Genomic DNA, 56,709 nt, shown 5'->3' on the forward strand with positions numbered 1-56,709 from the left:
TTAAAACTTTCGAGAAGTTAGTCAAAGTCAAATATGATACGTTAATTTTACAATTTCCTTAAACAGTTTACTAATCTTACGACTATGTTAAAATTGAATATTTCTTTCAAATATTATTCATTCCTAATCGCTTTCGTATTTTCAATAAATTCGATAGCACAGGTCAAAAAAACAATTGCTCCAGCTCCCGTTTATCCAATTCCCACCGCCAAACAATTAGCTTGGCATGAGATGGAAATGAACGCTTTTATTCATTTCACAACCAATACTTTTACTGATAAAGAGTGGGGTTACGGCGATGAAAGCAATTCGGTTTTTAACCCGACCAACGTTGATGCAAACCAATGGGCAAGTAATTTGAAAAATGCGGGTTTCAAAATGATGATTTTAACTACTAAACATCATGACGGTTTTTGTCTTTGGCCAAGTAAATTCACAGAACATTCTATCAAAAATAGTCCTTACAAAAACGGCAAAGGCGATATTGTCAAAGAAACCAGTGACGCTGCCCAAAAAGCAGGGTTGAAGTTTGGCGTTTATTTATCGCCTTGGGACAGAAACAGAGCTGATTACGGAAAACCTTCTTACGTTGATTATTACAGAAATCAATTAAAAGAACTATTTACGCAATACGGAAAAGTAACAGAAATGTGGTTTGACGGAGCTAATGGAGGAGACGGTTTTTATGGAGGAGCAAACGAAAAACGTAAAATTGATGGAAAAACATTTTATCAATGGTCAGAAACCTTGAAACTGATTCGTAGTATTCAGCCCAATGTAGTATTTTTTAGTGATGCGGGTCCAGATATTCGTTGGGTAGGAAACGAACAAGGAAAAGCTGGTAGAACCAATTGGAATAATATCACAACGGATACCCTTTATGCAGGAAAAGGAGGTATTGAAGAATTATTAAATACAGGTTCTGCCGAAGGTAAAAACTGGGTTCCTGCTGAAGTCGATGTTTCTATCAGACCAAGTTGGTTTTATCATGCTAAAGAAGATAGTTTAGTGAAAACTCCCGAAAAACTCTTTGAAATTTATTTGAGTTCAGTAGGTCGTGGTTCAAATTTATTATTGAATGTTCCGCCTGATAGAACGGGACAATTTCACGCAAACGACGTAAAAGCTTTGCAAGGTTTTAGTGCTTTAATGAAAAAAGAATTGGGTGAAAATTTAGCGGTAAAAGCAGTCGTAAAAGCAAATTCGTACCGTACTGGTTTTACTCCAAATGCTTTAACAGATGGGAATAAAGGCACTTATTGGGCAACGAATGACGATGTTAAAACGGCAAGATTAGAAGTTAATTTGGGGTCACAAAAAACGGTAAAGTACGTTTTATTACAAGAATATATCCAATTAGGGCAACGTATAAAAACCTTTAGTATTGATGTCTGGAAAGATGGAAAATGGCAAACTGTTGCCAACGAAACCACTATTGGTTACAAACGAATTGTGAAAATATCACCAGAAAAAACGGATAAAATTCGTGTAAATATTTTAGATTCAAGAGCTTGTCCTGTACTTTCAAATGTTGAAGTTTTTTAGTTTTACTTTGGCACTCTTGAAAAAAGCCGTAGGCTTGACTCATCTTGTAGCCCCGAAATTTATTTCGGGGTGAAAATGACAAAAAAATCATTGTGTTTTGTTGGAACGGTTTTATATAAACAAATCTTTAATTAAATTTTCGTTATTTCCCCGAAATAAATTTCGGGGCTACAAAATCTCCCGAGCCTACGGCTCTTTTACAAAAGGAGGGTATTTGTAAAGTTAATAAGTCATTAAGTTGTAGGTCGTAACGGGAAATGTTATTTCAAAATCCCAATAATGTTCTTACTCCTTATCACTTACAACTTTTCGAATGCCCTCTTTCGTTCATTTATTTTCAAACTCAAACTTCTACACTTTTACGCTCCAGTGAGTTTTCCTTCTCTTCTGATTATTTTTTGAAAAATTGTCATAAATTTACACCGAATAACTAACCACAAAAATATTAATGTTAAGCCGAGTTAAGAAGTGGCTCAAGAGTTTTGAAAAATACCTTTTTTATTACCACGACGGTTTTTTTGAACTTCCTTATTTATCAAATTCTCCTGACGTAATGGTTGAGAGTTTGAAGAAAATGCCCGTTACCAAATACAATCCTTTAGAACAATCTATTCATTCCAATAATCCTTTTACGAAGGGAGAAATGCGGTATCGTGAGATTGAAAAAGGCTTTTGGGTACTTGCTACTCAAATTGAGTTTAAAGTAAATGTACATACCAGAGCCATTTATGACGAAGGTGGTTCTGATTATTATTTCTTAGCATTTTCACTTTACCGTTGTGACATTCCTTTGGTAAATATGCACGTCAATAAAATTGCGATGCCCAATAAAAGTTGGGCAATTTATAAACCTGGTAGTGAAATTGACGCTTATCATTACAAAGGAACAGAAGGGCTTTTCTTGAATTTTGTGTTTAATCATACTTGGTTAAACCAAAATTTATTTGGGGGAAAAGGGACAGAAACGGAATTGCAAAATTTTCTAAATCTTCATGCTGGACATATCACCTGGGACGATGTCGTACCTGATGCAGAAGCTACGGCTCAAAAAATCTGGAAAAACCTTCTCAATGATAGCGAAGAAAGATTTAATACACTTTCTTTAAAAATACAGACACTTGACCTTATTTCTGCTTTTTTTACCAATATCAATAAAGAAAAAGTTTTAGAACAGATTTTTCCACAAAACGAAGCCGACCGTGTAGCTTTAGTAAAAGTTGAGAAAATATTGATGGATAATTTGACCGAAGGTTTTATAGGTATTGAAGCCATCGCCAAGCAAATAAATATGTCAGAATCTAAATTAAAGGTCGTTTTTAAAGGAGTTTATGGACAATCCATTTATCAGTATTTCAAGGAAAAACAAATGGTTTTAGCCTTACAACTTCTCAAAAATGCAGACGTTCAAATTAAAAATATTGCCTCATCTTTAGGATATGAAAATCCTGGAAAATTTACGGCTGCATTCAAAAAATACCATAATATTTTACCTTCCGAAGTCGTGAAATAACTATCTATTTCACGCTCTAAAAATGTCTTAATGGATTATTGATTTATCGTTTTGGATTAGCTACGAGAAAATTTCATGCCCTACCTTTGTGCATTCTTTAAAGCTTGTATTCCAACCGCCCACGAGCATATCAACTATATCCAAACTTTAAGAAAATGCGAGATAATCATTATTTCTTGTTACCCAACAAACATCGAAAATTTGAGCAAATACTTTATTCAGATATATTGTATCTGCAAAGTAATAGTAATTATACTTTAATTCATTTACAGGATGGTTCAGTCAAAATTTCTACAAAAACCTTACTCTTTCATATCAACAATTCTCTAAATGAAAATTTTATTCGAATTCACCGAACATTTTGTGTAAATAAAAATTATGTTCAAAACTTTAATGTTACCGAAAATACAGACTTTTTACAGATTAGAGGCGGAATACAATTAGCCCTTTCTCGAAGGAAAAGAAGAGAAATATTACAGAAAAAATCGCTTGAGCTTTCAAATAAAAATCAAATAATTGAAGAAATAAATTGACATTAATTGTCGTTTTTTACAACATATTGACCTAACACCCACATAATGGTAAGAGTCTATAAATATCTGTGCAGAATTTGATAGACCCCAATAGCATTCAGAAATGAGTGCTATTGGCATTTATTTACTAATGCCGTTTAATAGAATGATGATTTTGTCTTAATTTTGAAAACTAATTAAATACAAAATCATGTCATTAGAAAATTTCTTAGAAAAGCTAAGTCACAGTTCAGAAAGTATTGACTTCGCAGCAGTAATTGCACTTATTGATGCCAATTACGATTTTACGCCAACTGCTTTCCAAAACGGAGAAACCCGCAATGAAGCAGGACAAAATTCGGGTTCTTGCAAATTATTCTCTTTTGCTCAATTACAAAACCTCTCTCAAGTACAGACTTTAGCTTGCTTTGGTGCATTTTATAACGTTGATGTTTTAGAGAACCCAACAGGAGATAATCACCAAAATATTCGCAATTTTATAAAATTCGGATGGGAAGGAATTAAATTTGAAGGAAATGCTCTTTCTTTGAAAGCATAAAAATATTGGAAAAGCTCGTTGTTACCCCCAATTATGGTGATAATGAGCTTTAACTTTGATAGAAATTAAAAAAAGTTTAAAATATTTTTTTCGATAAATAATTGATTATCAACGTGATTAAGAATATTAATTTTTTTTTAAATATTTAGACTTGCATAATTAATAGAGAAGCTGTAATTTTGCACCACGTTAAAAGAAACGGAAATAAGAAATGGTTTCATAGCTCAGTTGGTTCAGAGCACCTGCCTTACAAGCAGGGGGTCCAAGGTTCGAATCCTTGTGGGACCACCATTTTAATAAGTAAATCGGTTTCATAGCTCAGTTGGTTCAGAGCACCTGCCTTACAAGCAGGGGGTCCAAGGTTCGAATCCTTGTGGGACCACCACTTTAAGTCCTCATTAAGCAATTTTTGAGGACTTTTTTGTTTTAAATCCAATCTCAATACTATGATAAATAAAGTAATTTCGGGAGCAGACGAAGCAGTCGCTGATATTAAAGATGGTTCAATAATCATGATGGGCGGTTTTGGCTTATCAGGAATACCCGAAAATTGTATTGCTGCTTTACTTCGTACAGGTGTGAAAAGTTTGACTTGTATTTCAAATAATGCAGGAGTTGATGATTTTGGTATTGGCTTGCTTTTACAAACTCGTCAGGTGAAAAAAATGATTTCATCCTATGTAGGTGAAAATCAGGAATTTGAGCGTCAATTATTGGCAGGAGAATTGGAAGTTGATTTAATACCACAAGGTACATTGGCAGAACGTATGCGAGCAGGTGGAGCAGGTATTCCTGCATTTTTTACCCCTGCGGGAGTAGGGACGGAAGTAGCGGAAGGAAAAGAAATGCGAGAATTTGATGGCAAAATGTATTTGATGGAACGTTGGTTAAAAGCTGATTTTGCCATTGTTAAAGCATGGAAAGGCGATACCGCTGGAAATTTGATTTATCGTGGAACAGCCCAAAATTTTAATCCAATGGCAGCCGCAGCAGGAAAAATTACGATTGCCGAAGTGGAAGAATTAGTACCCGTTGGAACGCTCGACCCTGCTCAAATTCATACCCCAGGAATTTACGTTCAAAGAATTTTTCAAGGAAAAGATTACGAAAAAAGAATTGAGAAAAGAACGGTTAATGGGTAATATGGTTATGAGTTAATGAGAGTATATGGGTAAGGAAGTTGAGTATTTATAAGGAATGGGTGAAAAGTGAAATTGACTTGCATTTAATTTTTTAAAAGTATATTTTTTGTTACCAAATAAAAATCCTTTACGACTAAGTGGTTGTAAAGGATTTTTTTATGAATAATACTGCAATGTACATTTCGATTTGAAAAGCTACATTATAAAATCCGCAACGCCCTCAACGTCTTATCTCTAATAAACTTATGTCAAATCTTATAGCCCATAGAGACGCACTGCTCACAGTGGATTCTAAACGAAATATTGCCTTATTCATCGACCGTATCATCATGTTGAAAGGCGAAGGAAATTATACGCTTTTTCACTTGCGTGATGGCAAGGCTAAAATGTTTGCTCATTGTATTAATACTTATGAGGAAATTTTGCAAGCGAGAGGTTTCTTGCGTGTTCACAAATCATTTATGATCAATCCACGCTATGTGATTGATTATAATATAGATGAATCTCAATTGATGTTAGAAAATAACCTCACGGCTATGGTTTCTCGGAGAAGAAAAGGGGTTTTGAAGGAAGTGTAATTTAAATACGGAACTAAAGGGTTTGTCAGAAGACAAACGATAGACCACAAATAGAACTGATTTTACTTTATCTGTGGTTTTTTAGAGTTTCGTTTAAATATGTGGTCGTAGGTATGAATTATAAGGTTATAGGTATTAGTTATGCGGTTAATTAATGCTTGAAAGTAACCTTAAACCCCATACCTACGACCTCATAATTCATACCTATTACTCGCTTTTATCAATCGTTTTTTAATTGCTTTTACAAAACTCTCTGGACTCAAAACCTTCATTACTTCGCCAAAGCCCAAAATCTCCTTTTCTAATTCGTAATTGTGTTGCACCTTTATTTCGATGATGATACCTTCTTCATTTCTTTCAATGATCTTTTGTGAATGATGCAAAGGTTTGGTTTCTACGTAAGGAGCGTGTTTGGCGATGACAAAAATCTTTACATTCATCGGGCGTAAATTACTTACGGTTACACCAATGACATTTTTGTAGTATTCTTCAGGAATAAGGTCTTGATTTTCAGCATATTTTACATCGTCCGACAAACTAACGTCTACCATTCTATCCAATGCTAAACTGGATATTGAACCATTTTCTTTACGAACTCCTACCGCAAACCAACGGTTTTTAAATTCCTTCAACCACCAAACATGAAAAAAAAATACGTTTGGTTCTTGTGCTTTAAAGGATTGGTAGGTCATCTTTATAGCTTTTTTCTGAACCACCGACTGATACAAAATATCTAAATACGAAAGTCCTTTCAAATTATCATTTTTCTCAAAATCAATCACAGAATTCTTCTTTTTCCCTACCGAATATACATGGTCTTCCAATTTTTGAACGACTTCATTCAATTGTTCAAAGTGCGAAAATCCTTTGAATTGTTTTAGCATTTCAACGGCTTCGTTCATCCGAGAGAGGTCAATGTCTGAAATGGGAATGTTAGTAATACTATAATTTGGGTCTTCATAAGTATAATATTTTTTTTCCAGAACCACGATTGGAGCAAAATAACCCAATTTATCACTCCGCATCATCTGGATATCATTTTGGATTGTTCGCTTGCTGATGGTTTCGATGCCTTCATATTCATAGAGTGTATTCGAAACTTTTTCAATTAAATCTTCCAAAGTCCAGTTTCTGAATCGGTTTTTCAGACAAGCATCAATGGTTTTGTAGCGAATGAGGGCGTTGCGGTTGGCTGGCATGGTTTGTTGGATTTTAGGCACACAGATTACGCTGATGCAAGCAACGCAGATTTAAAAGGATTTTATAAATATCTGAATTATTTTTTATCTACGCAAATAGATTGCGTAGTGGTTTTTTAGCTTTGTATTATCAAATGTAGATATTATACTAAATTTACAATATGACCATTTGCGATAATTTAAAACTAAAAACAAAAGAATATGGATAAACTATACGTAAACCTTCAAAACTGCTATGGAATCAAAAAAATGCAAGCCACCTTTAATTTTGAAAATTGCAGAGCGGCTATAATTTATGCTCAAAATGGAGCTATGAAAACATCTTTTGCAGAAGTTTTTTGTGATATTATTAAAGGAAGGCAATCAGAAGATAGAATATTTAAAAATCGTATTTCAACATATGAAGTAAAGTATGATGGGGAGCAGAACTTACATGCAAACCAAATTTTGGTCATAAAACCTTATATTGAAAAATATAAATCTGATGAAAAACAGACAACCTTATTAGTCAATGATGTTCTTAAAGAAAAATATGAAGCTATCGTAAAAAGTCTTGATGATAAGAAAAATGAACTTTTAAAAGAATTATCAAATTTAAGTGGTTTGAAAAAAGATGTTGAGAGTGAATTTATAAAGTCATTTATGGGGAATGGAATGAATTTTTATAACATTTTAGAAAATCTTGAAAATACTATTTTTGATAGTACCGACCCTTTATTCTCAAACATCTTATATTCGGAAATTTTTAATACAGAAGTTTTAAAATTTTTAGGAACAAAAGATTTTAAAATTAAGATAAAAGAGTACATAGAAGTCTATAATGATTTGATTTCGAAATGTACATATTTTAAGACAGGGGTCTTCAATCATTATAATGCGGAAGAGATTATCAAAAGTTTAAAGGGAAATAGTTTTTTCCCAGCGGGTCATACAGTTTTTCTAAATAGCAATAAATTCGATTCACAGGAAAATACAAAAAAGGAGATAACATCAGAAAAAGAATTGATTCAAATATTTGATGATGAGAAAAATCAAGTATTAAACAATGTAGAATTAAAGGGAAAATTTGATGCCATCGACAATGCAATTAAAAATAAGCAGTTACGAGATTTTCGCACATATTTAGAGAACAATAAAGATATTATTCCCGAATTAGAAAAGTTAGGAGAGTTTAATAAAAAACTTTGGATTTCGTATCTTAAAAAAGAAAAGGTTCTATTTGAAGAATTGCTAAAACTGTATAAAGATGGTAAAGAAGAAATTGCAAAAATAGCGGAGGTTGCCAGAAATGAAGTTACAACTTGGGAAAGGGTTGTTAAAATTTTTAATGATAGATTTATTGTACCTTTTGAGCTTATTGTAGAAAATCAAGTAGATGTAATTCTTCATAGTGCTTCCCCTAAAATTATTTATAAATATACTGATGAATATACAGGTGAGGATACTAAAATAGGTGAAGATGAACTTCTTTTATGTTTGAGTTTGGGTGAAAAAAGAGCTCGATACTTGTTGAACGTAATTTTTGAAATCGAAGTGAAAAAAAATACTGAGGACAAAACTCTTTTAATAATTGATGATATAGCTGATTCATTCGATTATAAAAATAAGTATGCTATTATTGAGTATTTAAAAGAGAATTTTGACACAGGTCTATTCAATATGATTATATTAACTCATAATTTTGATTTTCATAGAACTGTATCAGCAAGGTTAAATATTTACAAATGCAATGTTTTGAATTCCAGAAAAGAGAATGGAGAAATAACACTGAAGAAAGAAATATATCAAAAGAATCCTTTTGAGTACTGGAAAAATCAATTTCATCAAAATGATGAAATAATGATAGCTGGTATTGCTTTCGTTAGAAACATAATACAATATACAATTGGAGTCAATGATAATTTGTATATCAAATTGAGTTCATTATTACACATAAAAAAAAATTCAGAGACTATCACGGTTCAAGATTTAGAAGATGTATTTAATTTGGTTTTGAGACAAGAAAGGGTTTTTCAAAACAAATCAAAACCTGTTTTGGAGTTAATTTTGGAATTGTCGGATAGCCTTTCAATTAATTTGGTTGAAGAATTAAATTTGGAGAAAAAAATAGTTCTTTCTATTGGAATCAGATTAATTGCCGAGAAATATATGATTGGACAAATAAATGATGACTCTTTTATCGAAAATATTGCAAAGAAAAAGAATCCAACGAGAGAACTATATGATAGAATAAAATTGGATGATTCTGTTCCAACGCAAAACATTCAGACTTTAGAAAAAGTAAATCTAATGACACCTGAAAATATACACTTAAATTCTTTTATGTACGAACCTATTTTAGATTTATCAGATAGTCATTTGAAAAAATTGTACTTAGCAGTTAAAGCTCTTTGTTAATTACATTTGAATTTAAGAAAATTATAAAAACACACTATGTAAACATATTACATAGTGTGTTTTAGTTTGTACTATCAACATTTAAGAAAATGAACATAATCTTCAAAACCATCGTAGGTAGTCAAGCCTATGGAACAAATACTGTTGGGTCGGATACCGACTTTAAGGGTGTGTATGTGCAAGAGACTCGTGAGTTGGTGAGTTTTGGTTATAAAGAACAAATTGAGGTCAGCAAAGATGAATGTTATTATGAAGTTCGGCGGTTTTTGCAATTGCTTCAATCGGCAAATCCTACGATGTTGGAATTGCTTTTTATACCCCAAGATTGTATTATCGAAAAACATCCAGCCTTTGATTTAATTCTAAAACATCGTGATAAATTCTTGACCAAGAAGTGTTTACATTCTTTTGGTGGTTATGCCGTTGCCCAAATCAAAAAGGCGAAAGGTTTGGATAAAAAGATGAATTGGGAAAAAGAAAGGATGGTGCGGAAATCGTTGATGGATTTTTGTTTTGTCTATCAAAATGGTAAAACTTTGCCTTTAGAAACCTTTTTATTTGACAATAATTTAGATGAAAAACGCTGTGGATTAGTCAATTTAGCCCATTTTAAGGATTGTTATGCTTTATATTATGACGTTTCAAAACAATTGGGTTATCGTGGAATTATGGCTGAAAATGGCGATAACATCAGATTGAGTTCCATACCGAAAGGAGAGAAGGATTTAACGATTTTGTATTTTAACAAGGAAGGATATTCAAGTCATTGCAAGGATTTTGTGCAATATACCGATTGGCTGAAAAATCGAAATACGCAACGGTATGTGGATATTGAGAATCACGGACAACAAATTGATGGTAAAAATCTTTTGCATTGTCAGCGGTTGTTGGACATGGCTTTGGAAATTGCCGAGCAAAAAACCATCATCGTCAGGCGACCAAATGCGACAGATTTATTGAAAATTCGGAGAGGAGAAATTGATTTGGAACGCTTCATGGAAAAAGCCGAATCGGATATTTTGAGACTAAATTCCTATTTTGAAAAAAGCGATTTGCCTGATGATGTGGATAAGGATTTTGTGAATGAGTTGTTGTTACAAGTAAGGTATGCCGTTACGGATGTTTAGTTAGCCACTAAGGCACAAAGGCTCTAAGAGTTTTTAATTAGTGATATTGAAAATTGAGGAAAACTTAGTGTCCTTGTGGCTCTGTGGCCACTAAAAATCAAATTAAACTTTGTGTCTTAGTGCCTTTGTGGCAAGATAAATCAAAAGAAAAATGAAAAAACTATTAATACTACGTGGATTACCCGCAAGCGGAAAGTCCACTTTTGCCAAAAATTTATTAACTGAAAATCCGCACGTTTGGAAACGACTGAATAAAGACGAATTGCGTGCAATGTTGGATAATTCGGTACATAGTAATCCTAACGAAAAATTTGTGGAGCGTGTCCGTGATTTTATGCTCGTGGAGGCTTTGAAAGAAGGAAAACACGTTGTGATTGACGATACTAATTTGTCGGATAGACCAATTGAACGGATTACGCAAGTCGTTCAAAAATACATGAAAGATTCGGGTGATGTGGTGAAAATTGAGATGAAAAGCTTTGATACGTCGTTGGAAGAATGTCTGGAACGTGACGAAAAACGAGAGAAAAAAGTGGGTCGAGACGTGATTATGCGAATGTATAAACAACACATTTTGAAAGACGAACGTGGTCCACATTATCAAGAACAAGACGATACTTTACCATCCGCTATTTTGTGTGATATAGATGGAACATTAGCCATTATTCACGACCGAAGTCCATTTGATACTAAACGTTGCGAGACTGATTTATTGAATATTCCTGTGGCAGAAATCGTGAAAACATACCATGAAAAAGGCGTTAAAATAATCTTGATGTCGGGGCGAGAAGATAGTGCGAGAAGTCAGACGATGAATTGGTTGTCGTACAATAAAATTCCGTATAATGCCTTGTATATGCGTACTGCGGGCGATAATCGGAAAGATGCTATCGTAAAAAAAGAATTGTACGAAAAACACGTCAAAGGACAGTTTTACGTACAATTCGTATTAGATGACCGAAATCAAGTAGTTGATTTGTGGCGTTTGGATTTGGGATTATTATGTCTGCAAGTTAATTATGGAGACTTTTAGCGTAACACAGACTTTAGTCTGTTTATTCTACGTATAGACTTTAGTCTGTTTATTCTATGTACAGACTTTAGTCTGTTTATTCTACGTATAGACTTTAGTCTGTTTATTCTATGTACAGATTTTAGTCTGTGTTACGTTATTCAGATAATTGAAAACTAATTGGTAATGTATATCTTACCGCTACTGGTCTGCCTGATTGTTTTCCTGGTGACCAACGAGGCATCAATTTTACCACTCTCTGGGCTTCTTCATCACAACCAAAACCGATTCCTTTTAGTATGTCAACTCTGGTAATGCTTCCATCTTGCCCGACTACAAACTGCATATAAACTTTTCCTCCCACATTGGCATTTACGGCAGGAGTTGGATAGCGAAGATTTTTCTGTAAAAATTTAGTTAAAGCATCCATGCCACCCATAAATTCGGGATTTTGCTCTACGGCTGTAAATATTTGATTGCTTTCTTCAGTTTTAACTGCCACAGGCATTTCGGGCTGAGAACCTTTGCTTGCGTCTGGGTCTTCTGTTGGTATTGGTTCATCAACGCCAACAATATTTTGCGTTCCAATATTTGTTGCTTCGCTCAAAACATCTTGGTCGGGCGGTAATTCTGTTGCTTTTGAGTCATCCACAATTTCAGGCTCAGTAAATCTTATCTGACTTTTTACTTGTGGCTCTGGCTCAACGGGTGGAGGAGGCGTTACGGGTTCGATGGGTTTTACTTCTTCTATTGGAGGTTTTTCCATATTTAATACATCGGCAATAACTACCGTTTTTGAATCTCTATCCACTTTTGCCCAAAGCATTGGCGTAAGAATTGCCAAGCAAAATATACCAATGCCAATGATTAAGGCTTTTTTTATAACGTTTTGATAATCAGCTCGTAATATGTACGCTCCGTAGTTTTTGTTACGATTTTGGAAGACTATATCCTCCAATGTTTCGAAATGTTCTTGGTGATTTTCCATGATTGATTATTATTTGAAGTTTAACTATTTTTTTAGTTGATTTGATTTTTAAAAAAGCCTATTGACGGGCAGTACAACAAACTATTTTCTTAGTTGATTGAGGGTTTTAAAATCCCCACTTGATTGGGTGGGGGAGCTAATTTGTTTGAACTAAGATTAAGGGGATTAAATGATTTTAGGGTTATGAGCAAATACGTTTAATCTTAAAATCATTTAATCTTATCAATCTTAGTTCAGATACTTTATTTCTTTTTAGTAGTAATAACAACTACACCGTTTTTGGCTTTTTCTCCATAACGCATTATGGCTTTTTCACCTTTAAATACTTCCATTTTTTCAATGGTTTTTGCATCAATATTTTTTATCATAAAATCACTCATTTCCTTTCCATCAACCATATAAATTGGTGATGGGCAATCTTTACAAGGTTTAATAGTTGGATTTCCACTATTTATAATTGTTTCATCGCTAATGGTAGTAGATGCTTTATTTTCTTTTTTCTCCAAGGCAAAATTAATTGGTATCGTAAAGCGACTTCTTACATTTTTGCCACTTTGTTTACCTGCTTCCCATTTAGGAATTGAACGCAAAACTCTCAAGGCTTCATTATCTAAACTTTCATTGCCAGTAGATTTCAAAACTTCAAAATTTTCGCCAGAACCATCTGTATTGATAACAAATTGAATATAGATTTTTCCTTCAATATTGGCTTTTTGGGCGGCTTCTGGGTACTTTAAATTATCCTGTAAATATTTAGCAAAGGCACTCATTCCTCCAGGAAATTCAGCCTGTTGCTCAACTGCGGTGAAGATAGTGGTTGTATCTTTATGATAAGCTCTTACTTCATCAACCAAAGCAGGGCTGATAATCAATGCTTTAGACAAGTCAATGCCTTCTTCTGCTAAAACCTCTCTTGCTGATTTGGTAACGGTAACTTCTTCTAAATGTGTATCGGTAACATCTTCAATTTTTGTCTCAATTTGCTTTAATTCTTTGCTCGCCAAGGTTGCCGATGACACCACAATCATCAATATAAAAAGTGGAGCGATAAGTCCGTATTTCATCAAAGCGGTTTGGGTTGAACGTTCTTTTTGTAGCATTTTTATTCTGAGTTTTAACAGGGAAGAATTAAAGAAATTATTGGTTAACGGAATTGCCTGTACGCCAAATTGTTCTTGGAATAAAAGCATGGCATAATCAGCTTTTGAGGCTTCGTTACGGCTTGCTACTTCGTCGGCAATGAATTCGTGAATGTGTTTGATTGAACTTTTGTAGAGATACACAACGGGGTTAAACCAGTTGAAAATCGCAATTAATTCAAACAACATCACATCAGCAGAATGTAACTGACGGATATGCACAAACTCGTGTTTCATGATGGTAGAACGTTGTTTTAATTCTTTACTTACAAACAACATATTGAAAAATGAAAAGGCTTGTTTTGAATCTTTTTGAGCCGTTTTTTGCTTCATCATTTTGCCGAGATAAGCCAAGTTTCCACTAAATCGAGCAATGCCAACAAGGATTCCGATAATGTAAAATATTGCCATAAAATCGCCAAAAGTAAGCGAATGAGCCTGTTTTTTGACGGCAACATAAAATACTTGTGGGTCGTAAAGTACATCAATCGTTTGCGAAACTTGTTCAGTAACGAACCAACTACGTACCCAGTCCGACTGCATTAAGGGTATGAAAAAAGCCAACGCTGCCGATGCCACCAAGTAACCACGATTGAGGTTGAAAAAAGTTTCAGAACGCAACAAAAGGCGATAAAAACCATAGAATAAAATCAAATATAAATTCACTTGGAGGAGGTAATTGAGCCAGTTCATATTTTATTTGTGATTTATAGAATGAGTGAATTATTGAGTGATTTATAGAGTTAGTGATTGAGTGAATATTTTCAATGCTAATTTTTAGAAAAAATAGTCAAAAATGAATTCAAAGTATAACAAACTCCTTTTCAATACCTAATACCTAATACTTTTTTATCTTCCTCTGTCATAGCAACAATGGCGTAGTGTTTATTATTAGTGATAACCATTTCGTCTAATAAATCCACCATATTGCGGTATTTTGCTTTGTCAGTTGACTTTATCACAACGGTGAAAGCATCGCCAATTTTTCGTTTATAGTCAAATAAAACTTCACGAATCCCTTTATCTGAAAAATCGGTCGTTGTTACTGTTGGGTTACATTCTGTTCCTTGATAATAATGTATTTTGTTGTCGGCATCAATCACGACATTTAATGATTCAGAACAACGAACAGGAGAATGTAAACTATCATCACTTTTATCAGGCATATTCAATTGCATAACCACAGGTTTCATTAGCGAAGTCGTTAGCATAAAGAACGTTATTAATAAAAAGCCTAAATCTACCATCGGTGTCATGTCGATTTTAGTAGATAATTTGTGGCTACGTTTTTTGCCTTTTGAGGCTTGGTCGGATGCAGATATTTCAGCCATGTTTTTAGTTTATTTGTGAATTATGATTGAGTGAATTGTGATTTTAGACTGCGATTTTTACTCACGAATTTCTTAATCACAACCTGCAAATAGAATCGGTGTAGAACCAATTTAGTGTTTGATTTTGTACTCAGTTGTTTTTATTAATGTGTGAACTAAAGACAATTATAGATTGATTTTCCCTGTTTTATTTAATAGATGCAGAGGGCTTTATTTTTCCATAAATTGGTGTTACTTTTCTTCCTCTTTCATTTTATTAATCATTGACAAAATCTCGTCGGCATCTTTTACATCGATTTTTCCTTTTTTAGAGAAAAATGAGAAAAGACTTGAAAATGAATTCTCAAAATAGCCTTCTACCAATTTTTCGGTAGCATAAGAACTGTAATTTTCTTTGCTGACAATCGGGAAATATTCATGCGATTTTCCGTAAGCATTATGACTGACAAATCCTTTTTCTTGTAAAATCCTGATAATGGTTGAAACCGTGTTATAAGCTGGTTTTGGTTCTGGTAATTCGTCTAAAACGTCTTTTACAAAACCTTTTTCTATTTGCCAAAGAACTTGCATAATTTGCTCTTCGGCTTTAGTTAGTTCTCTTTCTGGTTGCATGGTTTTATACTTTTATATATTGATTTGATACCTTATTATTAATTCTGAAACAAACATATAACTAATATTTTAGTTTACAAACTATTTGTTTAGTTTTTTGAAATATTTTTATAAAAAGCATAAAAAAAGCGGTTTTTAAACCGCTTTTTCCTTTAAATAGATTTTCAAAAGTTATCTCACAATTACAATTTCTCTGTTTTCTAATTTTCAATAACTAATCACCATTTACTTCATTATTTTCTTCGAGGTGGTAATAATGCCGTTACCGTGATTTCAATATTGGCTCCACCTGCAAGTCCTGAAACACCAACTGTGCTACGAGTAGGGAAGTTGGACGTGAAATATTTGCCATAAACTGCATTCATTTTTTGAAAATCATCCATGTTTTTGAGGTAAATCGTGGTACTCACAATATCTTCCAATTTTGCCCCACCTGCCATTAAAATAGCTTTAATATTCTCAATAATTTGTACTGTTTCGGCTTCTGTGCCGCCTTCAACTAATTTTCGAGTCGTTGGATTTAGTCCAATTTGACCAGAAAGGAATAAAAAACCATTTGCTTTTATTCCCTGACTGTACGGTGCGATTGGCACGGGAGCTTTGTCGGTTTTGATTATTTCTTTGTTTTGGGCGAAAATTCCCATAGAAGTGAAAAGGAATAAGATTGATAAAAATGATGTTTTCATAGCTGTTGTTATTTTTACTTATCAATTTACAATTTTCACTTTTGAGATTCAAGAAGTTTTGCAATTAACCTTCGTCACTGACTAAACTTTTTACTTTCTTCGCACTTTTAGATTGATTGAAGCGATAATTGAGCGTAAGATTAATTTGGCGAATTCTAAATTGTGACATTCCTTCTGAATAAAAAGTGTCTCCTTGCGTTGTATAACGCATTTTTCGGGTATTGAATAAATCGGTAATATTGAAATTAAGCGTTCCTTTTCCGCCAAAAACTTCTTTGCTCATCGACAAATCAACGTAGTACAATGCTAAACGTTCGCCTTGTGCCGTTTTTTGTGGAGCTTCATAATTTCCTCTTACTTGAAGGTCAAAGCTTTTAGCAATCGTAAACCTTGAGGTCTGACGCACAAACCAACTTACGGTTTTTCTTTTGTATAATTCGCTGATATTACTGCCGTCAATATCGGCTTGGAAGAAATTGAAGTTAAAATCTAATTTCCACCATTTATAAAGGTTGTATTGGCTTGTTAATTCTAAGCCAAAGCTTTTTTCGCCGTTCAAATTTTCGGGACGAGTTCTTGAAAAACCTGTTGAGTCAACTCTTCTGATTCTATCAATTTTTCCTTGTGTATCACGGTAAAAAAGAGAAGAAGTGACAGAACCTTTTTCAAAATATTTGATGTGTCCCAATTCAAAAACATTGCTAAATTCTGGATTCAAATCTGGATTCCCTCCGAAGAAGTTTCTACTATCTGGAAAAGAGAAAAATGGGCTTAAATCATTATAAAAAGGTCTTCTTACTCTACGGCTATAACTCAATTGTAAAGCATTTTCTTTCGGTAAATTATAAGTAAAATGTACGCTTGGGAACAAATCAGCGTATTTTCTTGGATTTACTTCATTGGTTTCTCGCAAGGTTGTTTTTACGTCTGTCCATTCTGCACGTAAACCTGCCTGATATGAAAATTTCTTGGTTTTATTCCCCAATATTCCGTACCAAGCGTTGATATTTTCGTTGTAAATAAAGTAGTTTTTCAAGCCTTGAACAACTTCCCATTGTCCAGATTCGTTGCGTTGCGTAACGATATAATCATTAACCATATCTCTAAAACTACTCCGTACACCTGTTTCAAATTTGCCTTCTTTACCAATTGGTTGAACATAATCTACCTGTACGAGCCACTGTTTTTCGTATTCATCGTTCAATGAATTTTGGAGGGAAGTATTCGCTTTATCTGCTGAACCGTCTTTGAAAATGGCACTTTGTGTAAAAACCTGATTAGAACGTTCCCAGTTATCCAAAAAACGAACATCAGCAGAAAGAGAGTGATTTTTCTTGGTAAAATCTTTCTTATAACTCAACGCATATTCCGAATTTGGCTCTTGTTCATCTTCAGTTTGGTTACGGAAAGTTGTTCTGAAAATACTTTTATCAGTCGGAACTAAGTCATGATAAACAATATCTAAATTGCGGTGAGCATCACTTCTTTTGAATAAATAGGAAGCCGTTAAGATACTTTTATCACTGAAAAAATAGTCTAAACCGCCTCTAACATTGTTGTTTAGCCCACTCACTTCATTTTCACTTGATTGGTCATAAATGGCTTTTTGTCCATTAACGATGGCTTCTTGGTAGCTATTTCCTTTTCCAGGAGATTTACGATATGAAAGTCCGTAATTGATAAAAAAATTGACTTTTTTGTGACGATAATTCAAATTTCCTCCAATGCCATAATTAGTCGGAAAGCCCGTAATAAGCTCCAATGAACCATTAAAGCCTTGTCTTTGGTCTTTTTTCAAGATAATATTGATGATTCCCGCCATACCTTCGGCTTCGTAACGGGCAGATGGATTGGTGATGATTTCTACTCTTTCCACCATATTTCCTTGTAATTGTTGCAAACCTGCTCCGCCTTTAAAGCTGACTAAACCAGAGGGTTTTCCATCAATCAAAATCCTAACATTGTCGCTTCCTCGTAACTTTACACCACCGTCTGGGTCAACGGAAATAGAAGGAATATTTGTTAGTAAATCACTCGCAGAACCACCTGCATTAGCTAAATCCTTACCGACGTTGAATATTTTTTTATCCAATGCCAAAACCATTGTACTTTTTTCAGCTCTAACTTCCACTTCGGCAAGCGTACTGCTCGAAACTTCCAATTTTATCGTTCCTAAATCAACTGTATTTTGTTCTTTTGAAAGGGAAAATTCCGCCGTTTTGAAATTTTTATAACCCATAAATTCAATTTCGGCAATATATTTCCCAAAATTGACATTCACAGAAACCTCACCTTTTTCATTAGCAATATTTCCTGTAACTAATTTGTTTTCAGAAGCTTGGAGAATCTTTAAGCTGGCAAAACTTAAGAGTTCATCTGTTTTTGCATCAATAATTTTGGCTTTTATTGTTCCCTTCGACTGAGCTTGAGTATTTGTATAAAAACAAAAAACGAATAAAATGGAGAAATAGAGTGGGAGTAATGATTTTTTCATTGAGGTTGCTTGGATATTCAGAAAATAAAACAAAGGTCGTGGCTTTTAATCTAAAAATTAGAAGGTTCTGTACTTAAAATAGATGAAATAGCAGTTTTTAGCTTTCAATTGCTCTATTTTAGAACTAAAAAAGGGTTGACAAATTTGCCAACCCTTTAAAAAATCAATTTTCAATATGTTATTTCTCTCCGAAAAACTTAGTAACAGAAAATCCAATTACATTATTTTTTGAAGTCACATTGGCATCATCAGAGGTATTGGCAAGTCCTAAAGAATAATTAGCACTAATAACTATACCTTCCGTTACTTCATAACCTGCTGTGAAATTTAAGCCAAAGTCTAATCTCTTAACTTTTTCTTTTTCAAAATCTAAGCTTTCGTTATAACTTGAAAACCCCGTTATTGTTGAAGTTACAGCAGAATTTCCACTTAAAGCATATCCTAAATATGGTCCAGCACCTACCGTAAAAGCATCTGTAACTGAATAAACGAAATTTACAGGTACTTCAATGTAGTTTAAAGTTGCTTTGCTTTCGATTGTTCCTGTGCCAATTGATACTGAGCCAGAAGCTCCTTTTAATGAAAATAGCAAATTGGGCTGAATCGAAATTTTATCTGTTAGAGCAGCATCTAAAACAACCCCTCCATGAAAACCAATAATACTTTTAGGAGGATTTGATTGTGCTGGAGACACAGAAATATTCGCTAAATTCAATCCACCTTTAATACCAAATCGCATTTGTGCTGAAGTTGCGGCACTAAATAAAGAAATAGACAATAGAGTTAAAAGTAATTTTTTCATAATAGTTTTTGTAATTTTTGAGAATTTAAAAAAGCCTTGATTTTACAAAATCAAGGCTTAAAAATACTATTATTTGTTTGATACACTTCTTTCTACTTTTTGAGAAAGATTGTAACTGGTTGATTATCAATTATACAGATTTATTTAACGGTAATTTATCCAAGAAATTTCTTGATGAAAATATCAAAAACTTCAATGAGAATCAGGATAATGACAATCCATTCGAGGCGAGTGGATTCCCGATTTTGAAGCAGGTCGGTGAAAAGCGTTAGGTTATCTTGAACAATTTTGAGTTTATAATCAATGTCTTGATAACGCATTTTTAGGTCAAACGTTTTCTTTAAACCTCGGTCAATTCGTTCTAAATGTTCATTTTCCCAAACACTATCTGGGGCATCAAAAATGTAAAGATTATCAATAATACTGTTTTTAATATTGATGGTTCTGCCAATAAATTTCAAAAGTTCTTTCTTTGAATATTTGAATGTCCCTGTCTTTTCGAGTTCATCGGTTATTTCTCTGGAATCTTTAAAGATTTCAAGCGTAAGGTCTTCGTAATGGTCTAAGGCTACGGACTGAGCAATATTCAACATCACAATTCTGATGGTATCATCTGTAATTTCAGAAACTGTGATTGAATTATATTTCAGCACAATTGATACCGACGAGTCAGTTTGTAAATCGAAATGTTCGTCATATTTTCCTTCCACTTCGTCTTCGACATAGCCTTTGACAAACTTCAAAAACTCACTTTTCTCTAAGTCCCCAAAATCACCAAAAACCACGATTCCATAGCTTAATAGATAGCAATATTTATCGTCGTCTCGTTTATAAAAAAGTTCAGAATTATTGAATAGCACAGGTTGACTGGCATAATCATTTCTAAACTTTTTAAGATTGATAACTTCGGATATTTGATAGGCTTCAATTTTCATAATAACAATTATCAGTGAGCAGTAAACAGTAAATAGTTGTCAGTAATCAGTTAGTAGTAAATGGGTAATTCGTTGGCAGTTAATAGCTGACTATTAACTGTTTACTGTTCACTGTTATCTTATTTGTCCGTCACCTGTAATAATCCATTTTTCAGTAACTAATTTCTCCAAAGCGAAAGGTCCACGAGCGTGTAGTTTTTGGGTTGAGATTCCAATTTCGGCTCCAAGTCCAAACTGTCCACCGTCCGTAAAACGAGTAGAAGTATTACTATAAACGGCTGCCGCATCAATTTCTTGAATAAATTGCTGACAATAGGCTTCGTTTTTAGAAATAATGGCTTCTGAATGTCGAGATGAATATTTGCCAATATGTGTAATGGCTTCGGTGATACCAGAAACCACTTTTACAGAACATTTATAATCTAAAAACTCTCTGCCAAAATCTTCTGGAGCGGCTTTTTGGAGGTATGGATAATCAATTCCTGCAAAAATTGGATAAGATATTTCATCTGCAAAAACTTCAACATTCCATTTCAAAAAACCTTCTTGGAGCATCGGTAAAAATTGCTCTGCGATGGCTTCATCAACCACAACAGTATCTAAAGAATTACAAACCGATGGGCGAGTAACTTTGGCATTTATCACAATGTCAGCCGCTTTTTGCAAATCTGCTGAAGTTTCCACGTAGGTATGACAAACGCCTGCACCTGTTTCGATAGTTGGTACGAGTGAATGTTTACGGACAAACTGAATCAAAGATTCTGAGCCACGTGGAATGATTAAATCAACAAAACGAGTAGCCGTTAAAAGCTCTTTTACCAACTCACGGTCGGGTGGGAGGAGGGTGATACAATTGGTATTTACTTCAAATTCAGTTAAGACATGATGAATCAATCCAACTAAATAAGAATTGGTATCAAAAGCGTCCGTTCCACCACGTAAAACCACTGCATTTCCAGAACGGATACACAAAGCAGTTACATCAACAGTTACGTTGGGACGTGCTTCAAAAATGACTCCTACAACGCCCATTGGTACGGCAATCTTTTTGATTTTCAAGCCATTGCCTAATTCACGTTCCAATAAAATTTGTCCCGAAGGGTCTTGCAAATCAGCTACTTCTTTCATGCTGTTTGCTAAATCTTGTATGCGTTCTGGGGTTAATTTTAGTCGGTCGTATTTGGGGTCAGCCATATCCATACGGTCTAAATCTTTCTGATTTTCCGTAATTATTGCGTCTGTGTTTTCTACTAAAACTACTGCCAAACGGTTGAGAATCCCTTTTTTCTGGGCATCAGTCAAACGTCTCACTTCGGCAGAAGCTGCGTGGGTTTTCTCTAAAAGCGGTACAATTGTTTTAGGAAGTTCTAAGGTTTCCAATTCCATTTTTCAATTATTTTGTATAAATTCAGCGTAAAGGTCGTGAAAATGAGTGAATCAAGGATGGATAATGTGGAATAGTTATTTCTCAATTCATATTTTCTGTAAAAAATCACTCATTCACTCAATCATAATTCACTCATTATTTAGAATATGGAAATTAAAAAGAAATACACAAACGGAGAGGTAACAGTTGTTTGGGAACCTTCAAAATGTATTCATTCTGCTATTTGTTTTCGTGGACTTCCACAGGTATTTGACCCACGCAAACGCCCTTGGGTAACACTTGAAAACGGAAAAACCGAAGAAATAGTAAGTCAAGTAAAGGCTTGTCCATCGGCGGCATTGACCTATTTTATGAATGCCGAAGATAATCAAGAAAGCCAAATGAGTATCAATACCGTAGTGGAGGTTTTGGAAAATGGACCTCTGTTGGTTTATGGAAATTTGAAGGTAAAAGATAAGGATGGAAATGAATCTATCAAATCACAAACCACCGCATTTTGCCGTTGCGGAGCGTCTCAAAATAAACCTTATTGTGATGGTTCACACGTAACAACTGCTTTTCAAGGATGATTTAGTTAGGTAGTAGTTATGAGGTAGTAGGTATGAGTTAAGAGTGTACGTCATACCTACTACTTCATACCTAATAATCATTTCTTAATCATCTTTATTCTTTCAATAGGATTTTCATCTAATTGATAATCAATGATATATGTGCCAGATTGAAGGGTTTCGCTATTGATTTTAATTTGGTGAGTATTCACGCTTTTTTCTTCATTACTAAGTACACCGACTAATTTCCCCGTAAAATCATATAGACTAATTTTTGCCTTTCCTTTTTTCGTGACTTTGTATTCTAAGTTGGTTTCTCCTTCAGAAGGGTTTGGAAAAACTTTTAGGAGTGATTCGCTAACAATGTCTTCTTCATTCGCTAAAGGTTGTCCCCAAACTTTGAGTTGCCCATCCAACCAAATACTTCTTTGACGAATCCACTCTTTCATCCAGTTCAATTCGTCTTGATAGGTTGTGCCAACGTAATAATTTGGCCAAACGTATTTGCCTAACACACCCGTCCAACGATTGTTATTTCTCTCCATCGCAGGTTGCAAAACGGTGGAGGTGGAGTCTAACCATTTATTGATTCTATCGGTACTCAAAGCATTTTTGCGGAGAACTTCCCAACGATTAGAAGCATGGTTTCTAAAATCAGTATCTTGCACTAATTGCTCCCACCAATTTGGCGAAAGAAACGCTATGTCTTTGGCAAGAATCGCTAAATTATTAACCTTGTATTGCCAACCCGAAGTCAGGTATCCCTCATGATAACTGGCATTTCCGAAAGCTAAATTATAGTCCCAAGCGGGGCCCATTTTTAGTTTTCCACCTTTACTGTCTTTGTCTTTATAAAAATAGGTGCTGAGTCTATACCCATCTACATTTTTGGTAAATTCTGTAATAAGGAAATAATCTACAAATGAATCTAAATCAATTAAATCACGCCATTTTGCTTTTGGGTTTTTGAAATCGGTACTCAATAAAGAGGTTTCAAAATCAGTGACATAATCTTTGATGTAGTTAAATTGAGCATCGGTAATATCTGTTATTTTAGGGTATTCAATTTGTATAGGAATAGTGAATTTTTGTAAGCCATTGGTTACATTTGTTCGCCAACTTCTTGATATTGAACCTTCTGTTTTATCTATTTTCAGGATATATCCACCAGTAACATCATCTCCCGAATTGTCAGTTGTTTTTAAAGAAGAAACATCAACCCGATTTTTGTCTCGTTTTATTTTCTCCATCAAAATATACAAACCATGATATTGATTATTGAGCATTAATTCGCAATAGCGAGTGCGAGTGGCGTAACGTCCCATGCGGTTGGCTAAGTCATAAGAAAGTACATCTCGCATGAGCGTTTTATCATTGTAGGTTGCATTCAGAACCCAATCGGCTTCTTCGGGCATTCCTAAAAGAGCTACTTTTCTGCTTTTTTGGGTAGAATCTACCCAGAGTTCCATGCCAAAAGGTTTCTTCGGAAAAAGGTCTTGAGAGGTTGAACCCCGATATTCAATACCGACTTTTCCTAAATATACGTTGGGTTTGTCTTTCGAATTATTTACCGCTGAAGCATTATGAATTATCTCTAAATCTGCCAAAATTTTAGGTTCATCATAGATAACATTACCGTTTGTGTTGACTTTGATGATAGGCAGATTTGTTAATATTTGACTTTGTCCATAAACTTGAAAGGTACAAAGAATCGCTAAAACCGATAAGGTATAAAATGTTTTCATAGAGTTGTTTTTGAATATGATAAAATGCTATAAACGAAAGTAATAGACTGAATGCGAACCTTTATCCTGTTGAGCGGGACGGGAAAATCTGTATATTGAAAATGAGTAAATAAAAATAGGAAATGGATTATTATCGAAACGATGTTCTACAATAATCCATTTCCTATGAGTTGTAGCACAGACTTTAGTCTGTATTTACTCTTAACAGACTAAAGTCTGTGTTACTAAAAATCGTATCCCAAAGTGATATATGAAATTGGTGTTTTTATTTCCTTATTTTCCCAACCCCAACCGATGTCATATTTGATGAAATAACCTAATAAAGTGGTTCTTGCTCCAACGCCATAACCAATCAAGAATGGGTTTCTAAAATCGGTGACAGTAGCACGGAAAGGTAATGTTCCCCCTCCGATTACACTGGTATTGAATCCGTTTTTACGTGCAAATGGTCCAACGCCAGTCCAAGCAGTTCCAATGTCTGTAAAGGTATTTAACTGTAAGTTTTTGAAGAAATTATTATAGATTGGGCCATTATAAAGATACTTAGCAATCGGGAATCTTAATTCAACATTCATTGCTAAATGACTTGTTCCTGATAATTTATTTACGTTAAAACCTCTCAATGGCGTGGCATAATCTAAGAAAAATACGTCTTTATTATCAAATTTTGAATCATCAAATGGATTATTAATGTCTGTTCTATTTTCGTACTGACATTCTAACCAGTTATCCATTCCACCCATAACGGTCTGTTTTGGGGCATTTCCGAAAGAATGTCCACCCGAAACACGTCCAGCCAAAATAACGCCTCTACCAAAACGCACATAATGACGGAGGTCTAAATAAAAGCGATTGAATCCATCCTGCTTGTTGGTAAGCCCTGTGTAATGGTCAAAACGAAGACGGAAACGAGTGCCTTCCAATTGATTTATGCCATGACTAATTGTATTGTCATACACAAACTCTGCTCGTCCGCCCGCATAATCTGCAAAACCATCGGGAGCAGGCAAGTTTACCAAATCTAAAAAACGATTGGTTGTATAAGATGGAGAAACCGTTATTCGGGTATTTGTATTGATTGGATACGAAGCCGAAAGGGTAACTTTATTGAATCGATATTTCTTAAAACTTTGCTCTTCTTCTTCTGCAATGGTACGGCGGTCGTAACGAATTGTATAATCAATTCTATTGGCTAAGTATGAATATTGTCCCCATAAATCAGAGTTTTTCAAATTGGGAGTCAAGAAAATACCACCTTGTAAATGATGATTTTCGAGTAAATCATTCATATTAATTGTCCCTTTCAAGCCAAAACCACGCTGTGGAAGTGGGTCAATCATAAAATCAAGGTCAGTATTGTTTACGACGAAAGGATTATTGTATTCAACGGGACCTCTGAGTTTAATATTCTCTTTACGACTTTGTTTGGCAGAAATGATTTTTTCAACTTTATTTTTCTTGTCACTTTTGCTGGAACTACTTGCTGGACTTTCGTTCTTCTTTGAAAATATACCTGAATCAAATTGATAATTATCAGTGTCTATTTCACCAGGTTCTAAATTGATTTTAGATTTTATAGGAGTTGTTTCGGCAGCAATTATTTTACTGGCAATCGTCTCATTCTTAGTATTGTCAGCACTAACATTATTAGAAACGCCAAATAACTTAACGTTTCGTCCTGTATAAGTTAGGTTAACTTTTGGGCCAAAATTAGCATTGGCTTTATATCCAATAAATTCAGCATTGGCTTCTAAAGCTTTAAAAACCAGACCTTTTGAGATTGGGGAATAATCAAAATCATCAATGTCGGTTTTTGAATCCGTCATTTGTACTGCCGTTGAATCACCCGCATTTAGACGGTAAACATTACGGATTCCTTTTTCATCACTCAAGAAATAAACCGAGTTTCCATCTGCAACCATAGGATTTGTAATATTTCCAAATGAGTCCACTAAACGTTTTACTACGTCAGCTTTAACTTTTCCTTCGTGCAGAAATAGGTTAAATTTATTGTTCAGTGTTTTGTAAGAACCTTTATCAATTTCCAAAGAATCTTTCAGACGGTTTGAGGTAAACATAAATTTACCTGCTGAACCTACAAATCGTGGGCTGAGGTCGTCATAAATATCATTAGTCAATTGTTGCTCTCTGCCTCTGGCAATATCATAGAGGAACAAATCATTTTGTCCTTTGCTGATGGCACTCAAAATGAGCGTTGTTCCATTGTCCGAAATATCAAAGTCTTGAACTTGGTCGAAGTTTTTGAAAACCTTTTTCGTGGCAAATTTCCCTGTTAAATCTTTTTCCGTGATATCATTGTAAACATTTAAAATTACATTGCCCTGACTTTCATAAACAACCGCCAAAGTTCCACTTTTAGTCCATGATAAAAGTGGTGTATTATAATCAATAGATTGGTGAAGTGTTTTGTAGCCAGAAGTTAGTATGGTAACATTATTTTTGGTTTTCAAATCCATAATTTCAACGCTTGCACGTCCTAATTCATTTTTTGAATATGCCAAAAACGCACCGTCGGGACTGATTTTAAATTTATTAATTCTTTCAGCACTATTAAATTTTACATCCTGTATTTTAAAGTCATAATTAAGAGCGGCATATTTTGTGTTGGTTGCTTCTGCCATTGATGCATAATATTCACGCCATTCTTTCAAGAATTTACTGAAAGGCATTCCGATGGTACTTGAAATTGAGGTTTGCTCATTTCTGATAATTCTGGTTAAGTTTAGAATATTGGCAATGTTATCTTTTCCGTATTTTTCAGCCACAAAATTCCAAATAGATTGTCCGACCAAAACAGACTCTCTACCATTCGTTAGGCTTGGGCGTTTAAGGTTTTTGGTAAGGATTATATCTCTCATATAAGAATCCATTTCTGTGTTCCAACCTTCTGAAATATAGGTTGTTATGCCGTTCATAAACCAGTCTGGAACACTCAAAAGTAAAGAGTTTTGTAACGATTCTTTAATGCTTCCACCATAGAGCATATCGTGGACAAATACATGAGATATTTCACGAACTAAATCTTTTCTGAAGGAAACAGAATTGCCTGCATAAGCAATTTCAATGCGTGATTTGGCTAAATTTTCTTCCTTAATTTCTCTTTCACTTGATAAATTCAAGCCAACATTGCTCTGATTGAGGTCTTGCGTAGAAGTGTAAATAAATATTTTGGTACGACTGAAAGGCGAATAACCCAAAACTTCCGTAATACGGTCAAAATCAGTTTCTGCCAATTGAGCTGCCAAAGTTGCTGTTTGTTGCCCACCATCGTAGAAATAAACCTCAAAATTTTGTGAGGTTAAAACTTGCCAGTTAAAAGGACGAAATTGAATCCTATTTTTACCAAAAGCTTCTTGAGAAGGAAAATAATTCTGAGCCTCAGCAACATAAGCTGTCAACAATAACGATATGAATAGTAAACTTTTTTTCATTGCAAAATAATTCAGGTATTAGGTATCAGAAGAAAGGTTTGGATTCGCTTTTACAAAATACTATTTCCTACGTATTGCTTTCCTATTTTAAACCTTATCAACGCTTAAATATAACGAAGCAAAACGATTTATATTGACTTCGGGATGAAGTTCTTTTTGATAGACTAAAAAATCGACAAATTGTTTGGCAAAATACGGAGCGAGTGAAACCCCTTTTGAGCCTAAGCCGTTAAAAATCCCAATATTTTTATTTTCTGGGTGCATTCCAATCAATGGTCGGCGGTCTTTTGTGGCTGGGCGTACACCCGCTCTGTGCGATAATATACGCATAGAAGGCTTCATTAGTTTTTGATATTTTTCTATCAAATCATTTTTGCCTTGTTCGGTAGGAGTGAAGTCCAATTCGTGCCAGCTATAAGTGGCTCCGAGTCTATAATTATTTTCGCCTAATGGAATGACAAAAGCACCTTGATTGATGATTTCCTGTAAATCAATATTGTCTATTTGAATATCTAAAACTTCACCTTTTACTGGATTGAAGGGCAAATAACTGAAATGCGGATTGTTTCGTCCCTCAAAACCTTCACAAAATATGATTTTTTGGTCGGCGGATTCGTTTTTTAGGCTGAAATTCTCTTCTCGTAAAATTCCTTTTTCTAAAAAATAACCCCTAAAAGCCAATAACATGGTCTTCAAATCTACCCAACCCGAGTGTTTGGTCGTAACGCCACCTAACTGACTATTGACGATATTTTGGTATTTTGTATTGTCGAAAGTTAATGTTCCAAAATCAGAAAAATCATCGGGTACGTGGTCACTTTTAAAATATTTCTGAGAATCTTCATTCACAAAAGGGCGATAAATAGCTTGTGGATGAAAGAATTTAGCGTTTAATTCTTTTTCTAATTGTGGGTAAAAATCTTCTAAAAAAGGGAAAATTTCATCAACTAACCAAGTGCGTACCAATTTTCTTCCTGTAACAGGATTATAAAGTCCAGCCGCTACTTTTGACGATGACGGAAATTCTGGCGTGTCAATAATCTGTACATTTTGACCTTCCTGCAAGAGTAAATAGGCGAGAATAGAACCTGCAAGTCCTTGTCCGATGATGATATATTTTGGTGATGAATTGGGTTGAACGTTGTTCATTAAAGATTGGATTAAATGCAAAAAGCCCAATTTATGGTTGGGCTTTTAAATGGAATATTATTTTTATGAAATGAATTTCTTAACGGTATCAATTGGATAGTCTAACATTTCTGCAATAGATTCTGCTGAAAAACCTTTATTAAAAAGTTTCTGACAACTTTCTTGAATAAACTCATTCATTACTTTTTGGGTTACTTCTTTAGTTACTTTTTTAGTGACCCTTTCGGTTGCTTGTCGGATTCTTTCTTCCTGTATTGCTTCTATTATACCCATTGGTCTTGCTGTTTGATTAATGGAGTCAATTTCTGTATCTAATTTAGGTAATAATTCGGAATTTTCAAATGTCACCTCTCCCTACAATCTTGCTAAAACAGAATCATGTAATTGAATCACAAAATCAACTTGTTCATCAATCGTCATGAAAGAGGTATCCATCAAAACTGCATCTTCGGCTTGGCTTAGTGGGCCTTCTTCTCTGGTTGAGTCAATAATATCTCTTTTTTTAAGGTTTTCTAAAATGATATCCAAATCAATCATTTCTCCTTTTGCCAATAATTCTTGTTGACGGCGTTCTGCACGGATTGTTGGGTCGGCAGTCATAAATACTTTTACTTCAGCATCTGGAAAAACTTTAGTGCCAATGTCTCTTCCGTCCATCACTACGCCACGATGTTTTGCCATTTTTTGTTGTTGAGCCACCATCGCTTTACGTACAACTGTGATAGCACTCACTTCCGAAACCATTTGAGAAATGTACATTTTCCTGATTTCTTCTTCCACATTCAAGCCATTCAAATAAACGTCACTCGCACCACGATGTTCATTAAAATGAAAAGTAATGTGAACTTCCGAAAGTGCTTTTTCTACTTCTTTAGGATTGGTAAGTGTGATATGATTATCGTGAAAATAAAGGCTAACTGCCCTATACATTGCTCCTGTATCAATAAAAGCGTATCCTAATTTTTTAGCTACTTGCTTTGCGGTGGTGCTTTTTCCACAACTCGAATGACCATCAAGAGCAATAATTGTTTTCTTCATATTTGTGATTTTTGTTTGCAAAGATAGAGGAAAAGGGCAATTCGGAAAATTTACGCACAAAAAAGCCAAACCTTTTTGGGTTTGGCTTTTTTACAAATGTTCTAAACGTTTTACTTCTGAACCTTCAAATCGAAGGTAATGGAACCATTAAAATCAGTAGTTCCCGTTGTGATTTTAGTTACCTTAATTAATCCTTTCTTATTTCTACCATTCAAGAATGCGTAAGTTTTTCCAACTTCAGCTACAATATCTTGAGACGTTGCAGGAATTGTTAAGCCACCCAAAATAGCATCATTGGCTACGGCAAAATCAACCGTTGAAGGAGCTACCGCAAAATATGTTGCTGTACCTCCCGCAGTACTTCCGCCTCCACAAACTGTATTTGATGTAGGAATCGTAGTAGAAAGAGCTAATGCTGGTCTGCGTAAGTTTGATAAAAACGTTGGTTTTACCGTAGGAGAACCCAATACTGCATAAGTAATATCCACAAATCGGATATTTGAATCTAAATCACAGACCTTGTATAAATCTCCAGTAGCAGAGGCAAATCTTGAGGCAGCAGTATTTGATTGAGCTCCCAAAGTAATATTTTGCCAAGAAGCAATTTGTGCTTCAGATGAAATATTCACGATTAAAGTCTTACGTGTTACTTTGTCTTTATTATCATACACATCACAATGAATATAAATTTTCCCAGATGTTGGAGAAACGGTATAGTCAATCGTTTGGGTTTGCTCATCAATGTTTTTCAACTTGATTTCAAACAAAGGTTGATCCGTTTTTCCACGATAATTTGCTTGGTTGGCAATGAAAACACGCATGATTCGTGGTTTTTCGCCTGTGGGTGTTTTTTTAATAATTAAAGACACATTAACATTGTCACCACTTGCTGCGGTAACTGTGCCAGATTTGTTAGTTAGTGAGTCTGAAAATGCAATGTCTAAAGCACCATCGGCAACAGGTAAACTTAGGTCATCAGCCACTGGTTGAACATCGGGAGTAATCCCACAAGAAGTCATAAATGCAACAATAATAGCAAGAAATAAATACGATATTTTTTTCATAATGCAAGAATAGTCCCAGTTTTGAAATAGATTTTTTGTAAAAACGAACCATGCTTCGGGACTTTGAAAAGCATGAGCGTTTATGAATTATTAATTTAATAATGTGTTGATTATTAGTGGATTAATTGGGTTTCAATCAGTAGTTAATGATTGATATGGAGTGCATTAGCGAAGAATTTAGCTACGAAATTAACGATTTATAACGTAAAAAAGCGTATTTATGCAATATCAGATTAAAACATTTCATTGCAAAACATCAACAAAATGCAGGTAAAAGGGAATATTATAAATATTTTAGAACGTACAATTCAATACGGTACAGTAACTATTGAAAGTGGAATTATTCAAAAAATTGAGATAGAATCCACAACTCCAAAATTGGGCAATTCATACATACTTTCAGGTTTTGTTGATGCTCATGTACACGTAGAAAGTTCTATGCTAACACCTGCACAATTTGCTCGTTTAGCGGTGGTTCATGGAACAGTTGCAACGGTTTCTGACCCGCACGAAATTGGCAATGTATTAGGGAAATCTGGCGTTGAATATATGATTGAAAATGCTCGACAAACACCGTTTAAATTTTGTTTTGGAGCTCCGTCATGTGTTCCTGCAACCATTTTTGAAACCGCAGGAGCAACCATCACGCCCGATGATATTGAAGATTTATTTAAAAACTATCCAGAAGTTGGATACTTGGCGGAGGTCATGAATTTTCCTGGAGTTTTGAATCAAGACCCAGATATGATGGCAAAAATTGCTTTAGCAAAACGCTATCAAAAACCTGTCGATGGACACGCCCCAGGTTTACGTGGCGACGATGCCCAAAGATATATTGAAGCAGGTTGCGAAACCGACCATGAATGCTTTACGGCAGAAGAAGCCTTAGATAAATTGAAATTTGGCATGAAAATCTTGATTAGAGAAGGTTCAGCCGCTAAAAATTTTGAAGCCTTGATTGGTTTATTGCCAGAACATTATCAAAATATCATGTTTTGTTCGGATGATAAACACCCCGATAATTTAGTAGAAGGGCATATCAATCAGTTGGTAAAAAGAGCCTTAACTAAATTCCCTGACTTATTATTTGAAATTCTACAAGTAGCTTCTGTCAATCCTATTTTACATTATCATTTACCAGTTGGGTTACTGCGTGAAGGCGACCCTGCCGATTTTATTGTGATTAATAACCCAATAGATTTTGATGTTCAACAAACCTATCTAAATGGTAATTTGGTTGCAGAGAATGGTATCTCTAAAATTCCCAATTATGGAAGTAAAATGGTTAATAATTTTAATTGTAAACCCAAAAAAGAAGAAGATTTTAACGTTTCAGTATCATCAGGAGGAGAAACTAAAATAAAAGTAATTGAAGTTCTTGACGGACAACTGATAACATTGAAGTCTGAGCATAATTATAAAACTTCAGAGGGCAATATTGTGTCTGATTTAGAAAATGATATTCTAAAAATTACAGTTGTTAATCGTTATCAAGATGTTCCACCTGCGATAGCATTCATTAAAAATTTTGGATTAAAACAAGGAGCAATTGCCTCATCAGTAGCCCATGATTCACATAATATTATAGCTGTTGGGGTTGATGATAAGTCCATTTGTGAAGCAGTCAACCTAATCATAGAAGCTCAAGGTGGTGTATCTTGTTTTGACGGTAAAGTACAAAAAAGTATTCTTAAGTTACCAATTGCAGGAATAATGAGTGGAGAAGATGGTTATGCGGTAGCCAAAGAATATTCGGCAATCGACCGTTTTTCCAAAGATTTAGGCTGTACATTAGCATCACCCTTCATGAGCCTTTCGTTTATGGCACTATTAGTGATTCCAAACCTAAAATTATCCGATTTAGGATTATTTGATGGAGAAAAATTTTCTTTTACGAGTATTTTTGTAAAATAATTGTTAATTTTAAATCTGGAAACTTAACATTATCATAAAATAATTAGTTAAGACTCTATAATAAATTCATTAATCAAAACTAAAAATCTCCCAAAGCATCTTCTTAGGGTATATGTAATCCTTGACATGATTATATATGCACCTCTAAATCCTTGTATTTTATAAACTGTATGAATGTGCCAATAATAAGGCTTTAATTTTTCTACTACTTATTAATCAATATTTCTTAAAATCTGCAACTTTATAATTAGCGTAATGATAAATATCATTAGGTCATAACGCTTGTATATTACTCAACCAAGATTACACTTTCAAGTTTGTAATATTTCAAAATCAATTAACTTAAACCAAACACAAAATGAGAAAACTCTTACTCATTATTTCTGTGCTATTTTTGGGATTTGCTATGCAGACCTATGCTCAGGATAGACAAGTTTCAGGAAAGGTGATATCTGCTGAAGATAATTCGCCAATTCCTGGAGTTAGTATTGCCGTGAAGGGTACTTCACGAGGAACAACTACTGATGCTTCTGGTAATTATAAAGTGAATGTTGGAAGTGGTGCTACACTCACTTTTTCATTCGTTGGATTTGCTACAAAAACAGTTACTGTTGGAAATGAGAGTGCTTTGAATGTAACACTTGCACCGAATAACTCACAATTACAAGAAGTTGTGGTAACGGCTTTGGGTATTAAACGTTCTGAAAAGTCACTTACTTACTCAGCCCAAAGTGTTAAGGATGAGCAATTAAATACAATCCGTCAGACAAACTTAAATAATGCTTTAGCTGGTAAAGTTGCAGGTATTCAGGTAAGAAGCCAGTCAACAGTAGCATTGGGTAGAGATGCAGCTATCAGAATTAGAGGTGCAGGTTCACTTTCTGATAAAGCTCCATTGTATATTCTTGATGGTAATCCAATCGGTTCGTCAGATATTAACTTAGATGATGTTGAGTCTGTAACGGTATTGAAAGGTCCAAGTGCAACGGCATTGTACGGTCAAAGAGGTGATGCTGGTGTTATTATCATGACCTCTAAAAAAGGTACAAGTAAGAAAGGTATCGGTGTAGAAATAAATCAAAGTACATTCTTTGATAATGTTTATATTCTTCCTAAATACCAAAACTCTTACGCAGGTGGTGCCTCGGCAGATTTAATTAAATATAATTGGGAAGCTGGACATCCAGAATCGTGGAAGGCTATGAATGGTAAATATTACCATGATTATTCTGATGATGCTTCTTGGGGACCAAGAATGGTAGGACAAGATTACTTACCTTGGTATGCTTGGTATGATGGAACACAATATTCTGGAAAAACAGAAAAATTGTTACCGCAACCTAATAACATCAGAGATTTTTATGAGTCGCAGGTATCAACCAATACTAACTTGAACTTCTCGAAAGCAGGAGAAAACTATACAACACGTTTGTCGTTTACTGCTCAGAATCAAAACGGTATGTTGTATAATTCTAATGGTTCAAAATACACAGTTTCTTCACAAACAACCATTGATTTAGGAAAGCATTTTACTGCATCTGCCAACATTAACTTTGTTGATTATACCATCAAAGGACAATTTGATGATGCTTACTCAAACAATTCATCAGGTTCATTCAACTCATGGTTTCACAGAGATTTAGATTTCAGTAAATTAAAAGAATTGAGAAACCTAACTTCTCCTGATGGCATTTTAGCAAGCTGGAACCACAATAACCCAGGAGCTTATGATGCATCTAAAACAGTAAATTTTTACGGAGCTAACTATTGGTATAATTTCTATTCATATTTTGAGCAACTTAATTATACAGAAAATCGTAGAAGATTATTTGGTGATGTAAGTCTGACTTATAAATTGAATGATAACTTTAAGGTTACTGGTTTTGTGAGAATGAATAATGGTACTGGTACAATTGAAAACTCAATTCCTACTATTCTTCAGACAAGTGCAACCCAAACAGGGGTGAAGGCTTCTTATGCAACAGTTCAGTATTTAGGAAATCAGGTTAATAACAACTGGTCTCCAAATGAAACTAACTATGAATTAATTGCTACTTACACTAAGAAATTTGGAGATGATTATAGCATGGACATCATTGCTGGTGGAAATATTCGTAAAGATAATTTCCGTGTTATCGCTGCCAGTACAGTTGATGGTCTTGTAGTGCCTGATTATTTTGCTTTGAGTAACTCGCTTTCTACGGTAAATACGTCGTCAAATAGAACTCAAAAAGAAGTAAGAAGTTTATATGCTCGTGGTTCATTTGGATATAAGGACATGATTTTCTTGGAAGGTTCTCTTCGTAATGATAACAGTTCTGCACTTCCAGCAGGAGCTAACTCTTATACATATCCATCAATAGGTACAAGTTTAGTTTTCAGTGAATTGATTAAAGATAAATTGCCTGTAATCTCATTTGGTAAAGTAAGAGCAAGCTGGGCTCAAGTAGGTTCAGATTTATCTCCTTATTCATTGGCTTTGAACTACTCATTGGCTAATGATAAATTTAATGGAAATTCATTAATGGGAACGCCAAATACAATTGTTGACCCAAATATCAAACCAGCTTTATCTTCATCTTATGAACTTGGTTTAGACTTGAAATTCTTGAAGGATAAATATAGTTTGTCTTTGACATATTATAACGAAGATAAAATCAATGAAATCATCAACGTGCCAATTTCTGGTGCAAGCGGATTTACTTCAAAATTGATTAACGCAGGTAAATTAAATAGAAATGGTGTTGAAATTTCATTGAATACAACACCAATCAAAACAGCCGATTTCTCTTGGAATACGTCAATCAACTTTGCTAAAAACAATTCTAAAATTGTTGAGTTAGCAGAAGGTGTTGATGCAATCGTTGTTGGTTCTGGTTCATTTGCAACTTCTTCGGGTGCTACTATCGTTCACCAAGTTGGACAAGCATGGGGACAAATCAGAGGTGGTGGTTTTACTTACCTTGATGGAAAGAAAGTTGTTACTGAAGATGGTATGTATGTTGCCAATCCAAACCAATATTTAGGAAGTGTATTACCTGATTTTACAGGAGGTTGGTCAAATCAATTGACTTATAAAAACTTTACCTTGAATGCTAATATTGAATTCTCTAAAGGAGGAAAATACTTCTCACTTTCTGACCACTGGGGTTCATTCTCAGGTTTGTTAGAGAGAACAGCAGGAGTAAACCACAAAGGAAATCCATTACGTGACCCTGTTGCAGATGGTGGTGGTGTTCATGTTGTTGGTGTAACAAAAGAAGGAAAAGCCGTTGATACTTATGTAGATGCTCAGACGTATTATCACCAATTTAGAGGAAGCGGTATTGCCGAAGAACACGTATATGATTTAGACTTTATTAAAGTAAGAGAAGTTAGTATTGGATATAAAATTCCTTTGAAAAATAATAAATTCGTACAAAATGCTTCTGTTTCATTTGTAGCTCGTAACCCTTGGTTAGTGTATGCTCAGAATAGAGATTTTGACCCTTCTGAAATATCAAATATTTACGGAGAAAATGGTCAATTCCCAGGAACACGTTCTTTTGGAGTTAACGTAAAATTAGGATTCTAATTTCCCAATAAAACTTTATATGATATGAAATTTCAAAAAAATATAATAAAAGCACTCAGCGCATCTTGTTTGTTGGCAGTAGCATCAAGTTGTAATTTAACTGATTTTGGTGATATTAATAAAAACCCAAACTCTATTTCAGTACCAGTAACTTCTGCATTATTAACGAATGCTTTATTTGACTTTGATACTCCTTCTTCAACAGGAAGTCTTAGAGGAGCATTGTATTGTCAATACTTTGCAGAAACTCAATATACTGAAACTTCATTGTATGCAATTCCTCAATTAGCTTGGGATGGTATTTATGCAGGAAGTATGTATGATTTGCAGAACATCATTAATAGTAATACCGACCCTGCAACAGCTACTTATGCTGGATTGAATGGTTCAAATAATAACCAAATTGCATTAGCTCGTATTTTGAAGGCTTATCGTTACTTAGCCATGACGGATTCTTGGGGAGATATTCCTGTATCAGAAGCTCTACAAGGAAAAGTTAAACCAAAGTATGATACTCAGCAGGAAGTTTATACACTTCTTTTCAAAGAATTAAAAGAAGCTGTTGGTCAATTTGATGGTGGAGCTGTACCAAAAGGTGATATTGTACACAGTGGTAATTTGACAAGATGGAAAAAATTTGCCAATACGCTTCGTTTAGTGATGGCATTACGTATTTCAAAAGTTGACCCAACTAATGGTAAAGCTCAGTTCTTGGACGCATTGGCATCTTCAGGCGGAGTTATTGATGCTAACGAAGACAATACTGCTCTTTCATATCCTGGAGGAACTTACAAAAATCCTTGGTTTACTCTATACGACGGTCGTAAAGATTATGCTGTAAGTGATGTTTTTGCTAATATTTTAGCTGGTTCTCAAGACCTAAGAGCAAAAGTAATGGGACAAAATAACAGTAAAGGAGAACTCGTTTCTTTCCCTTATGGACTAACTCGTGATGATGCAGTTACTTATGCTAATGGTCATGCTGATTATTCATTTATCTTAGACCAATCTTTACGTCAAGCTAACTCTACCAGTCAAATATTGACAGCTGCTCACGCTTATTTGGCAAGAGCTGAAGCTGCACAATTAGGTTGGACAACTGAGAATGCTCAAAATATGTACAGTAAAGGTATCGAAATGTCTTGGAAGCAATGGGGTGTTTTTGACCAAGCTAAGTTTACTACATTCTTGAGTTCAGCAAATGTTACACTTGCTGATAATGCTTTGTCGAAAATTCAATTACAACGTTATGTTGCTTTCTTCCCTAATGGACACATGGGTTGGGCAGAATGGAGAAGAACTGGTGTGCCTGCATTAGTACCATCTTCAAAAGCAACTAATTCAAGTAAAAAAATACCACGTAGATACGTTTATGGTGCTAATGAGCCTACATTGAATGGTGAAAACTTCAATGCAGCAGTTGGCAGACTTGCTGGTGGTGATACTCAGGACGCAAAAGTATGGTGGGATAAATAAGATATCTCTCCTTGAAATAATTATTTAATTTTAATTCAAAATAAAATGAAAAGATATATCAAATCAATGAAAGCCTTAGTCTTAGGTCTGGTTGTTTTAGCAACTGCCTGTGTACCAGAAGGTAAAGACATGATTGACGGAATAGGCTCAAACTTTGTTCGTCTTCCAGCAGCAAATGAAGAATTAAGCCTTTTGGGTGTTGACTTAGTAGCGGGTGACAAAACTACCGAGTTTCTTGAAATTATCAGAGATGTTAACAGCTCTTCTGAACTCAATAATGCTGTTAGTGTATCTCTTAAAGTAGATGATGCTTTAATTACGGCTTACAATAAGGCACACGCAACTACATTTGAAGCTCTTCCGACAAGTCTATACAAATTGTCAGAAGTTGATGTTAAAATGGCAGCAGGTGATTTTAGTAAAAACGTAGCTATTACTTTTGACCCAACCAAATTGGATGCTAAGAAAAGCTATGCTTTAGGAATTTCGGTAGCAAGTGCTGGTAATTACAAAATCAGAAATGGTTTAGGCTCTGCTTTATTCCAAATTATTGCTAAAAACAAATGGCATGGAAAGTATAAAGCATTAGGTGTGTTTACTCACCCGACGGCTGGTCCAAGAGATATTGACCGTCTTAAGGATGTAGTTACTTTAACTCCGAATAGCGTTAGCACTGAATTAGGAGATTTAGGTGGTGCTGGTTATACCATGACGCTAACAGTTAATGCTGATAATAGTGTTACTGTTACGCCAACTGGAGCAACTCCAAACATCAATCAGAGTTATTCTAAAAATTATTATGACCCTGCTACAAAGAGTTTCTACCTTCATTATTCATATAATGTGGCAGCACCTCGTATTGTAAAAGAAGTTTTGACGTTAAAATAATTTTAGGATTATTCTTTACACAAAAAGGCTCATCGAAAGATGAGCCTTTTTTGTTCATATAAATGGGATGAAAAATAGGTCTTTTGTGTTAGCATTAAAAACATATTGAAAATAATGATGAAACGTAGAAAATTTATTAAAAATTCAATGACCATCACCGCAGTTTCAGCTATTGGTGGAGGGATTGTTTTATCTCAAAAAAAGCAAATGAAACAAATTACTAAAAACCCTGATTTAGAAACGGTTTGGCAAGAATGGGAGAAAAATGGAGGAAACCCTTTGGATGAAAATGGACTTTTCTTGAATATGGATACCGTTGGTTATGAAAAGGCTGCTTTCTCTAATGTGTTTAAATGGAAATCAACGAAAAACCCATTCAAAGTACGAAAAGATAATACAATACAAGGAACAAAAGTTATCAAAGATGATTCATTTTTGAATGGGCAAGAGGATGTTGTTGTCATGTTGGGTCATGCCACGATTTTTATCCGTTTAGCAGGAAAACGAATCTTAATTGACCCGCTTTTAGGTAATGTTCCTGTACCTTACATGGAATTTATGGCATCAAGTAAACGCTTTTCTGAATTTCCAATTGATTCAAAAAAACTCATAAATCTTGACTATATCCTGATTTCTCATGCTCATTATGACCACTGTGATAAGACCAGTTTGAAATTGCTCCAAAAACAAAACCCCAATGCCAAAATATTGACAGGCTTACGGATGCAGTCATTACTCCAAAATTGGATGCCAAATCATGAAATCCAAGAAGCAGGTTGGTTTCAAAAGTATAAAACAGATAATAAACTTGACATCGTTTTTGTTCCTTCTTGCCATTGGTCAAATCGTGGCTTGAATGATGCCAATGAAACGCTTTGGGGCGGCTTCGTCTTTAAAACTAATGATAAAACAATTTACTTCGGCGGCGATTCTGGTTATGGAAATGGAACACATTTTAAGAAAATAGGCGAATTATTTCCCAATATTGACCTTGCCATTATCGGAGCAGGAGCTTTTGCCCCAACTTGGTTTATGAAATATAATCACCAAGAACCCATTGATACTGTTCGTGCATTTAAGGACTGCAAAGCAAAAAGACTTATTCCCTTTCATTTTGGTACATTCGACTTGTCTGATGAACCACTAAATGAGCCTGCGATTATTTTGGAGCAATTACAAGCTGAGAATAAAATTGGAGGAAATGAATTGAAAATCGTAAAATTTGGAGAGGTTGTTTTGGTGTAAATAAAGCAGAATAATTATAGGATTACAAATGACGTTTTTTACTTTAATTGATAATCCTCAAAATACTTCCATTTTGAAACACCAATCGACCTTTCAAATTCATATTATTGATAGTGGTTGGTAAATTAGACGGCAAACTTATTTCATGAGCAGGCATGATATTGATAAAATTTGTGGAAATTGGTAATGTTCCTCCGACCCACGTATTTGTACTTTGCCAACTTCCTGATTGTGTAGTTTGATTTGTATTCATGCAAGAATTGAGAGGAAATGAGTTTAGGCTATAATTTTTGACAAAATCCCAAATTTGTTGTTGGGGATTGATAGCCGTTGGCCAACCATGTGTGGCATCTTTTGTGATAATCATTTGTACTTTTTTACCTGTACCGCAAAATGTCAATAAATCAGCATTTGTATTGATTGCCGTAGTCGTATAAGTTCCCCAATTATTACAAGCCATTCCCGAAAATTGAGAAGTTGGCCATACATAATTAGGTGTTTTGGGATAAGGAATTATTGGAGGAGAAACCACAGGGTCGCCTTTACTGTGAATATGTAAAATAGGAATTGAAGTGAAATTTGTCGCTGAAAAACGACTATTTGAATATACCGTATTTATCCATAAACTACCCGCAACAGGGGCAATTGCAGTGATTTTATTGGCTAAAGCAACCGATAAAAAATAACACATAAACGCTCCTCCAGAATGCCCTGTGGCATAAACACGATTGCGATTTATTTGATAAATTTCAGCAAAATAATTAATCAAATCACTTGTAAAAAGTACATCATCAGGTGCATTGGGGTCGGGGGAAGTGCCAAAGCCAGTGTCGCCAACTGTTCCAAAACCAACTGCATTATCGGCATATTTATTAAATTGGAGTGTTCCACCCACCGAAACCGCATTGGGATATACCACAATAAAATTCTGAGAATTAGCCAAAGCATCTAAGCCCGCATAACTTTGAAACCCCGCCCCATTGCCTCCATCACCATGAAAAGCAATCATTAAAGGAAGGTTACAAGCGGTAACATTGGCAGGTAGATGATAAGAAAAAGTACGAATTCGTCCTCCTGAAATAATTGATGAATTACCATTAATTTGTCCTTGACAGTACGATGACATGAAGAGGAGAATAATAATTGATTTTTTCATGATTTGATAGGTTTCTTGAGTGACTTTGTAAAATAACTTAAATCGTAGAGGACTTAAAAACCGTAAACTCAATAGTTGAATTTTAAAAAAACTTAAAAAAAGTTTCTATTTCTCGAAAGAATCATATCTTTGTATTAGAAAAATATCAATATTCTTTAAATAGTACAATAAATTGTCAGCTAAGTATCAAATCATTTTTTTCTGAATGAATCAAATTAAAAACATATTCATATTATTTATCTCATTATTACTGGCTAATAATGGACTAAGTAAGAATTTGTCAGATAATTTTTCTGAAAAAAAGACAGTTGTTGTTCATGCCCAAAATCAACATTCAGCAATAAGTAGTTTTGTTGAAAATTCATTTCCTAATGATGATTTTGACCTCGAAGAAGATTCTGATGATTCAGATGATGATGATTATCTACATATTATTACATCAAAAAATATCATAGTTTTTGATGAACTTACCAATACACATTTAGATTCTTATTCCCACTCAATTCAATCGGTAAAGCGTTTTATTCTTTACTGCTCTCTCAAATTGTACTGCTGATATTTCAGATTCCCTTCTATTCTTCAATTCTATTGAGTTGAAGCAGTTTTTCGTTGTTTTCTAATACAAATTAATGGCTTATGACTTTGTTGTAAGTCCAGAAAATATTTGTGGGAAATGATAGTAATCAAAGGCTAAACTACTGATTTTCAATGAGTACAAAAACTGTGTCTCACACTAAACACGTGTTTGATGAAAAGGAAGTGATTCATGAGTTAAAGCATTTTTTGCCTGCTCAAAATCCCTTAAAAGACTTTGTTCATCATAATACCCTCCATGCTTTTCAAGATATGAAATTCTTTGAAGGCATCAGAAGAGCGTCTGAAATTTTTGGATATAATGTGTCTCTGTCGTTGGACGAATACAGGGTATTATATGCCAATAAACGAATCAGAGAAGATATTCTCGATAAAATTATCGTAGATAAATTTGGAGCGAACAATGTCAAAATTTGGAAAAATAAATTGGTTTCAGAAATCTACGAAGCTAATTTTTTGCCAAGAATCGGAAATTTAAGAGCCAATTGGAAAAAGTCTTATCAAATAGATTTGGACTCAATGGTGCATCCAACGCTTTTTAGAATAATCTGTGGTTTTCTTGACCAAGGCATTGCTATTTGGGGTTTTCCAGCAAAAGATAAAAGCTTTTTGGATTCTCTCAAAGCAATGGAGAAAAACAGCTATTCAAGCTATTTTAGAGGAAAAAGAGCCAAAGATTTATTGTTAAAAACAGATTGTAAAATAGAGGATTTACTTCAAATTTTGGTAGGAGATAAATCACTTTATACCCAATATTTATACGACCAACAATTTGCTCATCAAGGTTGGTCGGGCATGGTTTCTGCGGTGGAAGATTTCCCCGAAACGCTTTTGGATGCTCGTAAAATTTCATTAAAAGATGCCATCACATTTGAATTATTGCTTGAAATTGATGCCATAGATTTTCATTTTGGTGATGGTTGGACTCCTTTAGCTGAAAATTTGAGGGATAAACCAGTCGATTTATTTGCGGAGGTTGAAGAAACGGAGATTCATCAAATCTTGAAAATTTGGCAAGAAGCATTTGAGTGGAGTTATTATGATGAAGTTTTAGCAGGAATTAAGTTAGAGAATACGCCAAGTAAAGCGGTTCATGAACTCACATTCCAAGCCATGTTTTGTATTGATGACCGAGAATGTTCAATTCGTCGTTATCTGGAACAATTTGATACTTCCTGCGAGACTTTTGGAACACCAGGTTTTTTTGGGGTTGAATTCTTCTTTCAGCCCGAAGGAGGACAATTTTATACCAAAGTTTGTCCCGCTCCCGTAACGCCCAAATATTTGGTGAAGGAGAAAAATGAGGCTTCTTTTAAAGGTATTAAACTGAAAAAAGACCTTTATTTTTCTAAACATTCTCATTCATTTTATAGTGGTTGGTTGATTTCACAGACTTTAGGTTTTTGGTCGGCGGTCAAATTATTTGGTAGTATTTTCCGCCCATCTATGAGTCCAGCAACTTCTTCGTCCTTCAAACACATGGACAAACACGCTGGCTTGACGGTACAACACGAACATAATAAGCAAGAAGAAAACGGTTTACAAGTTGGTTTTGAAATCAACGAAATGGTTGACCGTGTAGAAGGAACACTGAAAAGTATTGGCTTGGTCAAAGATTTTGCTCCTATCGTTTATGTGGTTGGTCATGGTGCAAGTAGCGTCAATAATCCTCATTTTGCGGCGTATGATTGTGGTGCTTGTTGTGGACGTGCGGGTTCTGCCAATGCACGTGTATTAAGCGAAATGGCGAATAAACCAGAAGTGAGAACTGCTTTGAGAGAAAGAGGCATTGATATTCCTGATTCAACGCAGTTTGTGGGAGCATTGCATGATACTACCCGTGACGAAGTTGCTTTTTTTGATGAGAAATTACTTTCAGAAGCCAATTATGCGAATCATTTAAAATACGAGAAAATCTTTGAGAAATCGTTGGATTATAATGCCAAAGAGCGTTCGAGAAGATTTGAGTCGATTGATACCAATTTGACTCCTGCGATGATTCATGAGAAAATTAAAATACGTTCTGTTTCCTTGTTTGAACCACGTCCAGAATTAAATCATGCTACCAATGCTTTGTGTATTGTAGGTCGTAGAAATTTGACCAAAGGTTTATTCTTGGATAGACGTTCATTCCTTAATTCTTACGATTATTCTATCGACCCAGAAGGAAAATATCTTTTCAATATCATGAAAGCTGCCGCACCAGTTTGCGGAGGTATCAATTTGGAATATTATTTCTCAAGAGTAGATAATCAGAAATTGGGAGCAGGAACAAAATTGCCGCATAATGTCATGGGCTTGATTGGTGTGGCAAATGGTATTGATGGAGATTTACGCCCAGGTTTACCAAGTCAAATGATTGAAGTGCATGACCCTGTGAGAATCCTTTTTATCGTTGAGCATTTCCCAAATGTGGTTTTGGATAGCATTAAGCGTTTGTATGCAACTTATGAGTGGTTTATCAATGAATGGGTGAATTTGGTAGTGGTAAATCCTGAGACAAAAGAATTGTTTTCTTTCCAAAAAGGGGAATTTGTTTCGTACAATCCCTTGACGAAAGAATTACAAAAGATTTCGGACATCACCCCATTGTTGGAATCAACGCAGGAGAATTTCCCAGTTTATCTCATTGGTGCATAAACATTAATTTCATGACTCAATTACTTAATTATTTTATATTATTGCCAATTTTCGGGTTTTTAATAAGTCTGTTAATTCCTGACAAAAAAGAGACGTTTATTTCGTCGGTGGCATTTTTAACAGTTGGTTTACATTTAGTGAGTGCTATTCTTTTTGCCATTGCGTGGTTTATAAAAGGCTGCCCAACGCTAAATGTAAAGGATATTGACGTTTTTAGAACTACTGGCTATGACTTTTTCGTGGATTTATATTTTGATAAAATCACGATGATTTATTTGTTGGTAGGGTCATTATTGACTTTCATGGTAACCATTTATAGCCGTTATTATCTTCACCGTGAAGCTGGCTATAAGCGTTTTTATAATACCATTTTATTTTTCTATGTGGGTTATAACGTAGCGATTTTCTCTGGAAATCTCGAAACGCTTTTCATCGGTTGGGAGGTTTTAGGACTGTCTTCGTTCTTGTTAATTGCTTTTTATCGTGAGCGTTATTTGCCCGTTAAAAATGCAGTTAAAGTATTCTCAATTTATCGTATTGGCGATGTAGGCTTGATTTTAGCGATGTGGATGAGCCACCATTTATGGCACGAAAACATCACTTTTTTGAAATTGAATAATTTTGAATTGGTCCACGAACATTTACAAAGTCATTCGTTTATTGGTGTTTTCATTTCATTAATGATTTTGATAACTGCTGCTGCTAAATCGGCTCAATTACCATTGTCATCTTGGTTGCCAAGAGCAATGGAAGGTCCAACGCCATCAACCGCTATTTTTTATGGTTCGTTGTCGGTGCATTTAGGCGTGTTTTTATTAATGAGAACTTTTCCTTTTTGGGAACAACAAATTTCGGTAAGAATCTTGATTGGACTTTTGGGCTTATCAACCGCAATTATCACCACAGGAATCGCTCGTGTACAGTCTTCCGTTAAAAGTCAAATTGCTTATGCGTCAATTTCTCAAATCGGTTTGATTTTTATAGAAGTGGCTCTTGGATTTGAAAATTTGGCACTCTTTCACTTTGCGGGAAATGCCTTTTTGAGAACCTACCAATTATTGGTTTCGCCATCGGTAGCGAGTTATTTGATTCGTGAACAATTCTATAATTTTTCACCACATGAAAGCTCGCTTGAAGTTTCTATTTTCTCGAAAAAACTACAAAACACATTTTACATTTTGTGTACTAAAGAATGGAATTTAGATTCATTTATGTATCGTTTTTTGTGGAATCCATTGAAATGGGGAGGAAATAAACTCAATTTTATGACACTCAGTCGGGTTTTGATATTCTTCGTGGTGGTTTATGGTGCAGGTCTTTTCAGTGTGCATCACAAAGAATTAATTTCACCAACTATTCAAGCATATTTGCCTGTCACTTTTGCAACTATTGGCTTAGTGATGGTTTTGAAGGCATTTACAGAAAGAAGACGTGCCACGATGAGTTGGGTTTTGGTAGTGATGAACCATTTTTGGATTGCTCTGGCGGTATCATTCAATGAATTATTTACCTTCAATCAAGTCTATTTGTATTTGAGTGGTGTAGTGGTGGCAGGTGCTTTTGGTATTTTCTGTTTAAGAAAACTAAAATCATACGAAACCACCATCGACTTAGACCAGTTTCACGGACATTCTTATAAACATCCAAAATTAGCTTTCTTGTTTTTATTGGCTTGTTTGGGTATTTCGGGCTTCCCAATTACGCCAACATTTGTGGGCGAAGACTTAATATTTACGCATATTCATGAAAATCAAATCGTCTTAGCCTCATTTGTTTCATTGAGTCTTATCATCGACGGTTTGGCGATTATCAGAATTTATGCTCGTGTATTTATTGGGCCACATACAAAATCTCAGCATGAGGTAGCATATAGAAGTAGTTAAAAAAAGTAGGGGAGTATTGGTATCCAATATGCCCTACATAAAATCAAAAAATCATGAAAATAAACATAGTTAAAATTCTTATAGTTAGTGCTTTAGCTTTAAATTTTACAGGCTATTCACAAGCGGTTCAAAGTCAAAATAATGACATTTGGCTACATTATTACGGCAAAAATATGCTGACAAAAAAGCTATCCTTCACTTTTGAAACGGTTGCCAGATTTGCCAATGGTTTTAGTGAAAAACAACAGTATTTTGTTCGTCCTTCCATTGATTACCAATTAACAAAACATTTGGTTGGCAGTTTAGGGTATTCGCATTATGCCACTTACGTATATGGTAATCCTGCCATTAATAAAACGACAATTCCAGAAAACCATATTTGGATACAAGCACAGTTTACGCATCAGTTTGGTGATTTGAAGGTAACGAATCGATTAAGAGATGAAAATCGCTACGTTGGTGTGGCGGTGAAAGGTGCAGATGGAACATACGATATTGACCGCTATGCGTACAGAAACCGTTTCCGTTATATGCTTTTGTTGAATTATCCATTGATAAAAGATGAGAAGAAAGCCACAAAGCTATTCGGAATTTTAGGGGACGAAGCATTTTTCAATTTGGGTTCAATAAAATCAACTCCCAATGCGGATTCAGACGTGGGAGGAACTTTTATGAATCAGAATAGAATTATTGCTGGCTTTGGGTACAACATCAATCCACATCATCAAATTCAGTTGAGTTACATTCATCAAAACGTGTGGAATTTTACGGATACCATTGAAGAAAGTAACCCAACTATGAGATTGTCATATTACACTAATTTTTCATTTGCTAAGAAATAAGTTGTTCATAATCAGTCAAAAAGCAAATACTTAGATTAATTAACGGAATTATGTACTTAAAAATGCAAATGCAAATTTGACCCAAATTAACCGCTGACGGGGTGAAAAACCGCCGTCAGGGTCTTCTTCCGTAACCCTGACGGCGGTTTTTCACCCCGTCAGCGGTTTTGCATTAATAAGTATATAGTTCCGTTAATTAATCCACGATTTTTAAAAATATTAAACAAACAACGTTCATGGAAATTAAAAATAAATTAACATTGCCTAAAGATGGTATCGAAGGGCTTAAAGAGAACTTCTCGACTGATGCCATTTCTGGCTTTATTGTATTTTTATTAGCATTGCCTTTGAGTTTGGGTATTGCCAAAGCATCAGAGTTTCCACCCATTATGGGACTTATCACGGCTATTATTGGTGGTATCGTGGTTAGCTTACTTTCGGGTTCACGCTTAACGATAAAAGGGCCTGCCGCTGGATTAATCGTAATTGTAGCGGGTGCCGTTGCTGAATTTGGCGGTGGCGAAACTGGTTGGCATTTAGCTTTAGGAGCAATGGTGGTTGCAGGAATTGTCCAAATCCTTTTTGGGGTTTTCAAATTGGGTAAATTAGCCGATTTTTTCCCACTTTCCGCTATTCACGGAATGTTAGCAGCTATTGGTTTAATCATTATTGCCAAACAAATTCCTGTATTATTAGACGTAAATCCTGCCATGACCAAAGGAAAAGGGCCATTTGGCTTATTGGCTTCAATCCCTGAATTTTTACTACATCTTGACCCAAAAGCTACTTTAATTGGAGTAGTAAGTTTAGCTATTATGTTGGGTTGGGCATTCATCAAGAATCCTTTAATCAAGAAAATTCCTGCTCCTTTGGTAGTGTTAATGATTGCCATTCCTGCCGAATTATTGATGGATTTTCAAACAACTGAACCTGCTTATGCCCTTGTTCATATCGGAAATTTATTGGATAATGTAAAAGTAAACGTTGATTTTTCTGGATTCGCTCAAACGGGTGTTTTTGTGAAATATGTAATTATGTTTGCCTTAGTTGGGACGTTAGAATCATTATTGACGGTAAAAGCTATTGATATGTTAGACCCGTATCGTCGTAAATCTGATGCCAATAAAGACCTTATTGCGGTAGGAATTGGGAATACTTTAGCGGCAATTTTGGGAGGTTTACCAATGATTTCAGAAGTTGCTCGTAGTTCGTCAAATGTTGGAAATGGAGCTAAAACTCGTTGGGCAAATTTCTTTCATGGTTTTTTCATTTTGGTGTTCTTATTATTGGCATCTCATCTTATCGAATTGATTCCGAATACAGCTTTGGCAGCCATGTTGATTACGGTTGGTATCAAGTTGGCTCACCCAAGAGAATTTATCCAGACTTTCAAAATTGGTAAAGAACAATTGGCGATATTTTTAGTAACCATTTTCTTTACCCTTTACGAAGATTTATTAGTGGGTATTGCCGCTGGAATTGTCTTACAAATCTTGATAAATATCGTTGATTGGGATTTATTAAAAACGCTTTTTCAAACACCTACCCAAGTTTCATTTACGGATGATGAATATTTAGTAGAAATTGATAAATCGGCAGTTTTTAGTAATTATATGGGTATCAAAAGCAAATTAGAAGCGATTCCTCCAGGATTTAACGTAACAATTGACTTGAAAAATACACGTATGATTGACCACTCCGTAATGGAAAACTTACACCATTTTGAGCATGATTATGCAGCTACTGGTGGTAAAGTAACTATCATTGGACATGAAAATCATGTGCCTGTATCTGACCATAAATTGGCAGCACGTAAAGGATAGTAAGAAAGCAGATATAGCGATTTGATTATTTAAGGTTTATTTTATTCGGAATTATCTACAATTTGTCGCAAGACAAAATTAGACTACGGATAGAACAGATAAAACAGATTTACACTGATTTATCTTTAAATTTATCCGTGTAAATCCGTTGAATCAGTACAATCTGTGGTCTATTTTTATTCTGCGACAAATTGTAGATAGTTCCGTTTTTTTAAGTACTTATGCTTAAGTACATTTATTCCTTAACTCCCAAGCATTTCTAAAGATATTGTTTGGGAGTTATTTTTTTATAGCTACTTTTGTTGCATGATTTATACTTCTCGCATAGTTTTTAGGACATTTTGTTTATTGCTCATGATTCATATCGTGGCATTAAACACCTGTGCAGATTATTATGTAAAGTTTTTATCATCTAAAAGTGTAGCGTTGAAAAGTTTTGATATTGAAGAAGAAGCAGATTCTAAAACAAAAACAACAGAATCAGATGTGTTTGATTCAATTGATGATGATTATTTAGTGACTTCTTTTTTAAATTTACATGCCAACTCAGATATAAATTGTTTTGAGAATGGTCGTCATTTACGCCATTATTTTTATTCAGCAAGCTTCCCCCAATTACATTACGATATTCAAATTCCTCCTCCTCGGGCATAATCTTTCTTCGAAAGGTTAATCTAACATTTATCCTTCAATTTTCTTTTAAGCAAGCCTTTTTCGTGCAGAGAATGGCGTTTCAGTGAGTCTATATATTACTTTTTAATGATTTTAAAGGGATAAATTCTTTAAGGCAATACCCATTTTACTGTTTATTCAGTATTGAGGAGTGTCCCTTTTAGTTGACTTATTGCGACGTTTATTAGATGGTTGAATGGCTATAACATTATTAAACACGGTAAACTTTCAATAAATACAAATTATTATGAACAACCCACAAATTCCTAATACCCCACTTGGTAGAATCAAATTGTTTTTTACATTTTTTGATTCTCGTTGGGAGGATTTGACCAAAGACAATTGGATAAAAACAACTTATCAAGATTTTAGTGCAGGTTTAATTGTTGCCATGACTGCAATACCTATGGCGATGGGCTTTGCGATGGCAATGGGTATGAGACCCGAACATGGAATTATTGCAGGTGCTTTAGCTTGTGTGATTGGTAGAACATTTGGAGGGTCAAAATATCAAGTATATGGACCAACAGCAGCTTTTATTCCTGTAATAGCAAGTTTGATTGCTAAATATGGCGTGGCAAATGGAGGGACTTTTGAAATTGCTCATGGTTTCTTGGTTTTAGTATCCATGATTTCGGGTATTATATTGATTATTATGGGAATTTTTGGTTTTGGAAAATATGCTAAATTAGTTCCTAATTCAATCATTGTAGGTTTCACCATTGGTATTGCTGTTTCGATTGCCTTGACCAATTTTGAGGATATTTTAGGTATTGAGTCTTTTAAAGATTTCTTGGGGCAAGATGAAGATATACAAGGCGGACTGATTCATAATATTAGATTATCGCTCAGTAATATAAACATTATTAATCCTTGGTCGATTTTCTTAGGTGTATTGACTTTTATTTTGGCAAAATTCTTACTTAAAATTTCTATTTATATTCCAGGCCCTGTTGTTGCGATGGGAACTGCCACTTTGTTATCAGCCACAGTTTTATCAGACAAAGAAATTATATTAGTGAGAGATTTATACGGTTCAATTCCTAACAATTTCTTTAAAATACAATTACCAATTTTGCCAACTTTTAGTAGTTCTGTGGCAATTGATATTGTTTATTATGTAGTATCAATTGTATTTGTTTCGGGAGTTGAAAGTATTCTTTGTTCTTCAATGGCTGACAAATTAGCCAATAATAATAAAACGCCTTTTAATCCAGATAAAGAATTTTTTGGACAAGGTTTAGTGCAAATCATCACACCTCTCATACAAGGGTTTCCATGTACTGGTGCTTTGGCAAGAACTGCCACAAGTATTAAAGCAGGAGCAAAAACGCCATTAGCAGGTTATTTTAAGGCAATACTGAAATTGACAATGGCATTTTATTTGGCACAATACTTAGAGCTAATCCCTATGGCTTGTATTGGTGGAATTCTTATTTGGGTTGCCAGTAATATGATTAAAGTTTCTGAAATAAAGGAAATTAAGCACTTAGGAAAATTTGAATTTTCAATGATGGTTTATACTGCCGTTATGGTACCCGTTACAGATTTCCTTACTGGTGTTTTATCGGCATTGATTATTTATTTTATTGTAAAAAATGCTTTTAAAAGAGAAAAGAAAGTGAGTGTTTAGTTTGAAACTAAAACAATAGACATATCCGTTTTCCAATAATATTTAACATAAATTGAGCTTGTTTAAGCTTTTCGTTTTGAACGGTTTGCTGCGGCAATGAAAATTGAAGCGATTTACAACAAAATGAATAAGTTTAAACAGGTTCATTGTAAAAGAAATTAAAATGAAAAGTTATCATAAATTATTAACTGACAATAAAATTTGGGCTAAAGAGCGTTTGGAATTAGATGAGGATTATTTTACAAATCTTGCCAAAGACCAAAAACCACAATTTCTTTGGATAGGCTGTGCCGATAGCCGTGTTCCTGCCGAAGAAGTAACAAATACCCAACCTGGAGAAGTTTTTGTACATAGAAATGTTGCCAATATGGTAGTTCATACAGATATGAATTTATTATCTGTTTTGCAATATGCAGTAGAAGTATTAAAAGTAAAACACGTAATTGTGTGTGGGCATTATGGTTGTGGAGGTGTGAAAGCCGCTATGGGAAATGCCGACTTAGGGCTGATTAACAAATGGTTACGAAATATCAAAGAGGTATATGATAAGCACAATTATGAAATAAAAAGTATTTCAGATGAAGACAAACGTTTTGATAGATTAGTGGAATTGAATGTAGAAGAGCAGGTGAAAAACTTATCAAAAACTTCTATTATTCAACGTGCATGGGCAAACCGTAGTTTACCTCATTTACATGGTTGGGTTTTTGATATGAAAACAGGTCTAATCAAAGAAATTATGAATATTCCAGCAGGTTCTGAAGTTGATGATATTTTTAGATATGAATTTCACACAAAGGAAGCCGTTTCTAATAGTTCAATTCAATAATTGACAAGCAGAGATTTGGATTCAGTTAGGCATTAGTGTAACCACATCAACTAATATTAACGAATATAAATCTTAAAAATTAGGTCGTAAGTATTAAATGCTTATGACCTGATTTCTACGATTATCTTACTTCTCTTTCTGCATTTCATTGTATTTGTTCTTATCAAAACGATACAAATACGCTGCTTTATGAGCCCCACCAGTCCAATGTTTATCCAATCTTTCTAAAATCCCCAAGCTCAACATTTTCCTCTGAAAATTGGTACGTTGTAATTTTTTGCCTAAAATAGTTTCGTATAAACTTTGTAAATCATTCATCGTAAATGATTCGGGCATTAAATTAAATACCGCCAATTTTAAATCAAGCATCATTCGTAAAGATTCAAGGGCTTTTTCAATAATACTTTTATGGTCGAATGCCAAAGTTGGCATCTCGTTGATGTCAATCCAGCCACAAAAATCTGATACATCATCAGGATTTGGAATCGTATCTTTTAGATTGAGCAAAGCATAATATCCAACCGTAACAAAGCGTTGAGTAATCCACTGATTGAGTTCTGTGGTTTTGCCTGCCGATTCATGAATATGCTTGTGGGTTTCACCAAAAGCCCTTTTCTTAGACCCAAATACACCAAATTGCTCTAAATAAATGTCTTTTATGCCTGTGCGTTCGGTCAAAACTCGCTCCACCGCCTCTTCAATATCTTCCTCTTCTTCATTGATAAATCCTCCTGGTAAGGCATACAGTGAAGTGTTCTTGAACCGAAGTAATAAAATCTTTAATTGTCTGTTATGAAATCCAAAAATGACAATGTCAACTGAAATATTTGGTATAAATTTTTCACCTGAAAGGTCTTCATCTGTTACTTTTTTTTGCATAAATTTTTGTAAAATATCAACTCTTTTTTGCTTCAGTGTTGTTTGGGTTAGGAAATTTAAAATTTAATGGAGATATATAAAATTATATTTTTGTCCCTAAAATACGTTGTTTTTACTTCTGGAAATTAAAATTAGCTTAAAAATGTCCTAAATATTTTAATCAGATTAAAAAAACTTCTAATATTGTATCATATTGATACAATAAATTAAGATATTATTTTTGTCTTGCTTTTATTTGAAATAACTGAGTGCATACATATATAGATTGCTTGGTCAGGGCGAAAGCCTTGACCAAATTTTTACCTAACTACTAATTAATGAACCCAATTTTACTATTATTAGGAATGTACTTTTTGTGCATTCCTTCTTCTTTTTCAGAGGTAAAAAAAGATACAATACCTCAGCGAGCCAAGTTTTCAGGAGTGATTCAGGTGACTAATAACGGGATTTCGTTAGTGCCTGCATTCTCGCTCGACCAGCCTGCTTTACTTGCATTTTTAGATGTATCCAAGAAGCGTTTTTCGTACAGTCCACAATTTTCTTATAATTATAATGCTCGTCCTTGGTTTATGAATCAATGGTTGAGATACCGATTGGTTGAAGGTAAAAAATTGGATTTTCGGACTTCAGTAGGATATGCTTTTTTGTATAAAACAACGGAAGAATTAAAGGCAGGGAGTGCCAATGAAATCATTAAAATTGATAGAAATGTTATTTCAGAACAACTTTTGACTTACAAAATGACGAGTAATAATAGCTTAACGCTCTCGCATTTACATGGTATTCCAACGTCGAGTGATGGTATTTCGCTTGATTTACTGACACTTGGGGCAACCTTGGGAGGAATCCGTTTGGGTAAACAATTTGAAATGACGGTATCGCCTTCTGTGTTTTATTTGAATTATACAGGTGGAAATGAAGGTGTTTTTTCAACGCAAAATATTATGATAAAAAAGCCTAAAAGTGCCTTTGGATTGTCATTTCAAGCAACCGAACCATTGATGAAAAGAAATTTAGTAGTGAAGGACTTTAACTGGAATGTAGCTTTAGTGTGCTTCTTATAAAAACTGATTTTAAATAAAAAACCTCCTAAGAATCGTAACGCTTAGGAGGTTTTTTATTTTTTAGAATTTCCATCTCACAAATGCTTCCATCGCTTCGTATTCTGCCAAACCTAATTGATTGTATAATTTGGCGGTGTTACTGTTTCGGTCTTCGGCACGTTGCCAAAACTCACGAGCATCCGTTCCTTGGAATGGTACGCCGTCTTTTTGAGATTGGTGTTTGAAAATACCATATCTTTTCTTCAAAACTTGGTCTGGTGACATCGGAACTACCATTTCTATTTGGTCGATGTCCCATTCTTGCCAAGCTCCTTTGTATAGCCAAACCCAACAACTATTCATGTATTCACGATGTTTGAGTTTTTGAACGGCTTCCATAATGGCATCCAGACAAACTTTGTGCGTTCCGTGTGGGTCGGCTAAATCTCCTGCGGCATAAATCTGGTGTGGTTGAATTTCGTCGATAACATTCATCACAATTTCCACATCTTCCTTACCAATTGGGTTTTTCTGAATCGTTCCTGTTTCATAAAAAGGCATATCTAAAAAGTGAATATTTTCTTTTTTGATACCTACGTAACGGCAAGTATTTTTGGCTTCTCCTCTACGAATCAATCCTTTGATATAACGAACTTCTTCGGTATCAATTTCTGAATCTTTTTTCGCTTTCAAAAACTTGGCTGCTTCTTTGTAAATACGGTTGGCTTTGGGATTATTTGCTTCAAATTTTTCGTTAAAGTCAACCACAAATTCAGCAAAACGTAAGGCTTCATCATCGGCTACGGCAATGTTTCCAGAAGTCTGATAAACTACATGAACATCATGCCCTTGGTCGTGCAATCTTTGGAAAGTACCACCCATCGAAATAATGTCATCGTCGGGGTGTGGACTGAAAAGGATAACTTTTTTCTTGGCAGGATATGCTCGTTCTGGACGGTTAGAGTCGTCAGCGTTTGGTTTTCCACCAGGCCAACCCGTAATAGAATGTTGTAAGAAGTTAAATACCTCAATATTAATATCATACGCCTGACCGTAAAGGGCTAAAAGGTCAGATAAACCATTTTCGTTGTAGTCAGAATTTGTTAATTTTAATACTGGTTTATTTACTGTCAATGCTAAATGTATAACCGCTTTTTTAATCATCGGTCTGTCCCAGTTTACCGAATCAACCATCCACGGAGTACGCATACGTGTCAATTGCGAAGCCGCCGAAGTATCAATAATGAAAGATGCGTTTTCGTGCAATTGTAAATAAGAAGCAGGAACATCAGATGAAACCTGACCTTCAACGGCACGAGCTACGTTCATGGCTTTGTGTTCACCCCAAGCACAAAGAACCACTCTTTTAGCTTCCATGATTTTCTGAACGCCCATCGTGATTGCCTTTTTAGAAACTTTGGCTAAACCACCAAAATCTCCTGCGGCATCAATTTGGGTTGTCAAATCAAGCGTCATCAAACGAGTACGAGAGTTGATAAGTGAACCTGGTTCGTTAAAACCGATGTGTCCGTTTCTGCCAATTCCTAATAGTTGAAAATCTAAACCGCCATAACGTTCAATTTGAGTTTCATAATCTTTACAAAATTCACCAATTTTATCAAGTGGTAAAGTTCCGTCTGGCAAATGCCAATTTCCTGCTGGAATATCCACATGGTCAAATAATTGTTCCCGCATGAAACGCACATAACTCTGCACGGCATCAGCTTCCATTGGATAATATTCATCAAGGTTATAAGTTACTACATTCTGAAAACTCAAGCCTTCTTCACGGTGCATTCTAATCAGTTCAGAATATACTTTTTTAGGTGATGACCCTGTTGCCAAACCTAAAACTGCTGGTTTGTCTTCATGGGCTTTTTGGCGAATAATTGCGGCGATTTCATGAGCAATTGCTTTTGATGCTGCATCAGAATCTGCATAAATACTGGTTGGAATTCTTTCGTAACTAATAGCTTGTTCCATGTTTGTTGTAAATCAAAGATGATTCTAATTTGTTGTGTGTACTCTTGAATGAATAATTATGATAGGTATTCGGTAATATATTTCCTGTATTGGCTCTATTTGTTCACTACAATAATTTGTAAACCTAAATTGTCAAGGATTCTTTCTAAGGTTTTTACGGAAGGATTGGCTTTTCCGAGTTCTATGGAGTGAATAGTTTTGATGGCAACATCGCTTTTATTGCTTAAAACTTCTTGACTAAATGAAAGTTCGTTTCTTCTTTCACGAATAATATTGCCTAATTGTTCAAGATTCATACATATTTGAGTTATGTTGCTGATTGTTTTGCAAATGTAGTAGTAAATATTGAAATAAAAAATATCAATCGGAACTATAATTCCGATTTACTAAAAAATATGTAAAATTTTGAATCGATTTGTAAAATATTACTTAAAATGAAACGGTCAATGGGAGTAATTTGAATGAATTTATCAATAATAAAGCTTAAACTTATACTGTTTTGTGTTTTAAGAAAGGTACAATCTTACGGACTTATATACTTATTAATGCAAAACCTCACCCCCGACCCCTCTCCGATGGAGCAGGGCTGTTAAGTTCTTTGATATATTGAAAATACTTTAACTTTGCACAAAATAAAATTTGTCAAATGAGTCTATTAAGTTGTTTAAGTGTGATAAACGACCC

44 protein-coding genes and 2 tRNA genes are annotated in these 56,709 nt (G+C 34.7%); 26 read left to right on the top strand and 20 right to left on the bottom strand.

The features are described from left to right. Positions 1-84: 84 nt before the first annotated feature. From VB796_RS14855 to VB796_RS14890, 8 genes are all read left to right on the top strand, one after another. Positions 85-1,545 (top strand): alpha-L-fucosidase, encoded by a 1,461-nt coding sequence (locus VB796_RS14855; protein WP_416233526.1) that lies wholly within the window; start codon positions 85-87, stop codon positions 1,543-1,545. Between the two features lie 448 nt (positions 1,546-1,993). Further along, entirely contained in the window at positions 1,994-3,055 is a 1,062-nt protein-coding gene (locus tag VB796_RS14860) for an AraC family transcriptional regulator (protein WP_323347348.1), read from the top strand. Between the two features lie 155 nt (positions 3,056-3,210). Continuing rightward, complete coding sequence (locus VB796_RS14865; RefSeq protein WP_323347349.1) at positions 3,211-3,588, top strand: LytTR family DNA-binding domain-containing protein; 378 nt, start codon at positions 3,211-3,213, stop codon at positions 3,586-3,588. Positions 3,589-3,778: 190 nt separating this feature from the next. Next, complete coding sequence (locus VB796_RS14870) at positions 3,779-4,126, top strand: HopJ type III effector protein (protein ID WP_323347350.1); 348 nt, start codon at positions 3,779-3,781, stop codon at positions 4,124-4,126. A gap of 213 nt (positions 4,127-4,339) precedes the next feature. Further along, positions 4,340-4,417 (top strand) — tRNA-Val (locus tag VB796_RS14875). 16 nt (positions 4,418-4,433) lie between these two features. Next, positions 4,434-4,511: transfer RNA gene (locus tag VB796_RS14880), tRNA-Val, on the top strand. Between the two features lie 61 nt (positions 4,512-4,572). Next, positions 4,573-5,268, top strand: coding sequence for a CoA transferase subunit A (locus tag VB796_RS14885; RefSeq protein ID WP_323347351.1), 696 nt, complete (start codon positions 4,573-4,575; stop codon positions 5,266-5,268). 245 nt (positions 5,269-5,513) lie between these two features. Then, complete coding sequence (locus tag VB796_RS14890; RefSeq protein ID WP_323347352.1) at positions 5,514-5,846, top strand: LytTR family DNA-binding domain-containing protein; 333 nt, start codon at positions 5,514-5,516, stop codon at positions 5,844-5,846. A gap of 191 nt (positions 5,847-6,037) precedes the next feature. Here the strand turns inward: VB796_RS14890 and VB796_RS14895 are convergent, their stop codons facing one another. After that, on the bottom strand, positions 6,038-7,045 hold the full coding sequence (locus VB796_RS14895; protein WP_323347353.1) for a WYL domain-containing protein: 1,008 nt from the start codon (positions 7,043-7,045) through the stop codon (positions 6,038-6,040). A gap of 201 nt (positions 7,046-7,246) precedes the next feature. Between VB796_RS14895 and VB796_RS14900 the strand changes: the two genes are divergently transcribed. The 3 genes from VB796_RS14900 to VB796_RS14910 all read left to right on the top strand — a co-directional run bounded on the left by VB796_RS14900 (position 7,247) and on the right by VB796_RS14910 (position 11,602). Continuing rightward, positions 7,247-9,442, top strand: a complete 2,196-nt coding sequence (locus VB796_RS14900) for a hypothetical protein (RefSeq protein ID WP_323347354.1) — start codon at positions 7,247-7,249, stop codon at positions 9,440-9,442. Between the two features lie 89 nt (positions 9,443-9,531). Then, entirely contained in the window at positions 9,532-10,569 is a 1,038-nt protein-coding gene (locus VB796_RS14905; protein ID WP_323347355.1) for a DNA polymerase beta superfamily protein, read from the top strand. A gap of 151 nt (positions 10,570-10,720) precedes the next feature. Beyond that, complete coding sequence (locus tag VB796_RS14910) at positions 10,721-11,602, top strand: AAA family ATPase (protein ID WP_323347356.1); 882 nt, start codon at positions 10,721-10,723, stop codon at positions 11,600-11,602. Positions 11,603-11,738: 136 nt separating this feature from the next. Here VB796_RS14910 and VB796_RS14915 read toward each other — a convergent pair whose 3' ends face one another. The 9 genes from VB796_RS14915 to VB796_RS14955 form a co-directional block, all read right to left on the bottom strand. Then, complete coding sequence (locus VB796_RS14915) at positions 11,739-12,569, bottom strand: energy transducer TonB (protein ID WP_323347357.1); 831 nt, start codon at positions 12,567-12,569, stop codon at positions 11,739-11,741. A 242-nt stretch (positions 12,570-12,811) separates the two neighbouring features. Then, complete coding sequence (locus VB796_RS14920) at positions 12,812-14,401, bottom strand: TonB family protein (RefSeq protein WP_323347358.1); 1,590 nt, start codon at positions 14,399-14,401, stop codon at positions 12,812-12,814. Positions 14,402-14,532: 131 nt separating this feature from the next. Beyond that, positions 14,533-15,039, bottom strand: coding sequence for a biopolymer transporter ExbD (locus VB796_RS14925; RefSeq protein WP_323347359.1), 507 nt, complete (start codon positions 15,037-15,039; stop codon positions 14,533-14,535). 231 nt (positions 15,040-15,270) lie between these two features. Next, a complete protein-coding gene (locus VB796_RS14930) occupies positions 15,271-15,651 on the bottom strand; it encodes a BlaI/MecI/CopY family transcriptional regulator (RefSeq protein ID WP_323347360.1) in 381 nt (126 codons plus the stop codon). Positions 15,652-15,884: 233 nt separating this feature from the next. Beyond that, a complete protein-coding gene (locus VB796_RS14935) occupies positions 15,885-16,337 on the bottom strand; it encodes a RidA family protein (RefSeq protein WP_323347361.1) in 453 nt (150 codons plus the stop codon). Positions 16,338-16,401: 64 nt separating this feature from the next. Further along, positions 16,402-18,831, bottom strand: a complete 2,430-nt coding sequence (locus tag VB796_RS14940) for a TonB-dependent receptor domain-containing protein (protein WP_323347362.1) — start codon at positions 18,829-18,831, stop codon at positions 16,402-16,404. Positions 18,832-19,009: 178 nt separating this feature from the next. Beyond that, complete coding sequence (locus VB796_RS14945) at positions 19,010-19,633, bottom strand: porin family protein (RefSeq protein WP_323347363.1); 624 nt, start codon at positions 19,631-19,633, stop codon at positions 19,010-19,012. Positions 19,634-19,788: 155 nt separating this feature from the next. Further along, positions 19,789-20,568 carry an RMD1 family protein gene (locus tag VB796_RS14950; RefSeq protein ID WP_323347364.1) on the bottom strand — a complete coding sequence of 260 codons (780 nt, stop codon included), beginning with the start codon at positions 20,566-20,568 and terminating at the stop codon, positions 19,789-19,791. 114 nt (positions 20,569-20,682) lie between these two features. After that, positions 20,683-21,954, bottom strand: coding sequence for a glutamate-5-semialdehyde dehydrogenase (locus VB796_RS14955; protein WP_323347365.1), 1,272 nt, complete (start codon positions 21,952-21,954; stop codon positions 20,683-20,685). A 147-nt stretch (positions 21,955-22,101) separates the two neighbouring features. Here VB796_RS14955 and VB796_RS14960 point away from each other — a divergent pair, with 147 nt between their 5' ends. After that, positions 22,102-22,524 (top strand): (4Fe-4S)-binding protein, encoded by a 423-nt coding sequence (locus VB796_RS14960; protein ID WP_323347366.1) that lies wholly within the window; start codon positions 22,102-22,104, stop codon positions 22,522-22,524. Positions 22,525-22,601: 77 nt separating this feature from the next. On the opposite strand, the gene VB796_RS14965 is transcribed toward VB796_RS14960, so the two are convergent. From VB796_RS14965 to VB796_RS14990, 6 genes are all read right to left on the bottom strand, one after another. After that, entirely contained in the window at positions 22,602-24,248 is a 1,647-nt protein-coding gene (locus tag VB796_RS14965; RefSeq protein WP_323347367.1) for a CotH kinase family protein, read from the bottom strand. A 224-nt stretch (positions 24,249-24,472) separates the two neighbouring features. After that, positions 24,473-27,700, bottom strand: a complete 3,228-nt coding sequence (locus VB796_RS14970) for a hypothetical protein (RefSeq protein ID WP_323347368.1) — start codon at positions 27,698-27,700, stop codon at positions 24,473-24,475. Positions 27,701-27,787: 87 nt separating this feature from the next. Beyond that, on the bottom strand, positions 27,788-28,849 hold the full coding sequence (locus VB796_RS14975; RefSeq protein WP_323347369.1) for an FAD-dependent oxidoreductase: 1,062 nt from the start codon (positions 28,847-28,849) through the stop codon (positions 27,788-27,790). Between the two features lie 63 nt (positions 28,850-28,912). Beyond that, positions 28,913-29,122 carry a hypothetical protein gene (locus VB796_RS14980; protein WP_323347370.1) on the bottom strand — a complete coding sequence of 70 codons (210 nt, stop codon included), beginning with the start codon at positions 29,120-29,122 and terminating at the stop codon, positions 28,913-28,915. An 81-nt stretch (positions 29,123-29,203) separates the two neighbouring features. Next, on the bottom strand, positions 29,204-29,887 hold the full coding sequence (gene cmk / locus VB796_RS14985) for a (d)CMP kinase (RefSeq protein ID WP_323347371.1): 684 nt from the start codon (positions 29,885-29,887) through the stop codon (positions 29,204-29,206). A 110-nt stretch (positions 29,888-29,997) separates the two neighbouring features. Continuing rightward, positions 29,998-30,951, bottom strand: coding sequence for a hypothetical protein (locus tag VB796_RS14990; RefSeq protein ID WP_323347372.1), 954 nt, complete (start codon positions 30,949-30,951; stop codon positions 29,998-30,000). Between the two features lie 264 nt (positions 30,952-31,215). Here VB796_RS14990 and ade point away from each other — a divergent pair, with 264 nt between their 5' ends. The 5 genes from ade to VB796_RS15015 all read left to right on the top strand — a co-directional run bounded on the left by ade (position 31,216) and on the right by VB796_RS15015 (position 40,048). Further along, complete coding sequence (ade, locus tag VB796_RS14995) at positions 31,216-32,865, top strand: adenine deaminase (RefSeq protein ID WP_323347392.1); 1,650 nt, start codon at positions 31,216-31,218, stop codon at positions 32,863-32,865. 358 nt (positions 32,866-33,223) lie between these two features. Further along, the gene (locus VB796_RS15000) at positions 33,224-36,439 is read left to right on the top strand and encodes a SusC/RagA family TonB-linked outer membrane protein (RefSeq protein WP_323347373.1); all 3,216 of its coding nucleotides are present in this window, start codon (positions 33,224-33,226) and stop codon (positions 36,437-36,439) included. A 24-nt stretch (positions 36,440-36,463) separates the two neighbouring features. After that, a complete protein-coding gene (locus VB796_RS15005) occupies positions 36,464-37,915 on the top strand; it encodes a SusD/RagB family nutrient-binding outer membrane lipoprotein (protein ID WP_323347374.1) in 1,452 nt (483 codons plus the stop codon). Positions 37,916-37,960: 45 nt separating this feature from the next. Further along, on the top strand, positions 37,961-38,803 hold the full coding sequence (locus VB796_RS15010) for a BT_3987 domain-containing protein (protein WP_323347375.1): 843 nt from the start codon (positions 37,961-37,963) through the stop codon (positions 38,801-38,803). 114 nt (positions 38,804-38,917) lie between these two features. Then, a complete protein-coding gene (locus VB796_RS15015) occupies positions 38,918-40,048 on the top strand; it encodes an MBL fold metallo-hydrolase (RefSeq protein ID WP_323347376.1) in 1,131 nt (376 codons plus the stop codon). A gap of 43 nt (positions 40,049-40,091) precedes the next feature. Here VB796_RS15015 and VB796_RS15020 read toward each other — a convergent pair whose 3' ends face one another. After that, the gene (locus VB796_RS15020; protein ID WP_323347377.1) at positions 40,092-41,204 is read right to left on the bottom strand and encodes a hypothetical protein; all 1,113 of its coding nucleotides are present in this window, start codon (positions 41,202-41,204) and stop codon (positions 40,092-40,094) included. A gap of 277 nt (positions 41,205-41,481) precedes the next feature. Between VB796_RS15020 and VB796_RS15025 the strand changes: the two genes are divergently transcribed. The 8 genes from VB796_RS15025 to VB796_RS15060 all read left to right on the top strand — a co-directional run bounded on the left by VB796_RS15025 (position 41,482) and on the right by VB796_RS15060 (position 52,120). After that, on the top strand, positions 41,482-41,760 hold the full coding sequence (locus VB796_RS15025; RefSeq protein ID WP_323347378.1) for a hypothetical protein: 279 nt from the start codon (positions 41,482-41,484) through the stop codon (positions 41,758-41,760). 152 nt (positions 41,761-41,912) lie between these two features. Then, positions 41,913-44,438 carry a DUF2309 domain-containing protein gene (locus VB796_RS15030; protein WP_323347379.1) on the top strand — a complete coding sequence of 842 codons (2,526 nt, stop codon included), beginning with the start codon at positions 41,913-41,915 and terminating at the stop codon, positions 44,436-44,438. Between the two features lie 11 nt (positions 44,439-44,449). Then, complete coding sequence (locus tag VB796_RS15035; RefSeq protein WP_323347380.1) at positions 44,450-46,321, top strand: proton-conducting transporter membrane subunit; 1,872 nt, start codon at positions 44,450-44,452, stop codon at positions 46,319-46,321. A gap of 53 nt (positions 46,322-46,374) precedes the next feature. Further along, positions 46,375-47,163: a DUF2490 domain-containing protein gene (locus VB796_RS15040; protein WP_323347381.1), complete on the top strand. Its 789-nt coding sequence runs from the start codon at positions 46,375-46,377 to the stop codon at positions 47,161-47,163. A 236-nt stretch (positions 47,164-47,399) separates the two neighbouring features. Further along, entirely contained in the window at positions 47,400-48,986 is a 1,587-nt protein-coding gene (locus VB796_RS15045) for a SulP family inorganic anion transporter (RefSeq protein WP_323347382.1), read from the top strand. A 366-nt stretch (positions 48,987-49,352) separates the two neighbouring features. Then, positions 49,353-49,640, top strand: coding sequence for a hypothetical protein (locus tag VB796_RS15050; RefSeq protein ID WP_323347383.1), 288 nt, complete (start codon positions 49,353-49,355; stop codon positions 49,638-49,640). 265 nt (positions 49,641-49,905) lie between these two features. Next, positions 49,906-51,291, top strand: a complete 1,386-nt coding sequence (locus VB796_RS15055) for a SulP family inorganic anion transporter (RefSeq protein ID WP_323347384.1) — start codon at positions 49,906-49,908, stop codon at positions 51,289-51,291. Positions 51,292-51,454: 163 nt separating this feature from the next. After that, a complete protein-coding gene (locus tag VB796_RS15060; protein ID WP_323347385.1) occupies positions 51,455-52,120 on the top strand; it encodes a carbonic anhydrase in 666 nt (221 codons plus the stop codon). 126 nt (positions 52,121-52,246) lie between these two features. Here VB796_RS15060 and VB796_RS15065 read toward each other — a convergent pair whose 3' ends face one another. Further along, complete coding sequence (locus VB796_RS15065) at positions 52,247-52,999, bottom strand: NUDIX hydrolase (RefSeq protein ID WP_323347386.1); 753 nt, start codon at positions 52,997-52,999, stop codon at positions 52,247-52,249. A 317-nt stretch (positions 53,000-53,316) separates the two neighbouring features. Between VB796_RS15065 and VB796_RS15070 the strand changes: the two genes are divergently transcribed. Further along, the gene (locus VB796_RS15070; protein ID WP_323347387.1) at positions 53,317-54,063 is read left to right on the top strand and encodes a hypothetical protein; all 747 of its coding nucleotides are present in this window, start codon (positions 53,317-53,319) and stop codon (positions 54,061-54,063) included. 60 nt (positions 54,064-54,123) lie between these two features. On the opposite strand, the gene nagB is transcribed toward VB796_RS15070, so the two are convergent. Continuing rightward, a complete protein-coding gene (gene nagB, locus VB796_RS15075) occupies positions 54,124-56,025 on the bottom strand; it encodes a glucosamine-6-phosphate deaminase (protein WP_323347388.1) in 1,902 nt (633 codons plus the stop codon). A gap of 95 nt (positions 56,026-56,120) precedes the next feature. Next, positions 56,121-56,321 (bottom strand): helix-turn-helix transcriptional regulator, encoded by a 201-nt coding sequence (locus VB796_RS15080; RefSeq protein ID WP_109741697.1) that lies wholly within the window; start codon positions 56,319-56,321, stop codon positions 56,121-56,123. Between the last annotated feature and the right edge of the window lie 388 nt (positions 56,322-56,709).

The organism is Arcicella sp. LKC2W (assembly GCF_034931005.1).
GTDB lineage: Bacteria > Bacteroidota > Bacteroidia > Cytophagales > Spirosomataceae > Arcicella.

Excerpts from the sequence above, each read along its gene's own strand:
- VB796_RS14855 (WP_416233526.1), top strand. The coding sequence starts at position 85 with ATGTTAAAATTGAATATTTCTTTCAAATATTATTCATTCCTAATCGCT.
- VB796_RS14860 (WP_323347348.1), top strand. The coding sequence starts at position 1,994 with ATGTTAAGCCGAGTTAAGAAGTGGCTCAAGAGTTTTGAAAAATACCTT.
- VB796_RS14865 (WP_323347349.1), top strand. The coding sequence starts at position 3,211 with ATGCGAGATAATCATTATTTCTTGTTACCCAACAAACATCGAAAATTT.
- VB796_RS14870 (WP_323347350.1), top strand. The coding sequence starts at position 3,779 with ATGTCATTAGAAAATTTCTTAGAAAAGCTAAGTCACAGTTCAGAAAGT.
- VB796_RS14885 (WP_323347351.1), top strand. The coding sequence starts at position 4,573 with ATGATAAATAAAGTAATTTCGGGAGCAGACGAAGCAGTCGCTGATATT.
- VB796_RS14890 (WP_323347352.1), top strand. The coding sequence starts at position 5,514 with ATGTCAAATCTTATAGCCCATAGAGACGCACTGCTCACAGTGGATTCT.
- VB796_RS14895 (WP_323347353.1), bottom strand. The coding sequence starts at position 7,045 with ATGCCAGCCAACCGCAACGCCCTCATTCGCTACAAAACCATTGATGCT.
- VB796_RS14900 (WP_323347354.1), top strand. The coding sequence starts at position 7,247 with ATGGATAAACTATACGTAAACCTTCAAAACTGCTATGGAATCAAAAAA.
- VB796_RS14905 (WP_323347355.1), top strand. The coding sequence starts at position 9,532 with ATGAACATAATCTTCAAAACCATCGTAGGTAGTCAAGCCTATGGAACA.
- VB796_RS14910 (WP_323347356.1), top strand. The coding sequence starts at position 10,721 with ATGAAAAAACTATTAATACTACGTGGATTACCCGCAAGCGGAAAGTCC.
- VB796_RS14915 (WP_323347357.1), bottom strand. The coding sequence starts at position 12,569 with ATGGAAAATCACCAAGAACATTTCGAAACATTGGAGGATATAGTCTTC.
- VB796_RS14920 (WP_323347358.1), bottom strand. The coding sequence starts at position 14,401 with ATGAACTGGCTCAATTACCTCCTCCAAGTGAATTTATATTTGATTTTA.
- VB796_RS14925 (WP_323347359.1), bottom strand. The coding sequence starts at position 15,039 with ATGGCTGAAATATCTGCATCCGACCAAGCCTCAAAAGGCAAAAAACGT.
- VB796_RS14930 (WP_323347360.1), bottom strand. The coding sequence starts at position 15,651 with ATGCAACCAGAAAGAGAACTAACTAAAGCCGAAGAGCAAATTATGCAA.
- VB796_RS14935 (WP_323347361.1), bottom strand. The coding sequence starts at position 16,337 with ATGAAAACATCATTTTTATCAATCTTATTCCTTTTCACTTCTATGGGA.
- VB796_RS14940 (WP_323347362.1), bottom strand. The coding sequence starts at position 18,831 with ATGAAAAAATCATTACTCCCACTCTATTTCTCCATTTTATTCGTTTTT.
- VB796_RS14945 (WP_323347363.1), bottom strand. The coding sequence starts at position 19,633 with ATGAAAAAATTACTTTTAACTCTATTGTCTATTTCTTTATTTAGTGCC.
- VB796_RS14950 (WP_323347364.1), bottom strand. The coding sequence starts at position 20,568 with ATGAAAATTGAAGCCTATCAAATATCCGAAGTTATCAATCTTAAAAAG.
- VB796_RS14955 (WP_323347365.1), bottom strand. The coding sequence starts at position 21,954 with ATGGAATTGGAAACCTTAGAACTTCCTAAAACAATTGTACCGCTTTTA.
- VB796_RS14960 (WP_323347366.1), top strand. The coding sequence starts at position 22,102 with ATGGAAATTAAAAAGAAATACACAAACGGAGAGGTAACAGTTGTTTGG.
- VB796_RS14965 (WP_323347367.1), bottom strand. The coding sequence starts at position 24,248 with ATGAAAACATTTTATACCTTATCGGTTTTAGCGATTCTTTGTACCTTT.
- VB796_RS14970 (WP_323347368.1), bottom strand. The coding sequence starts at position 27,700 with ATGAAAAAAAGTTTACTATTCATATCGTTATTGTTGACAGCTTATGTT.
- VB796_RS14975 (WP_323347369.1), bottom strand. The coding sequence starts at position 28,849 with ATGAACAACGTTCAACCCAATTCATCACCAAAATATATCATCATCGGA.
- VB796_RS14980 (WP_323347370.1), bottom strand. The coding sequence starts at position 29,122 with ATGGGTATAATAGAAGCAATACAGGAAGAAAGAATCCGACAAGCAACC.
- cmk (WP_323347371.1), bottom strand. The coding sequence starts at position 29,887 with ATGAAGAAAACAATTATTGCTCTTGATGGTCATTCGAGTTGTGGAAAA.
- VB796_RS14990 (WP_323347372.1), bottom strand. The coding sequence starts at position 30,951 with ATGAAAAAAATATCGTATTTATTTCTTGCTATTATTGTTGCATTTATG.
- ade (WP_323347392.1), top strand. The coding sequence starts at position 31,216 with ATGCAGGTAAAAGGGAATATTATAAATATTTTAGAACGTACAATTCAA.
- VB796_RS15000 (WP_323347373.1), top strand. The coding sequence starts at position 33,224 with ATGAGAAAACTCTTACTCATTATTTCTGTGCTATTTTTGGGATTTGCT.
- VB796_RS15005 (WP_323347374.1), top strand. The coding sequence starts at position 36,464 with ATGAAATTTCAAAAAAATATAATAAAAGCACTCAGCGCATCTTGTTTG.
- VB796_RS15010 (WP_323347375.1), top strand. The coding sequence starts at position 37,961 with ATGAAAAGATATATCAAATCAATGAAAGCCTTAGTCTTAGGTCTGGTT.
- VB796_RS15015 (WP_323347376.1), top strand. The coding sequence starts at position 38,918 with ATGATGAAACGTAGAAAATTTATTAAAAATTCAATGACCATCACCGCA.
- VB796_RS15020 (WP_323347377.1), bottom strand. The coding sequence starts at position 41,204 with ATGAAAAAATCAATTATTATTCTCCTCTTCATGTCATCGTACTGTCAA.
- VB796_RS15030 (WP_323347379.1), top strand. The coding sequence starts at position 41,913 with ATGAGTACAAAAACTGTGTCTCACACTAAACACGTGTTTGATGAAAAG.
- VB796_RS15035 (WP_323347380.1), top strand. The coding sequence starts at position 44,450 with ATGACTCAATTACTTAATTATTTTATATTATTGCCAATTTTCGGGTTT.
- VB796_RS15040 (WP_323347381.1), top strand. The coding sequence starts at position 46,375 with ATGAAAATAAACATAGTTAAAATTCTTATAGTTAGTGCTTTAGCTTTA.
- VB796_RS15045 (WP_323347382.1), top strand. The coding sequence starts at position 47,400 with ATGGAAATTAAAAATAAATTAACATTGCCTAAAGATGGTATCGAAGGG.
- VB796_RS15055 (WP_323347384.1), top strand. The coding sequence starts at position 49,906 with ATGAACAACCCACAAATTCCTAATACCCCACTTGGTAGAATCAAATTG.
- VB796_RS15060 (WP_323347385.1), top strand. The coding sequence starts at position 51,455 with ATGAAAAGTTATCATAAATTATTAACTGACAATAAAATTTGGGCTAAA.
- VB796_RS15065 (WP_323347386.1), bottom strand. The coding sequence starts at position 52,999 with ATGCAAAAAAAAGTAACAGATGAAGACCTTTCAGGTGAAAAATTTATA.
- VB796_RS15070 (WP_323347387.1), top strand. The coding sequence starts at position 53,317 with ATGAACCCAATTTTACTATTATTAGGAATGTACTTTTTGTGCATTCCT.
- nagB (WP_323347388.1), bottom strand. The coding sequence starts at position 56,025 with ATGGAACAAGCTATTAGTTACGAAAGAATTCCAACCAGTATTTATGCA.
- VB796_RS15080 (WP_109741697.1), bottom strand. The coding sequence starts at position 56,321 with ATGAATCTTGAACAATTAGGCAATATTATTCGTGAAAGAAGAAACGAA.